At 61.8% G+C, this 49,376-nt stretch carries 40 protein-coding genes, 1 pseudogene and 1 other annotated feature; of the genes and pseudogenes, 23 read left to right on the top strand and 18 right to left on the bottom strand.

Translation table 11 applies throughout. From position 1 onward, the window contains the following. Nucleotides 1-358: 358 nt before the first annotated feature. From H6B51_RS06245 to H6B51_RS06225, 5 genes are all read right to left on the bottom strand, one after another. On the bottom strand, nt 359-1,348 hold the full coding sequence (locus H6B51_RS06245; RefSeq protein WP_204882865.1) for an ABC transporter permease: 990 nt from the start codon (nt 1,346-1,348) through the stop codon (nt 359-361). Continuing rightward, nucleotides 1,345-2,433, bottom strand: coding sequence for an ABC transporter permease (locus tag H6B51_RS06240; RefSeq protein WP_204882864.1), 1,089 nt, complete (start codon nt 2,431-2,433; stop codon nt 1,345-1,347). Before H6B51_RS06240 ends, H6B51_RS06245 begins: the two co-directional genes overlap by 4 nt. Next, nucleotides 2,426-4,009 carry an ABC transporter ATP-binding protein gene (locus tag H6B51_RS06235; RefSeq protein WP_243421164.1) on the bottom strand — a complete coding sequence of 528 codons (1,584 nt, stop codon included), beginning with the start codon at nt 4,007-4,009 and terminating at the stop codon, nt 2,426-2,428. The genes H6B51_RS06240 and H6B51_RS06235 overlap by 8 nt, the downstream gene beginning before the upstream one ends. 320 nt (nt 4,010-4,329) lie before the next feature. After that, nucleotides 4,330-5,616, bottom strand: a complete 1,287-nt coding sequence (locus H6B51_RS06230) for a BMP family ABC transporter substrate-binding protein (RefSeq protein WP_204882862.1) — start codon at nt 5,614-5,616, stop codon at nt 4,330-4,332. A gap of 216 nt (nt 5,617-5,832) precedes the next feature. Beyond that, nucleotides 5,833-6,405: a xanthine phosphoribosyltransferase gene (locus tag H6B51_RS06225; protein ID WP_204882861.1), complete on the bottom strand. Its 573-nt coding sequence runs from the start codon at nt 6,403-6,405 to the stop codon at nt 5,833-5,835. Nucleotides 6,406-6,694: 289 nt separating this feature from the next. On the opposite strand from H6B51_RS06225, the gene H6B51_RS06220 reads away from it, so the two are divergent. The 16 genes from H6B51_RS06220 (at nt 6,695) to aspS (ending at nt 22,638) form a co-directional block, all read left to right on the top strand. After that, on the top strand, nt 6,695-7,552 hold the full coding sequence (locus H6B51_RS06220; protein ID WP_204882860.1) for a YitT family protein: 858 nt from the start codon (nt 6,695-6,697) through the stop codon (nt 7,550-7,552). 114 nt (nt 7,553-7,666) lie between these two features. Further along, nucleotides 7,667-8,974 carry a peptidylprolyl isomerase gene (locus tag H6B51_RS06215; protein ID WP_204882859.1) on the top strand — a complete coding sequence of 436 codons (1,308 nt, stop codon included), beginning with the start codon at nt 7,667-7,669 and terminating at the stop codon, nt 8,972-8,974. A gap of 374 nt (nt 8,975-9,348) precedes the next feature. Further along, nucleotides 9,349-10,032: a response regulator gene (locus H6B51_RS06210; protein ID WP_204882858.1), complete on the top strand. Its 684-nt coding sequence runs from the start codon at nt 9,349-9,351 to the stop codon at nt 10,030-10,032. A gap of 93 nt (nt 10,033-10,125) precedes the next feature. Further along, complete coding sequence (locus tag H6B51_RS06205) at nt 10,126-10,932, top strand: ParB/RepB/Spo0J family partition protein (protein WP_204882857.1); 807 nt, start codon at nt 10,126-10,128, stop codon at nt 10,930-10,932. A gap of 305 nt (nt 10,933-11,237) precedes the next feature. Beyond that, on the top strand, nt 11,238-12,023 hold the full coding sequence (locus tag H6B51_RS06200; protein WP_204882856.1) for a ParA family protein: 786 nt from the start codon (nt 11,238-11,240) through the stop codon (nt 12,021-12,023). A 2-nt stretch (nt 12,024-12,025) separates the two neighbouring features. Further along, nucleotides 12,026-12,922 (top strand): ParB/RepB/Spo0J family partition protein, encoded by an 897-nt coding sequence (locus H6B51_RS06195; RefSeq protein WP_204882855.1) that lies wholly within the window; start codon nt 12,026-12,028, stop codon nt 12,920-12,922. Then, nucleotides 12,919-13,470: a hypothetical protein gene (locus H6B51_RS06190; RefSeq protein WP_204882854.1), complete on the top strand. Its 552-nt coding sequence runs from the start codon at nt 12,919-12,921 to the stop codon at nt 13,468-13,470. Before H6B51_RS06195 ends, H6B51_RS06190 begins: the two co-directional genes overlap by 4 nt. Nucleotides 13,471-13,542: 72 nt before the next feature. Continuing rightward, the gene (serS, locus tag H6B51_RS06185; RefSeq protein WP_204882853.1) at nt 13,543-14,844 is read left to right on the top strand and encodes a serine--tRNA ligase; all 1,302 of its coding nucleotides are present in this window, start codon (nt 13,543-13,545) and stop codon (nt 14,842-14,844) included. A 73-nt stretch (nt 14,845-14,917) separates the two neighbouring features. Next, nucleotides 14,918-15,331: a large-conductance mechanosensitive channel protein MscL gene (mscL, locus tag H6B51_RS06180; RefSeq protein WP_204882852.1), complete on the top strand. Its 414-nt coding sequence runs from the start codon at nt 14,918-14,920 to the stop codon at nt 15,329-15,331. Further along, nucleotides 15,324-15,677 carry a hypothetical protein gene (locus H6B51_RS06175; RefSeq protein WP_204882851.1) on the top strand — a complete coding sequence of 118 codons (354 nt, stop codon included), beginning with the start codon at nt 15,324-15,326 and terminating at the stop codon, nt 15,675-15,677. The genes mscL and H6B51_RS06175 overlap by 8 nt, the downstream gene beginning before the upstream one ends. Further along, nucleotides 15,674-16,384 (top strand): 16S rRNA (guanine(527)-N(7))-methyltransferase RsmG, encoded by a 711-nt coding sequence (gene rsmG, locus H6B51_RS06170; RefSeq protein ID WP_204882850.1) that lies wholly within the window; start codon nt 15,674-15,676, stop codon nt 16,382-16,384. The genes H6B51_RS06175 and rsmG overlap by 4 nt, the downstream gene beginning before the upstream one ends. Nucleotides 16,385-16,472: 88 nt before the next feature. Further along, a complete protein-coding gene (gene minD / locus H6B51_RS06165) occupies nt 16,473-17,213 on the top strand; it encodes a septum site-determining protein MinD (RefSeq protein ID WP_204882849.1) in 741 nt (246 codons plus the stop codon). A 33-nt stretch (nt 17,214-17,246) separates the two neighbouring features. After that, entirely contained in the window at nt 17,247-17,663 is a 417-nt protein-coding gene (locus tag H6B51_RS06160; protein ID WP_204882848.1) for a methylglyoxal synthase, read from the top strand. A gap of 577 nt (nt 17,664-18,240) precedes the next feature. After that, nucleotides 18,241-19,593: a histidine--tRNA ligase gene (gene hisS, locus H6B51_RS06155; protein ID WP_204882847.1), complete on the top strand. Its 1,353-nt coding sequence runs from the start codon at nt 18,241-18,243 to the stop codon at nt 19,591-19,593. 120 nt (nt 19,594-19,713) lie between these two features. Next, nucleotides 19,714-20,643, top strand: coding sequence for an S-layer homology domain-containing protein (locus H6B51_RS06150; protein WP_243421163.1), 930 nt, complete (start codon nt 19,714-19,716; stop codon nt 20,641-20,643). Between the two features lie 201 nt (nt 20,644-20,844). After that, entirely contained in the window at nt 20,845-22,638 is a 1,794-nt protein-coding gene (gene aspS, locus H6B51_RS06145; RefSeq protein WP_204882845.1) for an aspartate--tRNA ligase, read from the top strand. Nucleotides 22,639-23,010: 372 nt separating this feature from the next. Here aspS and H6B51_RS06140 read toward each other — a convergent pair whose 3' ends face one another. Continuing rightward, on the bottom strand, nt 23,011-23,217 hold the full coding sequence (locus tag H6B51_RS06140; protein ID WP_204882844.1) for a hypothetical protein: 207 nt from the start codon (nt 23,215-23,217) through the stop codon (nt 23,011-23,013). An 88-nt stretch (nt 23,218-23,305) separates the two neighbouring features. Between H6B51_RS06140 and H6B51_RS06135 the strand changes: the two genes are divergently transcribed. Beyond that, nucleotides 23,306-23,455: a ribbon-helix-helix protein, CopG family gene (locus tag H6B51_RS06135; RefSeq protein WP_204882843.1), complete on the top strand. Its 150-nt coding sequence runs from the start codon at nt 23,306-23,308 to the stop codon at nt 23,453-23,455. Nucleotides 23,456-23,509: 54 nt separating this feature from the next. Here the strand turns inward: H6B51_RS06135 and H6B51_RS06130 are convergent, their stop codons facing one another. Together H6B51_RS06130 and rpsT are read right to left on the bottom strand one after the other, a co-directional pair. Next, nucleotides 23,510-24,979 carry a peptidoglycan DD-metalloendopeptidase family protein gene (locus tag H6B51_RS06130; protein WP_204882842.1) on the bottom strand — a complete coding sequence of 490 codons (1,470 nt, stop codon included), beginning with the start codon at nt 24,977-24,979 and terminating at the stop codon, nt 23,510-23,512. A 348-nt stretch (nt 24,980-25,327) separates the two neighbouring features. Then, nucleotides 25,328-25,591 (bottom strand): 30S ribosomal protein S20, encoded by a 264-nt coding sequence (rpsT, locus tag H6B51_RS06125; RefSeq protein WP_207753863.1) that lies wholly within the window; start codon nt 25,589-25,591, stop codon nt 25,328-25,330. A 198-nt stretch (nt 25,592-25,789) separates the two neighbouring features. Between rpsT and gpr the strand changes: the two genes are divergently transcribed. Next, a complete protein-coding gene (gene gpr / locus H6B51_RS06120) occupies nt 25,790-26,692 on the top strand; it encodes a GPR endopeptidase (RefSeq protein WP_204882840.1) in 903 nt (300 codons plus the stop codon). Nucleotides 26,693-26,795: 103 nt separating this feature from the next. Continuing rightward, complete coding sequence (locus tag H6B51_RS06115; protein ID WP_204882839.1) at nt 26,796-32,564, top strand: S-layer homology domain-containing protein; 5,769 nt, start codon at nt 26,796-26,798, stop codon at nt 32,562-32,564. A 295-nt stretch (nt 32,565-32,859) separates the two neighbouring features. Here the strand turns inward: H6B51_RS06115 and lepA are convergent, their stop codons facing one another. Together lepA and H6B51_RS06105 are read right to left on the bottom strand one after the other, a co-directional pair. Then, nucleotides 32,860-34,668, bottom strand: a complete 1,809-nt coding sequence (gene lepA / locus H6B51_RS06110) for a translation elongation factor 4 (RefSeq protein ID WP_204882838.1) — start codon at nt 34,666-34,668, stop codon at nt 32,860-32,862. Between the two features lie 135 nt (nt 34,669-34,803). Then, nucleotides 34,804-35,502, bottom strand: a complete 699-nt coding sequence (locus H6B51_RS06105) for a helix-turn-helix domain-containing protein (protein WP_204882837.1) — start codon at nt 35,500-35,502, stop codon at nt 34,804-34,806. Nucleotides 35,503-35,733: 231 nt separating this feature from the next. On the opposite strand from H6B51_RS06105, the gene pta reads away from it, so the two are divergent. Further along, the gene (gene pta, locus H6B51_RS06100; RefSeq protein ID WP_204882836.1) at nt 35,734-36,717 is read left to right on the top strand and encodes a phosphate acetyltransferase; all 984 of its coding nucleotides are present in this window, start codon (nt 35,734-35,736) and stop codon (nt 36,715-36,717) included. A 128-nt stretch (nt 36,718-36,845) separates the two neighbouring features. Continuing rightward, nucleotides 36,846-37,715 (top strand): YihY/virulence factor BrkB family protein, encoded by an 870-nt coding sequence (locus H6B51_RS06095; protein WP_204882835.1) that lies wholly within the window; start codon nt 36,846-36,848, stop codon nt 37,713-37,715. A 35-nt stretch (nt 37,716-37,750) separates the two neighbouring features. On the opposite strand, the gene H6B51_RS06090 is transcribed toward H6B51_RS06095, so the two are convergent. Both H6B51_RS06090 and H6B51_RS06085 read right to left on the bottom strand, forming a co-directional pair. Then, entirely contained in the window at nt 37,751-38,509 is a 759-nt protein-coding gene (locus H6B51_RS06090; protein WP_204882834.1) for a type III pantothenate kinase, read from the bottom strand. Further along, a complete protein-coding gene (locus tag H6B51_RS06085) occupies nt 38,509-39,192 on the bottom strand; it encodes an ECF transporter S component (RefSeq protein WP_204882833.1) in 684 nt (227 codons plus the stop codon). The genes H6B51_RS06090 and H6B51_RS06085 overlap by 1 nt, the downstream gene beginning before the upstream one ends. Before the next feature lie 290 nt (nt 39,193-39,482). On the opposite strand from H6B51_RS06085, the gene coaBC reads away from it, so the two are divergent. Together coaBC and H6B51_RS06075 are read left to right on the top strand one after the other, a co-directional pair. Beyond that, entirely contained in the window at nt 39,483-40,679 is a 1,197-nt protein-coding gene (gene coaBC, locus H6B51_RS06080) for a bifunctional phosphopantothenoylcysteine decarboxylase/phosphopantothenate--cysteine ligase CoaBC (RefSeq protein WP_204882832.1), read from the top strand. Nucleotides 40,680-40,734: 55 nt separating this feature from the next. Beyond that, nucleotides 40,735-40,941: a binding site (T-box leader), on the top strand. Nucleotides 40,942-41,269: 328 nt separating this feature from the next. Beyond that, entirely contained in the window at nt 41,270-42,706 is a 1,437-nt protein-coding gene (locus tag H6B51_RS06075) for a glycine--tRNA ligase (protein ID WP_204882831.1), read from the top strand. A gap of 61 nt (nt 42,707-42,767) precedes the next feature. Here the strand turns inward: H6B51_RS06075 and bilS are convergent, their stop codons facing one another. The 6 genes and pseudogenes from bilS to gyrB form a co-directional block, all read right to left on the bottom strand. Continuing rightward, on the bottom strand, nt 42,768-43,274 hold the full coding sequence (gene bilS, locus H6B51_RS06070) for a flavodoxin family protein BilS (RefSeq protein ID WP_204882830.1): 507 nt from the start codon (nt 43,272-43,274) through the stop codon (nt 42,768-42,770). A gap of 37 nt (nt 43,275-43,311) precedes the next feature. Then, nucleotides 43,312-43,749 (bottom strand): ribonuclease HI, encoded by a 438-nt coding sequence (gene rnhA / locus H6B51_RS17665; protein ID WP_243421165.1) that lies wholly within the window; start codon nt 43,747-43,749, stop codon nt 43,312-43,314. Between the two features lie 135 nt (nt 43,750-43,884). Beyond that, a pseudogene (locus H6B51_RS17660) lies at nt 43,885-44,193 on the bottom strand (endonuclease domain-containing protein); the annotation flags it as partial. An 83-nt stretch (nt 44,194-44,276) separates the two neighbouring features. Beyond that, nucleotides 44,277-44,627, bottom strand: coding sequence for an SHOCT domain-containing protein (locus H6B51_RS06060; RefSeq protein ID WP_204882828.1), 351 nt, complete (start codon nt 44,625-44,627; stop codon nt 44,277-44,279). Between the two features lie 3 nt (nt 44,628-44,630). After that, nucleotides 44,631-47,138, bottom strand: coding sequence for a DNA gyrase subunit A (gene gyrA, locus H6B51_RS06055; RefSeq protein ID WP_275967506.1), 2,508 nt, complete (start codon nt 47,136-47,138; stop codon nt 44,631-44,633). A gap of 178 nt (nt 47,139-47,316) precedes the next feature. After that, on the bottom strand, nt 47,317-49,278 hold the full coding sequence (gene gyrB / locus H6B51_RS06050; protein ID WP_418055058.1) for a DNA topoisomerase (ATP-hydrolyzing) subunit B: 1,962 nt from the start codon (nt 49,276-49,278) through the stop codon (nt 47,317-47,319). Nucleotides 49,279-49,376: the final 98 nt, after the last annotated feature.

The raw sequence follows: 49,376 nt of genomic DNA, 5'->3' as shown, positions 1-49,376 counted from the left end.
CGCCCCCCCTCATCCGGCCCTCCGGGCCACCTTCCCCCGGGGGAAGGCTTGAACGGGCGGCCACAGGCCGTCCCTACAATATCTCCTATCTTCACTCTCCACTCTCCGAAAAAAGCTCCCGGCCTGGCGCAAGCGCCAGGCCGGGAGCTTTTTTCGGTCACCGCTCTTCTCTGAAGTAGGCCAGCCCCAAAGAGTTGGGGGCTGCTTGTTTCCCCACGGGACTGGTCCCGTGGGGGCCCCGTATTTCCATTTGCGGCCGGGGGAAGTGAATCCCCCCGGCCTGCGCGCAAAAGCGCGTCCCGCCTGCGGCGGGTCCCGGATCAGCAGCCCCTTTTTCCAAAGAGGGCTTCCCCTTTTCTTACCTTTCTTCCCTGAAATAGGCCAGCCCCAAAGAGTTGGGGGGCTGCTTATCCTTGCTGTTGCGCAGGGAGGTAAAGATGAGCACGATAACGGTGACCACGTAGGGCAAAATCTTGTACAGCTCGTCGGGAATGAAGCCCAAATGGAGCCGCTGGTAGAGGATCATCAGGGCTCCAAAGAGAATGGAGCCCCAGACGGCGTTAAGGGGCCGCCACAGGCAGAAGATGACCAGGGCCACGGCCAGCCAGCCCTCGCCGGAGAGGGCCTCGTGGTTCCACACACAGCTGGCGATGGTCATGATATACACCATGCCGCCGATGGCGGAGATGCCGCCCCCCAGCACGGTGGCCAGGTATTTATACCGGGTCACGTTGATACCGGCGGCGTCGGCGGTGGCGGGGGATTCGCCCACCGCCCGGAGGGACAGCCCCGCCCGGGTGCGTTTGAGGAAGAGGTGCATTCCCACCGCCAGGATCACGCCCAGGTAGAGGAACACACTGTGGCCGAAGAGCAGGGGCCCCACCACCGGCAGCTGCTGAAGGGCCGCCGGGAAGGGGGAGTTGAGGAACACTGCCTTGAGGGCGTTGCTGACGGCCACATAGCCCCCGGAGGTCACCCGCATATACTCGCCGATGAACTGGCCTCCGCCGGTGCCGAAGATGGCCAGGGCAAGACCGGTGACGTTCTGGTTGGCCCGGAGGGTAATGGTGAGGAAGGCGTAGATGAGGGCTCCGATGGCGCCGCCCAGGAAGGCAAAGAAGAGAGCCAGGAAAACGGCCAGCACCCCGATGGTGCCGCCGGCGGCCTCATAGTAGAAGGCGGCTCCCAGGCCCATGGCCCCACCCATGAACATCATGCCCTCCACGCCCAGGTTCAGGTTGCCCGCCTTTTCCGACAGGATCTCGCCCAGGGTACCATAGAGCAGAGGCACGCCGTTGAGCACGGCGGCCATGATGAGCAGCAGCACGGCATTTTGATTGATACTCATTGCTTGGCCACCTCCTTATGGCCGCCCCGGAGGATCAGCCGGTAGTTGATGAAGAACTCACACCCCAGCATACAGAACAAGAAGATGCCGGTGATGATATCCGAGATGGAGGCGGGCACCTCCAGCCGGGTCTGCAACGTGTCGGCTCCCTTTTCCAGGACGCCCAGCAGCATAGAGATGGCGATCATGGCAAAGGGATTGAGCTGGGCCAGCCAGGCCACGGTAATGGCGGTAAAGCCCACCCCGGCGGCCACTCCGGAATGAAGGGTGTTGTCCGCGCCGGAGGCCACGATGAAGCCCACCAGGCCCGCCATGGCCCCGGACAGGAACATGGTGCGCATGATGATCCTGCCCACGTTCATGCCGGCGTACCGGGCGGTGTTCTCGCTCTCGCCGATGACGGCGATCTCATAGCCCTGCTTGGTGTACTTCATATAGATGAACATAGCCACCGTCATGATGAGGACGATGATCCAGCCGCAGTGGACCCCCAGCACCTTGGGCAGCACGGCGGCGGAGTCGAACTGGGGGATGATCTGGGAACCGGGCCGGCCCTCCCAGGGGCCGCCCTGGAGCCATTTCACCACGCCGATCATGATATAGTTCATCATCAGGGTAAACAGGGTCTCGTTGGTGCCCCACTTGGCCTTGAAGAAGGCGGGCACCAGGCCCCACAGGCCGCCGCAGATGGCGCCGGCCAGAGCCATGACCACCAGCAGGGCGGGGCCGGGCAGCTTATCCGCCCAGAACAGGGCGAAGTAGCTGGCTCCCACAGCGCCGGCGGTGATCTGACCCTCGGCGCCGATGTTCCAGAACCGCATTTTGAAGCAGGGGGCAATGGCCAGGGCGGTGCCCAGCAGGGGGACGGCGATGCGCACCGTCTGCCGGATGGCGGTGGGCTTGCCCAGGGAGCCGCTGATCATGGTGCCGTAGGCCTCCACGGGGCTGTGGCCCATGAGCAGGAAGATCAGGGCGCTGATCAGAAAGGCCGCCACAAAGGAGGCCCCCCGAATGGCCCACACCTGGCCCCGGGGCATGGCGTCCCGCTTGGCCAGGCGGATCAGGGGACTGTGCTGTTCATGCATGGCGATCTCCCTCCTTTCCGCCGCCCACATGGGTCATGAGCAGGCCCACTTCCTCTTTGGTGGCGGTGGGGCCGTCCACCACGCCGGACACCTGGCCGCCGCACAGCACCAGGATGCGGTCGCACAGCTCCAGCAGCACGTCCAGATCCTCTCCCACCAGCAGCACCGCCACGCCCTTCATCTTCTGCTCGTTGAGCAGGCGGTAGATGGTGTAGGAGGAGTTGATGTCCAGGCCCCGGACAGGATAGGCGGTCATGAGCACCGTGGGGGTGGAGGCGATCTCCCGGCCCACCAGCACCTTCTGCACATTGCCGCCGGACAGCCGCCGCACCGGAGTGGACACCCCGGGGGTGACGATCTCCAGCTCCTCAATGAGCCGCTCGGCCAGGGCCTTGGGCGGCTTCCGATCCACAAAGGGACCGGGGTTGTCCTTGTAGGTCTTGAGCATCATGTTGTCCACCATGCCCATACCTCCCACCAGGCCCATGCCCAGCCGGTCCTCGGGGACGAAGGCCAGGGACACCCCCACCTTCCGGATCTGGCCGGGGGTCTTGCCCACCAGCTCTTCTCCCGCCTTATCCACCGGCACATGGTTGCCGGCGATGTCGCTGTTGGGATGGGGAGGATAGTAGAAGATGTGGCCGGACTGGGCCTTCTGCAGGCCGGCAATGGCCTCCAGCAGCTCCTTCTGGCCGGAGCCGGCGATGCCGGCGATGCCCAAAATCTCTCCGCCGAAGGCCTGGAAATTGATGTCCTTCAGCACCGGCAGGCCCTCGCCTCCCAGGCAGTTCAGGCCCTTTACCTCCAGCCGCAGGTCCTTGTACTTGGCCTGGGGACGGTCGATGTTCAGGGTGACGGCGTGGCCCACCATCATCTCGGTGAGGGCCTGGGGGTTGGTCTCGGCGGTGTTGACGGTGCCGATATACTTGCCCTTGCGGAGCACCGCCACCTTGTCGGAGATAGCCATGACCTCGTGGAGCTTGTGGGTGATGATGACGATGGCCTTGCCGTCGGCCTTCATGGCCCGGAGGATGTCAAAGAGCCGGTCGGTCTCCTGGGGGGTGAGGACGGCGGTGGGCTCGTCCAGGATGAGGATCTCCGCCCCCCGGTAGAGCACCTTCACGATCTCCACCGTCTGCTTTTCCGACACCGACATATCGTACACCTTTTTGTTGGGGTCGATGCCAAAGCCGTATTTGTCGCTGATGGTCTGGACCTGGGCGGCAATGGTCTTGCGGTCATGATCCTTGCCGCTGAGACCCAGGGCGATGTTTTCGGCGGCGGTGAACACCTCCACCAGCTTATAGTGCTGGTGGATCATTCCGATGCCGTGTCGGTAGGCGTCCTTGGGGGAGCGGATGGACACCGGCTGGCCCCCCACCAGGATCTCTCCCTCGTCGGGGAGGTAGATCCCGGAGAGCATGTTCATCAGGGTGGTCTTGCCGCTGCCGTTCTCCCCCAGCAGGGAGAGGATCTCTCCCCGGTTCAGGGCCAGATCGACGCCGTCGTTGGCCACCACCTTGCCAAACCGCTTGGTGATATGCTTCAATTCAATGGCATGGACAGTTTTTTCCAAGGCTGTCATCCTTCCTGTGATCTGTTCATGTGCTGCTGTGTGCTGTGGGCCGGGCGGTTGCCAATCGCCCCTGCAACTGATATGGCGCCCACCCCGTGGGGCCGGACACCGGCGGGCCCGGCGGCGACAGAACCACCATCGTAGGGGCGGCCCTTGTGGCCGCCCGGCCTTTCGAGGCAGGAGCCGGTACGACGGGCGACCACAAGGGTCGCCCCTACGGGCAAAACCATATCCGGGACGATGCCCGCCTTCCCATCATTTCCCGGGAAAAGGCAGAAAAGAGGGCTGCGGCGCAGCCCTCTTTTCCGGAGAGAACGGGATTAGCCGAACGCGGAGTTGAGCCACTCGATGCCGTCGATCTCCACGGTGAAGTAGGGGGCGGACTGGAAGTAGGACTCATGGAAGGCCCCGTCGAACACGGCCTCCTCAGAATCGGCCACGAAGTCGCCGTCGGTATCCAGGGCGAAGCAGGTGGTGAGCTCGGCGCCGTCCACGGTGAAGGTGGAGGTGTCGAACACCTGCAGCGCGCCGGAGCGGATCTGCTCCTCCACCTCGGCCAGCTTCTCGGCGGTGCCCTCGGCGGCGATGTCCTCGTTGAGCTCGGTCATGACCACAGCGCCCTCGTCCATGCCGTGGCACCAATCCTGGTCGAAGCTCTCGCCGTTGGCCACGGCCTCGATGGCGTACTCAAAGTACACGGACCAGTCGATGCGGGTGGAGATGAGGGAAGACTCGGGGGCCACGGAGATCATGTCGTTGTTGTAGCCGGTGTGGAACACGCCGGCGTTCTGGGCGGCGGTGGCGGGGGTGGTGTTGTCGGAGTGCTGGGAGATCATGATGCACCCGGCGTCACACAGGGCCTGGGCGGCGTTGCCCTCCTCGGTGGCGTCAGACCAGGAGCCCACGAACTGGACCTTCATGGTCACGCTGGGGCACACGCTCTTGGCGCCCAGGTAGTAGGCGGTAAAGCCGGAGATCACCTCGGCGAAGGAGTAGGCGCCCACGTAGCCGATGACGGCCTGCTCGGCGGTGATGTCGCCGTTGTCGATCATCTCCTGCATCTTCATGCCGGCAGCCACACCGGCCAGATAGCGGCCCTCGTAGATGTTGGCGAAGGCGTTGTGGGTGTTCTCCAGATCATCAGTCCAGCTGGCCTGGTTGGTGCAGGCGATGAACTCGATCTCGGGGTAGTCGGGGGCCACCTTCAGCATAAAGGGCTCAAAGCCGAAGGAGTTGTTGATGATGAGCTGGCAGCCCTCCTCGGCCAGCTCGATGTTGGCCTCCTCGCAGGAGGAGTCCTCGCCGATGTTCCACTTGACCTGCCAGTCAATGTTGATGCCCTTGGCGGCCAGCTTCTCGGTAACGGCTTCCTTGCCACGAATGAAGTTGTAGGTGTAGCCCTGGTCATTTTCGTCGCCGATGCAGATCAGGCCCACCTTTACGGTCTTGGTCTCGGTCTCGCTGCCGGCGGGGGTGGTTTCGCTACCGGCGGGAGTGGTCTCGCCACCGGCGGGGGTCTGGGTGGTGCCGCCACCACCGCCACAGGCGGCCAGGCTCAGCGCCATAGCGCCGGCCAGCAGCAGAGACAGCAGTTTTCTCTTCTTCATGATCGTTTCCTCCTTAATCATTTCTTTGCTTCCATATTTCCTTCAAAACAGCCCTCTTCCCTACGGGCTGGATTGAACAGACGAAATGGGGGCATGGTAAGGACGCGGACCATCCGCCCCTCTTCATCCCGACGGCCCGGCGGAACGGTCTCATCCCCCATACGGCGGGGCGTCCAGAGGCCGACCCCTACGGGTCATTTTCCACCCACGGCGGGCTCAGCAAAATTCCACGCCGTTCTCCACGCTCATGGACTTGATGCGGGCCAAAGATTCCACCCTGACCCCCATGCCGCGGATCATCTCGCCGCCGGGCTGGAAAGCCTTCTCTACGGCAATGCCGGCCCCCACCAGGGTGGCCCCGGCGTCCAGCACCAGCTTGATAAGACCCTGGAGGGCGGAGCCGTTGGCCAGGAAGTCGTCAATGATAAGCACCCGGTCCTCCGGCCGCAGGAACTCCTTTGCTACGATGATATCATACACTTTGCCGTGGGTAAAGGACTCTACCTTGGAGGTATACACGTCGCCGGCGATGTTTTTGGTCTTGTTCTTTTTGGCGAAAATCACCGGGCAATCAAAAAACTGCGCGGCCACACACGCGATCCCGATCCCCGATGCCTCGATGGTCAAAATCTTGGTAACCCCGCAGTCCTTGTATAAGCGCAAAAACTCCTTACCCATCTCCTGGAACAGGCTTACGTCCATTTGATGGTTGAGAAAGCTGTCTACCTTCAGCACGCCGCCCTCCCGGATCTTCCCGTCGGTACGGATGCGCTCTTCCAGCAATTTCATTGGCGCCGTCTCCCTTAACAGATTATTCATAATTATTCTAGCGAATTTTGCCATACTCTGCAACTGACCATATTTTATCAAAAAACCACTGACCCGTCATCACTTTTTATCAATTTTGTCTGATATGACGGGTCAAATTTTTCCCTTCTTCCGGTACTCTTTGCCAAATCACTTTCTTGTGCTTTCTCAGGGGGAATGTTACAATGGCATTGACCCGGCGGCGCCCATTTCAGTAAAGTTAAAATACTTTACTCCATTCTCCCCGTCCTGGCGAAAGGAGAGACCGCTTATGACCATAGAACAGAAACGGTTCCTGAAGGAATTTATCTGGATGAACATTGGCACCATTATGCTGTCCATTGGGGTCTATTTCTTTAAATTTCCAAATAACTTTTCCATGGGTGGCGTGTCCGGTCTGTCCATCCTGCTGGGCAAGGTGTTTCCCGCCCTCAGCGCCTCCACCTACAACTCCATTATCAACGTGCTTTTCCTTATCCTGGGCTTTTTGCTGCTGGACAAGAGCTTTGGGTTCCGGACGGTGTACTGCTCTCTGCTGTCGGCGGGGCTGATTCAGCTCTTCTCCCTCATCTGCCCCATGTCCGCCCCTCTTACCGACCAGCTCATGCTGGAGCTGCTGTTTGCCGTGATCCTGCCCGCCCTGGGAGCCGCCATCCTCTTCAACATTGACGCCTCCTCCGGCGGCACCGATATCGCCGCCATGATTTTAAAGAAGTATACCGGCCTGGACGTGGGCACCGCTCTGCTGGTCAGCGACGTGGCCATTGCCGCCGCCGCCCTGGTGGTGTTCGACATCACCGCCGGTCTGTGCTCCCTGCTGGGCCTGGCCCTGAAGTCGGTGCTGGTGGACAGCGCCATTGAGTCCCTCAACCGCCGAAAAGCCTTCTTCATCATCACCTCCGACCCGGAGCATGTGTGCAGCTACGTCACCCATACCCTGGGCCGGGGGGCCACCCTGTGGCAGGCCCAGGGGGCCTATACCCATGAGGTCCACCACGTGGTGCTCACCGTGTTGTCCCGGCGGCAGGCGGTGACCCTCCGCCGTCATCTGCGGCAGGTGGACCCCAAGGCCTTCATGATCGTGGCCAACTCCAGCGAGATCTTCGGCAAGGGCTTCCTCCGGGCCTGAGTTGTGAACTTTTTATGAATGTCCCCTGGTTTGATTGCCTTTTGAGGGAAAAGGGTGTACACTGACACTGTTTTCCCGGCCTGTGGGCCGGCTGTAACAAGGAGGACAAGAAACATGAAATGGAACCGACTTTTGTGCGCCGGTCTCAGCGGCGCGCTGCTGCTGGGGGCGCTGACCGGCTGCTCCAACGGGAACCCCGCTCCGGCGGAGACCACCCCCGCCGCCACCCCGGCGGCGGACGATATCGCCTACCAGGCCACTGGTCTGACCCGGGACACGGTGCTCTTCACCGTAGACGGCCGGGACGTTACCGCCGACCAGTACCTGTACTGGCTGCTCACCAGCATCTCCACCGCCAAGAGCATGGGCTATCTGGCGGACGATGAGGCCTGGGAGGAGACCATTGAGGACACCCCCACCGCCGACTATTTGAAGGACGCCGCTCTGGAAACCAGCAAGCTGTACGCCGTAGTGGCCGCCCAGGCGGAGGCCAATGGGGTGACCGTCACCGAGGACCAGCGGGCGGAGGCCGAGGCCAGTCTGGAGCAGCTGGGGCAGATGTACGAGATGTACTATGGCCTGACCCTCCAGGAGTGGCTGGATCAGCAGTGCATCTCCCGGGAGGGCTACCTGTCCCTCAACGACGCCTACTATCAGGTGTCCGGGCTCCAGACCAAATTTGAGGAGGCCGGAGAGTTTGAGGCCACCGACGAGGCCCTCCAGAACATGATCGACTCCGAGGGCATCTACACCTGCAAGCACATCCTTCTGGTTTTCCCGGAACACGAGGACGGCTCCGACCCCACCGACGAGGAAAAAGCGGCCACCAAGGCGGAGGCCGAGGCCCTCTACGCGGAGATCACCGCCGCCGCCGACCCCGCCGCCGCCTTTGACGAGGCCATGAATGAGAAGAGCGGCGACGGCCGGGACGAGGAGACCGGGGATCTGCTCAAGCCCGAAGGGTACACCTTCCTGTCCAGCGGTATGCTGCTGGACGGCACCTCCTCCCTGATGGTGGAGTTTGCCAACGCCGGTACCGCCCTGGAGGTGGGCGAGATCAGCCAGCCGGTGGAGACCAGCTATGGCTATCACATCCTCATGCGAGTGGACGCCAAGAATGATGAGACCAGGGCGGCCTACTCCGACTACTGCATGAATCTGAAGCTGGAGCAGTGGGGAGCCGACGCCCAGGTGGAGACCACCGACGCCTACAAGAACCTGGACCCCAAGGCCTTCTACGACTTTATGATGAACATGGCCCTCCAGTGGCAGGAGGAACAGCAGGCCGAGGCAGAGGCTCAGGCCAGCGCCTCTCCCGCCGCCGAGACCGAGTCCCCGGCGGCTGAGACCGAAACCCCCGCCGCCGAAACCGAGACTCCCGCGCCGGAGACCGAAACCCCCGCCGAGTCCCCGGCGGCCTGATTCTAAGCCCTATCAAACAGCAGCGGTAACCCCGCTGCTGTTTTTTGCGCCCTGGCGACCACCCCAAAACCTTCCCCCCCTCAGGGGGGAAGGTGCCCCCGCAGGAGGCGGATGAGGGGAACGGCCTGTTCATCGACAACGGAGCGGTTACCGGTACCGCGGGCGGATGATATCCGCCCCTACAGGCAAAAATCGAACCCTCAGACCTTCCCCCCTCAGGGGGGAAGGTGCCCCCGCAGGGGGCGGATGAGGGGGCCCCGCGTCAGAGCAGATGCCCACAGTCTCCCCCCGAATCCAACTTCCCATTTACATCCAGAAACAGATGGGTTATGATAATATTGTATAAAATACCGGGAAGTAAGGGGGAAAAAGCCATGGAAGGGCCCATTCGGGTACTGGTGCTGGAAGACGATCCGGCCGCCCGGCTGCTGGTGACCGGCGCGTTTTCCTCTCTGTCCGGCCTGGAGCTGTGCGGTATGGCCTCAGACGGCCTGGAAGGTCTGGAGCTGGTTGCGCGGTTGCGGCCCCACGCCGTGCTGCTGGACCTGGTGATGCCCGGCCTGGACGGGCTGGGCGTTCTGAGCGCCCTGTCCAAGCTGCCCCAGCGGCCGGTGGTGGTAGTGACCTCTCAGATCTCCAATCCCCAGGTAATCCACTATGCCCTTTCCCTGGGGGCCAGCTACTATTTGGTAAAGCCCATCAACTTTCAAAGCCTCCCACAGCTGCTTGCCTCCCTCTGCCTGTCTCCCCTGGCGGACCGGGCCGCCGCCCTGCTGGAATCCATGGGGGCTTCCGGCATGGGGGTAGCCGCCGCGGCCCGGGCGGCGGCGGTGCTGTGCCGGGACCCCAACGCCTTGTTAAAGGAGGCCTACGCCCCCACCATTGCCCAGGACCGAACCAGCTACGCCAGCGTGGAGAAAAACATCCGGGCCATGGTGGACAAGCTCCAGACCGCGGCCCATCCGGACTACACAGCTCTCATGGGAGGCCTGCCCCCTCAGCGGCCCAGCAATTTGGTCTTTCTCCGGGCCCTGGCCAGCCGGCTGGCACAGGAATAAAAAATATTTCCCACTCGACGCCCTTCCCCTCCCTTTGCGGGAAAATGTGGTAGGCTATAGGTGAAATCCATAATTTACCAAGGAGGAATACTTATGCCGCTGCTGCGCCGCAAGGGCCTGTTTGAGAGCACCCGAGTGCAATTTTTACCCATTAACACCATTTCCCCCAACCCGGCCCAGCCCCGGCAGTTTTTTGCCCAGGACGGGCTGGAGGAGCTGGCCGCCAGCATTAAGGAGCACGGGGTGCTCCAGCCTTTGTCGGTACGCCGGGTGGGGCTGGGGTATGAGCTGGTGTCCGGGGAACGGCGGCTGCGGGCCTCCAAGCTGGCGGGGCTGGAGGAAGTGCCCTGCATCCTGGTCAGCGTGGACGGACAGGAGTCCTCCCTGCTGGCCCTGGTGGAAAATCTTCAGCGCCGGGATCTGGACTTCGTAGAGGAAGCCGCCGCTCTGTCCGCTCTGATTCAGACCTACCATCTGTCCCAGGAGGAAGCCGCCCGGCGGATTGGCAAGTCCCAGTCGGCGGTAGCCAATAAGCTGCGGCTCCTTCGCCTCCCCGCCGCCGCGCTGACGGTACTCCGGGAGCACGGCTGTACCGAACGTCACGCCCGGGCCCTCCTCCGCTTGGAGGACCCCGCCGCCCAGGATGAGGCCGCCCGCTATGTGGCACGGGAGGGCCTGACCGTAGCCAAAACGGAGCAGTACGTGGAGGAGCTGCTAAACCCCGCCCCAGGCGCCCCCCGGCGGAAAAAGCCTTCCTTTATTATAAAGGATGTGCGCCTTTTTCTAAACACGGTCACCCGGGGGCTGACTATGATGAAAAGCGCCGGGGTCAAGGCCAACTGCAAACGCCAGGAGACTGACGACGCCATTCTGCTTACCATTACCATTCCCAAGGGCTGACCGCACGCCCAATAACCACCCGGTTCCGTTGGTTGCTGTCCGTAGGGGCCGACGCCCACATGGGCCCGCCCCCCGGTTTCGGTATCCTTTCAGGCGGGCGGCCACAGGCCGCCCCTACACATTTTAAATCACATCTCCTATCTCTTCAAAGACCGGATGTTTCACGTGAAACATCCGGCTTTTGTCTCTTTGCACATAGGCCATGTTTCACGTGAAACATACTTTCTTCCTCTTTTCAGTTGAATTGCGCCAAAGCAAAGGCTATAATATACACCATACGCAGGAATGATAAAGGCAGGTGCGCTATGGCAAAGACCATTGCAATCGTAAACCAAAAGGGCGGCGTGGGAAAAACCACCACTTGCGTCAATCTGGCCGCCGCCCTGCAAAAGCTGGGTCAGCGGATCTTGGTATGTGATTTTGATCCTCAGGCCAACACCACCTCCGGCTTTGGCGTGGACAAGACCCTCTCCCCCAACATTTATGACGTACTGCTCAACGGAGTGGACGTGACCAAATCCATTGTAAAAACCCCCTTTGTGGACGTGATCCCCTCCAACAAATCCCTGGCCGGGGCTACAGTAGAGATGATCACCGCCGATCACCGGGAATATCTGCTGAAAAATGCCCTGGATCAGCTGGCGGACAGCTATGATTACATTTTTATTGACTGTCCCCCTTCCCTGGAGCTGCTTACCCTCAACGCACTGTGCGCCGCCGACACGGTGCTGGTGCCGGTGCAATGCGAGTATTACGCTTTGGAAGGGCTCAGCGATCTGCTGTCTACCATCCGCATCGTTAAGCGGTCCCTCAACCCCAGGATCAGCCTGGAGGGTGTCATCCTCACCATGTACGACGGACGCACCAACCTGTCCATGCAGGTGGCGGAGGAGGTCAAGCGCCACTTCCCCGGGCAGGTATTCGCCACAGTGATCCCCAGAAACGTACGGCTCTCCGAGGCCCCCAGCTTTGGAAAGCCGGTCCAGGCCTATGACCCCTACTCCCGGGGCGCAGAGGCCTATACCGCTCTGGCGGAGGAGCTGGCCGAGCACAACAGCTACACTATTACACGGGAAGAAAGGAGCGAATGACCATGGCATTGGAACGGGGCCTGGGCAAAGGTCTGGGTGCCCTGTTGGGAGACGCCGCCTTGCAGTCCCAGGAGGGCGGATCCCTCTCCCTCCCCATCGCCCAGGTGGAACCGGGGGTCAAACAGCCCCGGAAACGCTTTGAGGAGTCCAGCCTTCAGGATCTGGCCGATTCCATCCGCACCCATGGGGTGATCCAGCCCCTGACAGTGCGGCGGCTGTCCTCGGGCTACTATCAGATCATCGCCGGGGAGCGGCGGTGGCGGGCCGCCAAGCTGGCGGGCCTTAGCGAGATCCCCGCCGTCATCATCGAGGCCGACGACCGGAAGGTCATGGAGCTGGGGCTCATTGAAAACCTCCAGCGGGAGGACCTGAACCCGGTGGAAGAGGCCAACGGCTATAAAACGCTAATGGAGGAATATGGTCTGACCCAGGAGGAGGTGGCGCAGCGGGTGGGTAAGTCCCGGCCCGCCATCGCCAACGCCCTCCGGCTGCTGGCCCTGCCCGACGTGGTCCACCTGCTGCTGGAAGAGGGCAAGCTGTCCGCCGGACACGCCCGGGCCATTTTGACCGCCCCCACCGGAGAGCTGCAAAAGAAGCTGGCCCAAAAGGTCATTGCCGAGGATCTGAGCGTCCGTCAGACTGAGGCCCTTGCCAAACGTCTGGCCGCGGGAGAAAAGGAGGAGGCTCCGCCCGCCGCCGCTCCCGGCCCCGACCTGACCATCTACCTGCGGGAGGCTGAAAAATCCCTGGCCACCCGGTTCGGTCGAAAGGTCAATATTATTAACGGCAAGAAAAAGGGCAAAATTGAATTGGAATACTACGACGCGGAGGATCTCAACACCCTGTTGGAGCTGCTGGAGCAGCTGCCCTCCGCCCACCAAGGAGGTACGGACCTTTGAGCCATTCTGACGACGATAAGCAGACCAGGGGCCAGCTCCAACACGACGCGGAGCACGAAAAGCCCAACAAGAGCAACCCCGTGGTCTTTTACCTGATGATCCTGTTTGCCGCCGCCTTTGTGCTGCTGCTCATGTCTCTTATGATGCAGCGGCGGGCCAACCAGGAGGCCATCGACAACCTGCAACAGACCTCCAACTCCGCCACCGAATCCCTGCAAAACACCATCGCCCAAAATGAGGCTCTGAAGGAGCAGGTGGCTGCGCTGGAGGCCGCCCAGAGCGTGGACCAGTCCACTATCGCCAGCCAGGAGGATCAGATCAACGATCTCCAGGATCAGGTGGATGAGCTGACCCAGGCCTCCACCGCTCTGGACTGGTTCTGGCAGATCAACGAGGCCTACGTCCGGGGCCGCTACAGCCTGGCCAGGTCCCTCATCGAGGAGATGGGCCAGGAGCTGCCCGAATCCCTGCCCAGGGAGAGCGCCACCGACAACGACCGCTTCTCCCCTTACGACCGGTACCAGGAGATCTACGAAGCTCTCTACTGATAAGGCAGGCCGCCATATATGGCGGCCGCCGGGACCGGCGCTTATAAACCACACAAGAAAGGTTGAGCATATATGCTGGATATCAAATTCGTCCGGGAAAATCCGGACGTGGTAAAGGAAAACATCAAGAAGAAATTCCAGGACGCCAAGCTGCCCCTGGTGGACGAGGTAGTGGCTCTGGATGCCGAAAATCGCAAAACCATCCAGGAGGCCCAGGATCTTCGCACCGCCCGCAACGCCAAGAGCAAGCAGGTTGGCGTACTCATGGGCCAGTCCAAAAAGGACCCCTCCAAGCTGGCGGAAGCCGAGGCCTTGAAAGCCGAGGTCAAGGCGGACGCCGACCGGCTGGCCTACCTGGAGGGGCGGGAGGCCGAGCTGGCCGAGCAGATCCGCCATATCATGCTCCAGATCCCCAACATCATCGACCCCTCCGTGCCCATCGGCCCCGACGACTCCTGCAACGTGGAGGTCCAGCGGTTTGGCGAGCCGGTGACCCCCGACTTCGAGATCCCCTACCACACCCAGATCATGGAGTCCTTTGACGGCATCGATATGGACGCCGCGGGGCGGGTATCCGGCTCCGGCTTCTACTATCTCATGGGGGACATCGCCCGGCTCCACGAGGCGGTGCTGGCCTACGCCCGGGACTTTATGATGGACAAGGGCTTTACCTTCTGCATTCCTCCCTTCATGATCCACGGCAACGTGGTGGAGGGAGTCATGTCCCAGACCGAGATGGACGCCATGATGTACAAGATCGAGGGGGAGGACCTCTACCTCATCGGTACCAGCGAGCACTCCATGATCGGCAAGTTCATCGACCAGATCATTCCCGAGGATAAGCTGCCCCAGACCCTCACCTCCTACTCCCCCTGCTTCCGCAAGGAGAAGGGGGCCCACGGCATCGAGGAGCGGGGCGTGTACCGCATCCACCAGTTCGAGAAGCAGGAGATGGTGGTGGTGTGCAAGCCTGAGGACTCCATGCACTGGTACGAGCAGATGTGGCGGTACTCCGTGGAGCTCTTCCGGTCCATGGACATCCCCGTCCGTCAGCTGGAGTGCTGCTCCGGCGACCTGGCCGATCTGAAGGTGAAGTCCTGCGACATCGAGGCCTGGTCCCCCCGGCAGCAGAAGTACTTCGAGGTGTGCTCCTGCTCCAATCTGGGTGACGCCCAGGCCCGCCGTCTGAAGATGCGGGTCAAGGGGGAAAAGGGCACCTACCTGCCCCACACCCTGAACAACACCGTGGTGGCGCCCCCCCGGATGCTCATCGCCTTCCTGGAGAACAACCTCCAGGCCGACGGCTCGGTGAAGATCCCCGCCCCCCTGCGGCCCTACATGGGCGGCAAGGAAGTGCTTACCCCCAAGGCGTAATGGGTTGGGAGGACGGCCAGCGGCCGCCTCCCCCTCCCCTATTTGATTTTTTCCCCTATACAAAGGAGTATCTATGTCCGCAAAAGAGAAAACCAAAGGCTTCCTTGCCGAGTTTCGCAAATTTATCGCCAGGGGCAATGTCATGGACCTGGCGGTGGGCGTCATCATCGGCGGCGCCTTCAAGACCATTGTGGATTCCCTCACCAACGACATCCTTATGCCTTTCGTAGGCATCTTTATTGGGGAATCCACCTTTGCCGCCCTGACCTTCTCCGTGGGCGGCGCCACCATCGCCTTCGGCAGCTTTATTCAGGCGGTGGTCAACTTCCTTATCATGGCCTTCGTCATTTTCTGTCTGGTGAAGGGACTCAATACCTTCCACCGGAAAAAAGAGGAGGAGCCCAAGCCCGCCGAGCCCCCCAAGCCTACCCAGGAGGAGCTGCTGGCGGAGATCCGCGACCTGTTGAAGGAGCAGAAGCATGACTGACCGACCTGACGACCAAACTCCGGAGCGGGAGTCCTACACCCCCGCCTCCCCTGTCAAGCGCATCCTGGCCTGGACCGGCGTGGTGTACATGGTGGGCTTTGTGGTCCTCAACCTGTACCCCTTCTTCCACCAGGGCAGCTACCTCTACGGCATCGCTCCTCTCTTTGCCTGTCCCGGCATCGGCGGTATGTTTGCCATCGCCCTTTATCTGGCCCGCCATCCGGACAGCCCGCCCTCCCGAAAGGTCTCCATGGGCGTGCTGGCGGCGGTATGCGTGGCAGGCTTCATCATCAGCCTGTGCCTGGGCATCCCAGCCCTGCTGGCTAACTTCGGAGGTGGACAATGAAGCAACGGATCGAACAGGGCCTGACCGCCCTGGGCCTTACCCCGCCTCCCCAGGCAGCCGGCCAGCTGGCGGAATACGGTCGGCTGCTGCTGGAGCAGAACCGGGTCATGAACCTGACCGCCATCACCGAGCCAGACCAGGTGGTGGACCTTCACTTCCTGGACTGCGCAGCCCTGCTGACCATTGGAGAGGATTTCAACGGCAAGACCCTCATCGACGTGGGCACTGGGGCCGGATTTCCCGGCCTGCCTTTGAAGATCCTGGAGCCCTCTCTCACCGTCACCCTGCTGGACTCCCTGGGCAAGCGGGTGACCTGGCTGGAGAGCGTGTGTGATGCCCTCTCACTGGACCACGTCACCTGCCTCCATGCCCGGGGCGAGGAACAGGCCCATCAGGCCGGATACCGGGATAGCTTTGACTATGCCGTGTCCCGGGCGGTGGCCTCCCTGGAGGTGCTGTGTGAGCTCTGTCTGCCCTATGTAAAGGTAGGCGGTAAATTTCTGGCCATGAAAAGCGTGGACAGCGCCGCCGAGGTGGACCGGGCCGCCCGGGGTATTGCCAAGCTGGGGGGCCGCCTGCTCCCCCGGGTGGACTATGAGATCCCCGGAACGGGGGTCAGCCACCGGGTGGTGGTGGTGGAAAAGGTCTCCCCCACCCCCAATGGCTATCCCCGACGGTGGGCCAGGATACAAAAAGCCCCCCTTTAAGGGATTTTTTGTGCATCAATGACTAAGTTAAGCATTGCGTCCCGCGAACTATTGTGTTATTCTTATCTTGTATGTCAGGAGTGAGCCTATGTCCACTGCAATCGTCATCACATCGGGGAAAGGCGGCACCGGAAAGACCTCTCTGACCGGCGGCGTGGGCTCCTGCCTGGCCGCCCTGGGCCACAAGGTGCTGTGCATGGATATGGACATCGGATTGCGCAACCTGGATCTGACGCTGGGACTCAGCGACCGGGCCCTGATGGACTTTACCGATGTACTCACCGGCCGCTGCCCGCTGGAGCGGGCGGTCACTCCCCACCCGGTGATCCAGGGGCTGAGCATGCTCACAGCTCCGGTGACCCCGCCCAGAGAGCCCATCTCCCAGAGCGCCGTACGGGACCTGGTGCGGCAGGCCAAGGGATTTTTTGACTACATCCTGATCGACTCCCCCGCCGGTCTGGGGACCGGCTTTCAGCTGGCGGCCTGTGCCGCAGACCGGGGCATCGTGGTCTCCACCACCGACGCCTCCGCCCTGCGGGACGCCCAGCACACCGTGTCCATCCTCTGGGGCAGGATGCCCCACATCCATTTGGTGGTAAACCGGGTGCAGCCCAGGCTGCTCCGCCGGCTCCACACCACCATTGACGACGCCATGGATACCGCCGGACTGCCTCTGTTGGGTTTGGTGCCGGAGGACCCCCAGGTCATGCTCAGCGCCAATCAGGGCACGCCCCTGATCCTGTGCGCCAGCCGGGGAGCCGCTCAGGCCTATCTCAACATTGCCAAACGACTGCTGGGACAAAAGGTCCCCCTGATGAAGCTGCGATGACCCGCTCATATAACTAAGGAAGAGAGGTTTACTATGAATATCGCGTTGATGAGCCATGATCGCAAAAAGGAACTGATGGTCCAATTCTGCATTGCCTACTGCGGCATCCTGTCCAAGCATACGATCTGTGCCACCAACACGACAGGTCGTCTGGTGGCCGAAGCCACCGGTCTGCCCGTACAGCTTTTCCTCTCCCACGAGCACGGGGGCAGCCAGCAGATCGGCGCCCGGATCGCCTACAACGAGATCGACATGGTGTTGTTCTTCTCCGATCCCCAGTCCAACGACCTGGACTCCGACCTGAAGTATATCACCCGCCTGTGCGACCAGTACAATATCCCCGTGGCCACCAACGTGGCCACCGCCGAGATGCTCATCCACGGTCTGGAGCGGGGGGATTTGGACTGGAGAGATATCATTAACCCCAAAACCAAACCCTTTACCGCCTGAGACAAGACGGCAGCATCCTTCCCCCCGCTCCAGCACGCCGCCTTAGGCGGCGCGGCGGCTCTTGCCGCCGAAGGCCGGCGGAATTCACTTCCGACGGCCGCAATTTCAATCATTGGGGTCCCCACACGATGCTCCGCATCGGGTGGGGCGCGGGGGGATTTGGACTGGCGCGACATCATCAACCCCAAGACCAAGCCCTTTACCGCGTAAGGGGAAGGCCCAGCCATCATACCGCCATGACGGAGCAAGTACCGCCCACACCACCGGACCAGAGAAGGATGCCACGGCTGCGAGCATCCACGGCAGGCGGACGGGAGACGGCTCCACCAGCGGGCCCGGAGACGGGCGCGGTCCCCTTCCCGCACCAGAAGGACAGAGGGAGCGGCGTACCGCTCCGAACATGGGTGGCACCACGAAAGCAGGCGCTTTCGTCCCGTGACAAGGGACGAGAGCGCCTTTTTACCCCCGTAAAGCTGCCCCCTGTTCCGTTCCGCCTGGGCGGCCACAGGCCGCCCCTACACACCCGAACCCTATCTCCATCTCTGATCTCTTAATCTCAACACAAAGGAGCATCACTATGGCCCAAATCAAACCCCGCACCCTCTCCGGCTTCATGGAGCTGCTGCCTGCCCGGCAGGTGCAGTTCGACCGGATGGTGGACATTTTACGCAAAAGCTATGCCCTCTACGGCTTTACTCCCCTGGATACCCCGGCGGTGGAGGCCGCCGAGGTGCTGCTGGCCAAGGGCGGCGGCGAGACCGAAAAGCAGATCTACCGCTTCCAGAAGGGGGACACCGACCTGGCCCTCCGGTTTGACCTGACGGTCCCCCTGGCCAAGTACGTGGCCCTCCACCAGAACGAGCTCACCTTCCCCTTCCGCCGGTTCCAGATCGCCAAGGTCTACCGGGGGGAGCGGGCCCAGAAGGGCCGTTACCGGGAGTTTTACCAGGCGGACATCGACGTGATCGGCGACGGCGCCCTGGACATCATCAACGAGGCCGAGATCCCCGCCATCATTTACAAAACCTTCACTGCCCTGGGGCTCCACCGGTTCAAGATCCGGCTGAACAACCGGAAGGTACTCAACGGCCTGTTTGCCGTGCTGGGCCTGGAGGCGCAGGCCGGAGACGTGATGCGCACCATCGACAAGCTGGAGAAGATCGGTTCCGACAAGGTGAAGGCCATTCTGGTGGACGATTTTGCCGTACCGGCGGAGGCGGCCGACTCTCTGCTGGCTCTGCTCTCCGCCGACGACCCCATGGCCGCCCTGGCTCCCTTCCGGGGCAAAAACGAGCTCTTTGACCAGGGCGTAGCCGAGCTGGAGACGGTGGTGAAGTATCTGTCCGCCTTCGGGGTGCCCGCCGACCACTTTATGGTGGATCTCACCATTGCCCGGGGGCTGGACTACTACACCGGCACCGTATATGAAACGGTGATGCTGGACCACCCGGAGGTGGGCTCCATCTGCTCCGGCGGCCGGTACGACAACCTGGCGGAGTATTACACCGACAAGCAGCTCCCCGGCGTGGGCATCTCCATCGGCCTGACCCGGCTGTTCTCGGTGCTGGAGGCCCAGGGCTACCTCAATGAGCAGCTGAACACCGCCCCTGCCGACGTGCTCATCCTGCCCATGACGGAGGACCTCTCCCCCGCCATCTCCTTTGCCACCGCTCTGCGGGAGGCGGGGGTGCGGGCCCAGCTCCACTGTGAGCAGAAGAAATTCAAGCAGAAGCTGACCTACGCCAACAAACTGTCCATCCCCTTTGCCGCCTTCCTGGGGGAGGATGAGATTCAGCAGGGCAAGGTGACGGTGAAGGATCTGACCACCGGCCAGCAGCAGGCCCTCGCCCCCGAAGAGGCGGTGGCCCTGGTGCGGGACACCCTGGCCGCCCGAGCGGTTGGCTCCCCCATCCAGGAACCCCAGGGCTGACGGAACTTTCCTCCTGGGCTTTCGTCTATAACAAAAAGACCTTCCCCCACACGAGGGAAGGTGGCCCGAAGGGCCGGATGAGGGGGCCCGCCCCCATTGACTGACAAGGAGGAACCTTTGATGAAAAAACTTGCCGCTCTGGTGCTGTCCGCCGCCCTGCTGGTGGGCTCCGCCGCCGCCCTTACCCCGGAGGAGGCCTTTCCCCAGGTGAACACCTACCCGGGCTACAGCGACGTGAAGCCCACCGACTGGTTCGCCGCCACCGCCCAGGCCTGCTATGAGGTGGGCCTGATGACCGGTACCGACACCGGCTTTGCCCCCAATCAGGTGCTCTCTGTGGGCGAGGTGGCCGCTATCGCCGCCCGGATGAACGCCGCCATCACTGGGGAGGAGATCCCCATGATCACCCCCAAGCCCGGCGAGACCCTCCCCTGGTATGGGTCTTATGTAAACTACCTCGAAAACCTGGGCATCACCGTCCCCACCCCCACCAAGCAGGCCACCCGGCAGGAGTTTGTCACCCTGCTGTGCGCCGTGGTGCCCGACGAGATGCTCTCCCCCATCAATACCATCACCACCCTGCCGGACAGCGCCGACGCCGACGTGCTGGCCTTCTATAACGCCGGTATCCTCACCGGCGTGGACAAGTGGGGCACCTTCTCCGCCGACAAGACCCTGACCCGGGCGGAGACCGCCGCCATGGTGGCCCGGGTGGCCCGCACCTCCCTGCGGCAGACCTTCACCCCCGCCGACTATACCCCCTTCACCGCCGCTGGGCTGAAGCCCTCTGACGTGCTCTTTACCAACGGCACCACCGCCGGAGCCTACCTGCCCTATGTCCAGAGCCTGATCGACGAGCTGGAGGCCGCCTGTGCCGCCCAGGGCATGGAGTTCAACTGGTTCAACACCGTGGACGGAGTCACCTTCCTGAACTATGTGAAGAACACCGCCCTGGCCTGCTTCGGGGTCACCGCCAAGGATGGCACCCAGCTGTACAAGAACTTCGACGTGCAGGTGTACTACAGCCGGTACCTGGACCAGAAGGGCTGAGGTCCAGGCCGCCCCACTGACAAACTGCGCCCGTCCTGACCTTCCCCCCTCAGGGGGGAAGGTGGCCCGCAGGGCCGGATGAGGGGAACTGCACCATGGCGCACCGGGGTCGTCGCGCCCCATAAAGCCGCCGGCCCCCACCCGCCCACATTTGTTGATATCCGCACCCCCTTTGATCTTATAATTTGGAGTTGATTTCACATGGCCAATGTCAAAACCGCCTACCGCACCCACAGCTGTGGGGAACTCCGCATGGAGCAGGTGGGCCAGACCGTCACTCTGGCGGGCTTTTTGGAGAATTTCCGTGAGGTAGGCGCCAGCCTGGGCTTTGCCGTGCTGCGGGACTTCTATGGCACCACCCAGGTGGTGGCCGAGACTGAGGAGATGGTCAAGACCATCAAGGCGCTGAACAAGGAATCCACCATTGCGGTCACCGGCGTAGTGCGGGAGCGGGATTCCAAGAACCCCAAGCTGCCCACCGGCGACATTGAGGTGGTACCTGAACGGATCGAGGTACTGGGCCGCTGCCGCCACAACGAGCTGCCCTTCCAGGTGAACCGCAGCCGGGAGGCCGACGAGACCCAGCGGCTGAAATACCGCTACCTGGACCTGCGCAACCCTGCCGTTAAGAACAACATCATCCTCCGCTGCCAGGTGGTGGCCGCCCTGCGGCAGGCCATGACCGCCCAGGGCTTTATGGAGATCACCACCCCCATCCTCACCGCCTCCTCCCCCGAAGGCGCCCGGGACTACCTGGTGCCCAGCCGGAAGCATCCCGGCAAGTTCTACGCTCTCCCCCAGGCCCCCCAGCAGTTCAAGCAGCTGCTGATGGCCTCCGGCTTTGATAAGTACTTCCAGATCGCCCCCTGCTTCCGGGATGAGGACGCCCGGGGCGACCGCTCCCCCGGCGAGTTCTACCAGCTGGACATGGAGATGGCCTTTGCCGGTCAGGAGGATGTGTTCGCTGTGCTGGAGCAGGTGCTCCCCCCCATTTTCGCCCAGTACGGCACCTACAACGTGGCCTCTGAGGCCCCCTTCCGCCGGATCTCCTTCCTGGAGGCCATGGACAAGTACGGCTCGGACAAGCCCGACCTGCGCATCGACCTGACCCTTACCGACGCCACCGACCTGCTGTCCGGCTGCGGCTTCGGGCCCTTCGAGGGCAACACGGTGAAGGCCATCGTAGTGTCCGGCTTTGAGGGTACCCGCAAGCAGATTGACGGTATCTGCAACGAGGTGGAGGTCCAGTCCGGCAACAAGGCCTACTGGTTCCGCTATGACGAGAAGGGCGAGCTCGTAGGCGGCATCGCCAAGTTCGTCCAGCCCATCAAGGACCAGGTGGTATCCGCCCTGGGGCTGGAGCCCGGCTGCTTCGTGGGCCTCACCGCCGGCAAGCTGCTGACCGCCCAGAAGACCGCCGGTGTGCTCCGCTCCAAGCTGGGCGCCTTCTGCCCCAACCACATGGACAAGGAGCGCTACGAGTTCTGCTGGATCGTGGATTTCCCCATGTACGAGATCGGCGAGGAGTCCGGCCTGCTGGAGTTCTGCCACAACCCCTTCTCCATGCCCAACGGCGGCCTGGAGATCCTGAAGAAGGCGGCTTCCGGGGAGGTGGACCCCCTGTCCATCACCGCCTTCCAGTACGACCTGGTGTGCAACGGCGTGGAGCTGTCCTCCGGCGCCGTCCGGAACCACGACCCGGAGATCATGATCGAGGCCTTCCAGCTGGTGCGGCTGGGTGAGGACGACGTGAAGGCCAAGTTCCCCGCCATGTACAACGCCTTCACCTATGGCGCTCCCCCTCATGCCGGTATTGCCCCCGGCGTGGACCGGATGGTCATGCTGCTGGCCGGTGAGGAGTCCATCCGGGAGATCATTCCCTTCCCCATGAACAAGAACGCCCAGGACCTGATGATGGGGGCCCCCAGCGTGGTCACCCAGGCCCAGCTGGACGAGCTGAACATCGCCTGCACCAAGACCGAGGACGAGGAATAATACAGGAAAACCCCCGCCGGAGCACCGACGGGGGTTTTTGCCCCCCTTTTGTCCATCGTTTGTTTCTACGCCCGCCGGGCGGGTCTGGGACCCGCCCCTACGGAGCCGGTTTGTCCGGCGTTTTCCGGGCCGTCGGGGACGCCGGCCCCTACAAAGGTATTTTCGTAGGGGGCGGCTTCTGGACGCCGCGCCGGACCGTGGACAAAAAACGGCACGCCGGGCGACCGCAGGTCGCCCCTACAAATGGCCGCGATTTTGCCCGTAGGGGCGACCTGTGGTCGCCCGCACCTCCCGACCCCCGCCCCCAATGATAGGGCCATGCCCATTGATTTTTCCACATTTTCATTGCGGCATGGGGAAAACCCGGCGAAGTCACTCAGACTCCGCCGGGTTTTCTTCCTTTCGAGGCACAATGAGTTCAAAGAGCCGCTCCGCTTTGGGGGGCGCGCCTCCCGCCGCCTTCCACCCGGCGGCAAAAGCCAGCCGCACCATGGAAAACAGATAGTTCTCCGCCTCGTCATACTCATGGCGCTCCAGAAAATCAGAAAAAGCCGCTTCAAATTCATTCGTGTGCATCATATGTATCACCAAGTAGGATTATAGGCGATACTATCCGATTCGTCAATATCATATCTTGTAAAATGGTATAGTTTGTACAGGTGATGCTATGAAGCCGTTGAAAATAAAGATTAGTCTTACATTGGACGAGCCCATTTTAAAAGAAATTCAAACCCTGGCGGAGCAGGAGGACCGCTCCATCTCCAGCTACATCAACCAGGTGCTCAAGGCCCATCTGCGGAAGCTGGAGGAGTCCTGAACCCCAAAAAACAGCCCGGCGCTTTCGCGCCGGGCTGTTGCTGTCCTTGTTCTGTTACCCCAGGTAGGCCAGGGGGTTGACGGGAGTGCCGTTCATCTGCACCTCAAAGTGACAGTGGTTACCGGTGGACCGGCCGGTGGAGCCCACCCGGGCAATGGCCTGGCCCTGGTAAACCTTGTCGCCGGTGGAGACCAGCAGGCTGGAGCAGTGGGCGTACAGGGTACGCACCCCGTTGCCGTGGTCGATGACCACGTAGTTGCCGTAGCTCCAGTAGCTGCCGGTGCCAGTGCCCGACCACACCACGGTACCGCCGTCAGAGGCCTTAATGGTGGTGCCGTAGGCGGTGGCGATATCCAGGCCCCGGTGATAGCTGTAGGAGCCGAAGATGGAGCGGTAGCCAAAGTAGGAGGTGATATTGCCGTACACCGGCCAAATATAGGTGCCGGTGGGCAGCCAGGTGGGCCGCACCTTGGTACCCACGGCGATGACCTTATTGGTAGCCTCCTGGGTGACCTGAGTCTCCAGCACGGTGCGCTCCTGCTCCACTCCGTTGAGGTAAGACACATCGGCGGTGACCACCTGGGTACCGGGGATGCCCTCATCCAGTACCTTGGACTCACCCTGGTACATGAAGCTGTCCTCCACCTCCACCACCGGGCAGGCGATCTCCTCGGTGTAGGTGATGTGGTCCACCGTCTTGACGGACAGGAAGGGGACCTCCTCCTTCACGTTGAGGATCTGGCCGATATAAATGCAGCTGCTGTCAGTGTCGGGGTTGAGGGCCTCCAGCTCGGAGAGGGTCATACCGTTGGCGGCGGCGATGTCCACAAAGGTGTCTCCCTTCTGGACCTCATAGGTGGTCTGGCCGTTGGTGTTGGCGGTTAGGGCGGCCAGCATGGCGTCGGTATCCTGGTTGGTGTCCACCGGCACATACTCCTTGGTGATATACACACCGGAGGTAAACTCGGCGGACACGGTGTCCTCGGTAATATAGGCGGCCTTCACCTGCTCCAGTACCTGGTTGAGGGTGGACTGCTCGTTGGCCGAGCCAATGACCTGTCCGTTGACCGTGAGCACGTATTGCTCCGCCACGTCGCCGATCTGATCGAAGAGGTAATTCTCAAAGCTGGCCGCGGGGGTGAGATCCTCCTGCTCCACCAGAGCCAGGGAGTAGCTGACCTCCTGGTCCAGGGTGTAGTCGTGGCCCAGAATGCTGGCGGCCCGGCTCTCCACCCGGTCCACCACCTGCTCAAAGGTCTGGGGGTCTGCCACGGTGCCCACAGCCACGCCGTCCACCGACACCACGTAGGCGGGGGTGTACACAGTGCTTACCACAGCCGCCACTCCCACCACGGCCGCCAGGGCCAGGAAGTGGATGGGGTTGATGATGCGGTGGCCACCGGCGGTGGCCTGGTCTTTCCAGCCCTGGAATCGCTCCAGCCCGGCGGCGATGGCGCCCCTCACCGGAGCGGGGACGGCCCCGGTCTGCCCAGCCTGGGAAGGTTGGTGAAGAATCTCGTCCATGTGGGACTTCTCCTCTCGTCGATCAAAATATCAATGGTAACACAGCTGTATCCAAATGGTGTACAGCCGGATACGAAAAGTTACAAATGGTTACAGGTGCAATAATACACGCATTTCTTCAAAAAGTCAAGGGTCTGACCGTCTTTTTCCCTGATTTTTCTTTCCGCACCCTTGACAAGGGCCTTTCCACCACATGTAGTGAAAAGGCCCCCTTTGTAACCGGTTCTCCTCTATATTCGCTTTTGGACCACCCCGCCGCCGGGGAAATTTTGTCACAGTTGACAAGACCGCCCCTTTTGGGCAGCAAAAAACCGCCTGCCCCGCAGGCGGTTTCATGTTGACCACAGATCAGGCCAGCTTATTCAGCTTGATGGTCATGGCGCTCTTCTTGTGCGCAGCGTTGTTCCGGTGCAGCAGACCATGAACCACGGCCTTGTCGACCGCCTTAACGGCCACCTTGTAAGCGCCCTCGGCCTCGCTGCGGTTGCCTTCGACCACTGCGGCCTCAAACTTCTTGATGTCGGTCTTGAGGGCGGACTTCGCGGCCTTGTTCTGCATGGCCTTGGTCTTGTTCACCAGGACACGCTTCTTGGCAGACTTAATATTCGGCAAACCAAACACCTCCTCCGATGACGATAGTTTTACACATAGTTTGCCCCGTGCATTTTTACATTCTAGCAGGTAGCAGCGGAAATTGCAACAGTTTTTTTAAAAAATTTCACTTTTTTTGCATATGGGGCCCGTCTCCGCAAAAAATAGAGGAGACATGACCACAAAACACCATATCTTGGGGTATCTAAGGAGGGCAATATGGATAAACGGCGCACCGATCTGGCGGTGGAGGCCGCCCAGCTGCTGCGGGAGGGGGGCAGTCCGGGGGCTCTGGAGGGCGTGCTCCAGGAGGAGACAGAGCGGGAGGGCTGGCCGGTAACTGTGGTAAAGATCACTGACGACCGGGGAGCCAAGGCCATTGGCAAGCCGGTGGGCAGCTACGTGACCATTGACCTGGCCGGCCTGGCCCGGCGGGAGGAGGACGCCTTCGGCCGGGCGGCCCGGGCAGTAGCCGCCGAGCTCACCGCCCTGCTGGACCTGCCGGCTGGAGCCCCGGTGCTGGTGGTGGGGCTGGGCAACCGGGCCATCACCCCGGACAATATCGGTCCCAAGGCCGCCGACCACACCCTGGTGACCCGCCACCTGGTGGAAAAGCTGCCGGAACAGTTTGGGTCCTTCCGGCCGGTGGCCGCTCTGGCGGCGGGGGTGCTGGGCACTACCGGAGTGGAGAGCGGGGAGCTGGTGCGGGCGGTGGCGGAAAAGGTGCGACCGGCCTGCATCCTGGCGGTAGACGCCCTGGCGGCCCGATCGGTGACCCGTGTATGCGCCACCGTTCAGCTGGCGGATACCGGCATCACACCCGGCTCCGGGGTGGGCAACGCCCGGGCGGCCCTGGACCGGGGAAGCCTGGGGGTACCGGTCATCGCCATCGGGGTACCCACCGTGGTGGACGGGGCCACTCTGGCCGCGGATCTGCTGGCCGAGGCGGGCAAGGCCCACCTGGACCCCCAGGCGCTCCGGGGAGCGGGCAGCGGGCTGCTGGTCACCCCCCGGGACATCGACGCCCGGGTGGCCGACCTGGCCAAGGTGGTGGGCTACGGCATCAACCTGGCCCTCCACCCCGGTCTTACCCTGGCGGACATTGAGCTGTTTTTGAGCTGATCCCACAATTTTCCACTGGCCGCTTTCTAAATATTGATGCATTTCTCAGCATGTGGTACACTGACACTGAGAAGATCCTGAAAAGAGAAAGGAGCGGCCAATGATGAGACGACGTATCCTGTCCCTGATCCTGGTGATCGCCGTCACCCTGTCCCTGCTGCCTGTGCAGGCTCTGGCCAAAGAGGGCGGCCCCAACATTATTATCAACGATATCCGTGTAGTGGAAAACGGAGCGCGCTGCCAGGAAGAGGACGAGGAGGGCAATGTGTCTCTCGTACCCATGCCCGCCGGCACCAGCTACAGCAGCGGCGTTCTCACCCTGAACAACGCTGCTTTGGGCAGCGTCCTGCTGTCGGGCGGGTCCCTCACCGTAGTGCTGGAGGGAACCAGCACCATCCGCACCAGCAGCTCAGAGCGGTATGCCCTGACTCTGGCTGAAAGTACCGTCACCTTCCGGGGCCCCGGCAGTCTGACGGTGGAGGTTTCGGGGGGAGAAACCCACGCCTGCAAGGCGGACAACTCCCACATGGTAGTCACCGATGGCGCCTCCCTGTCCCTCCGCTCGGAGGATACCACCGAGAGCTCCCCCTCTGTCTTTGACTGCGTCGCCAGCAGTCTGGCGGTGGAGGGAGGCTCCACCCTGGAGGTGCTGGGCCGGTCGGGCATGGTCCTCACCAGCGGCGGGCCGGTGCAGCCCACCGCCAGCTTCACCAACTGTACCTTTACCGCCAACCGGCTCAGTACCGGACTGGAGAGCCAGCCGGACCTGGAGGCCCCCACTGTGTTGGTGGGCCAGGGGGCCACCATGAATCTGACCGCCGCCTCCAGCCAGGAGTCGGACTCCGAAAACATCCTACACATCCGGGCGGGCAGCCAGTTTGTGGTGGACGGGGGCCAGCTCAACGTAGACGCTCCTACCGACCCCCAGAATCAGGGGTCCTCGGTGCGCGTTGTGGGGGCAGGCACCTCCTTCCAGCTGCTGGACGGTACCGTCAACGCCCCTGTTTCCGGCGGCAACGGCATCCGGGTCAACGAAGGGGCCGTCTTTTCCCAGTCCGGCGGTACCCTGACGGTCAACAGCAATGCCGCCAGCCCCGCCCTGGGGGTGGCCGGTATGGGCGAGCTCACCTTCACCGGCGGCACCGCGGAACTCACCGGCCAATACGGCATCTCAGTGGACGAGGGCTCCCTTACCGTCAACGGCGGCAATGTGACCGCTCTGGGCACCAACGGAGACGGCCTTTCGGTACTGGCCGCCGGCTCCTTTACCATCCTCAGCGGCCAGATCTCCCTGGAGAGCATGATCGACCGCAGTATGCCCCTGATGTGTGCCCAGGGCGGCCGGCTCAATTTGCTGGGGGGCACGGTCCATCTGGACAAAACGGGCGCCCAGGTGGTGATGGCGGCCTCCGGTCCGGTCACCCTGGGTCCGTCCATGAAAGCGGTGGACAACACCACCGGGAAGGAGATCAGCCTGGATGTGGGCGAGGAGACCCGCTATCTGGCCTCCTCGGTGACCGTCAGCGACAGCGCGGTCCAGGCCTATGCCTGTGAGCTGTCCATTCCCTCCGGCCAGGTGACCCAGGGGGCCAGCTTTACCGTCCGGGCGGTGGTGAGCCTGGGGGCGGAGGAGGGCACCATCTCCTTCCCCCTGCCCGACGGGGTCCGCTATGTGCCGGGCAGCCTGACGGTGGACAGCAAGACCGTCACCCCCACCAGGACCGATCCCCTGACAGTCCCCCTGGATGTGGGCGGGGCGGTACGGTTCACCGCGGTGGCCTCCGACACCGGCACAAAAACCCTCACCGCCAACATAGCCGCCGGTGGAGAAACCCATCAGGAAACCCTGGACTTTGCGGTAAGCGCCTTTGATCTCTCTCTCCCCAGCCGTACTTCCCGGCTGGAGCTGCCTGTGTCGGGCACGGCGGTGCCCGAGAGCACCGTCACCTTCTATGAGGGCAAGGACGCGCTGGGCGTGGCCCAGGCCAACGTTTTGGGCACCTGGTCGGGAACTGTGACCCTCCCCGATGTGGAGGGAGTTCACACGGTGTACGCCCTGCTCACCCTCACCGACGGCAGCACCATCCGCTCGGAGGATTATGAGGTGACATACCTCCCCGAAACCGACGAGGTGGAGACCCTTACGGTCACAAACCATACTTACAGCTCGGACAACACCGGCGCCATTTTGGAGACGTCCTTTGTCATCAACTATGTCACTGGTGAGAACAGCCACAATCACTACACCTTCTGGCCCGAACTCCCCACCCTGGAGTTCCGGGTGGACTTTGCCAAGGATTCCTCGGCTCAGAAGCGGGTAACCGTCATCACCTACAATTATGTTGGAGAGCAGATCCAGGTCCCTCTACGGTATCACGCGGCGGAGGACGCCTGGATCGGGGAATATGATTACACAGCCTACAACGCGCCCAAGGGGTTCCAGGTGGAGTTTGTCCCCAACAACGGAAGCACCCCGGAGCAGTCCCCCGGGGTGGATGTGGAGCCCGGCCAGGAGCCGGAACCCGAGGAGCCGGAGGAGACCGAAGAGCTCCAGGCCTATGACTACACCGACGGAGCCTTTGCCGTGGGCGGGCCGGACTTTACCTTCCAGGTATCCGACCCCTCCTCCCTGACGGTATCCGACGGCTGGGGCCAGGAGATCCCCTTCACCTCCGCCTCCACCGGCAGCGGGTATTCCGTCAGCCCCGCCTGGGACGGCGACGGCATCTATGTAGCGGAGCTGGACAGCGGCGTTTTTACGGACTACCCCGACGTGGACCAGCTGTATGTGGTCATCGACGGCATGGACCTGGAGGCCCCGGCGGAGGTGGTGTACGCCGAGGGGGTCCAGTTTGTGGACCAGCTTCCGGCAAGCCTTACCCCCGGCAGCGTCTATGTGGTGGGCGACTTTGAGGAGGCCTGGGGGGTCACAGAGGACGGCCAGCTGGTAGAGGCCGGCATCAACAATATTTTTGAAACGCTGTCCTTCTCCCAGGCGGACATTGATACCAGCGTACCCCCTCAAATCGACGGTCTGGAGGAGCTGGAGGCCCAGTTGACGGAAAATATACTGCAATCCGGCTTCTATTCCGAGCTTTTGGATCTGATGTCCCCTTATTCCAGCTCCGCCGAGCTGGCGGTGCTTTCCCCTCCGGAGGTAAAGATCGTACCCAGCTGGAAAACAGATCCCACCAATCCGGATAAGCGCACCCTGGCACTGAAAACAACCCTTACCATCTACTTACCTGGTGCGACCGCGACGATTACGGAAACCACCAGTCTGGATCTGCTCTTCCGGTTTAACCTGGGCTGGGGCTTCTGGCGGGAGACCGGTCCCCAGGAACCGGCCTATCTGACAGCCACCATTACCGAGGACATTGAAGCGGATATTACCCTCACCACCAGCAGCAACCCTATAGACCTTCTTCTCAACAGCTATTTTCATGAAGACGCCAACCAGCGCATCCTGGAGGAAGTGGGGATCAGCGGCTTCTGGAACAGTCCATCCCTCTCCTTTGCTCCCTCCATCCCCATCGGCACCACCCCCCTGGAGTTCTCCCCCAGCATCTCCATCGGCATGGAGGGCCTTCTCTACGGAATCACAACAAGCGAGATCCGGACCACCGCTTCCGCCAGCGCGGGCGTGGCCTATGTCAATAACACGTTCCGCTGCTTTGGCTCCACATCCCTGGGCGGTGCTTTCCAGTCCACCTCCCATGCTGTATGTTGGATCGCCCCTTCCCTTCGGTTTGGTCTGAATCTGAATCTGCTCGAAATCATCACCGCCGGGATCTATAGTGAGTTTGTGGTGGGCAACATCAATATCGGCCACGGCAAGGTAAACTCCCAGGGACAATATAAGCAAGAAAAATATCAACAGTTAGCCATTGTGTCCCGTTCCGGCGCGGAGGCTGGGCTAACCTTTGGGAAAAAGCTGGGTAAGTCCGATTTTGAATTTGGCATTGCCAGTCTCACCAAGGATTTTACCTCGGACAACCTAAAGAATACGTTTTTCCGTAAGGAAAGCGGAGAAAAGTACATGCCCACCAAATTTACCGTTTTGGAGGGTGCACCCATTCTGGTTACCGACGGGGACCGCCTTACCGAGCTGGTCAACATGGCCATGGACTATATGGACTTTTCCGGCCTCCAGGCGGAGGAAGGCCCACCCGACGACATCCCCACCGGCAGCCGGGTGTTTGGCCTGGACCGCTACTGGTTTGAATTGGTAGATCAGGGACAGAACAGCCCCATCACCGTCAGCCGGGACGGCATCGTCTCGGTCAACGGCAGCCCGCAGGAGGAATACAGTATCCCCGTAAAAGTCCACTACACCGGGCTGGGAGACAATTATGACCTGTGGAAGGTGGTCACCCTCAAGTACACCCCCGCCAAGCTCACCATTTACAAGGAGGCGGAGGGCACTCTTCCCATCGCCACCTTCCTGGTCACCGACGAGACCACCAACGACACCCTGGGCACCTATACCACCGATGCCGGGGGCTCGGTGACCTTGCCGGTACCCCCCGACCACCAGCTGGAGATCGAGGAGATCGACTGGCCCGCAGGCTATATGCCCCTCACCAGAGTCAAGACCCTCACCACAGAGCTGGGTCAAAACGACATTACCTTTATCAACGTGCCGTATGAGGAAGAGGAACCCATTACCACCTACATTGACTATGATACCCCGGTAGGGGTGGACCCCTCCGGCTACGTGTATGAGGGCATCCCCTCCAACCGGCTCTCCGGGGTGACTACCACCCTATACTACAGCGACAGCGAGACCAAGCCCACCAAAAACGCCGCCGAAAGCCAGAAGTGGGACGCCGCCGCCTTTGACCAGCACAATCCCCTTACCACCGACCTGATGGGGCAGTACCTGTGGATGGTGCCCGACGGCTGGTGGCAGGTGAAGTACGAAAAGGCGGGCTACCAGACCGTCTACAGCGACTGGCTGCCGGTGCCCCCCGTCCAGACCGACGTGAACGTAGGCCTGGTGTCCACGGCGGCGGCCACCCTCACCCTGACCTGTGAGATCGGCCAGTCCCCCGTCCTGAAATTCAGCCGCCCGGTGGAGACCGCCACGGTGACCGCCCAGACGGTGACCATCACCCGGAACGGGTCCCCCCTCACCGGTACCCTCACCCCCCTGGACGCCGGGCTGACTGATGACGGCAAGCTGTGCGCCACCGCCTTCCGGTTCCAGGCGGCGGAGGGCCTTCAGGACAAGGACGCGCTGGCCGTCCAATATAGCCAGGTAATGACCTACGCCGGTACCCCCAGCGGCGGCACCGCCTCGCTGATCCTGGAGGACCCCATGCCCTTTGCCGACGTGGCTGACGGGGCCTACTACTATGACGCGGTGATCTGGGCGGTGAACCACCAGCCCCAGATCACCAACGGCACCAACGCCGCAGGCACCCTCTTCTCCCCCGACATGAGCTGCACCCGGGCCCAGGTGGTCACCTTCCTGTGGCGGGCCATGGGCCAGCCCCAGCCCAAGAGCACCCACAATCCCTTCACCGACGTGGACGAAACCGCCTACTACTACCAGGCGGTGCTGTGGGCGGTGGAGCAGGGCATCACCAACGGCACCAACGCCGCAGGCACCCTCTTCTCCCCCGACGCCACCTGCACCCGGGGTCAGATCGTCACCTTCCTCCACCGGACGGAAAAGACCCCGGAGCCCCAGACGGAGGACAACCCCTTCCAGGATGTGAGCGGTTCGGCCTACTACTACGACGCCGTGCTGTGGGCGGTGGAGATTGGCGTCACCAACGGCACCAATGCCGCCGGTACCTTCTTCTCCCCTGACGCCACCTGCACCAGAAGCCAGATCGTCACCTTCCTGTATCGGGACATGGAATGATCCCATAAAAAATGGCTGCCTTTTCAGGCAGCCATTTTTTATGTTATTCCTCGTCCAGCTTGAGCACCGGCATAAAGGCCTCGGTGGGGATCTGGACTGTCCCCAGACTCCGCATCTTCTTCTTGCCCGCCCCACAAAGGGCTTGCCCTTTGTGGGGACCCCATTTTTATTTGACATGCTCGGCGGAAGTGAATTCCGCCTGCGCCAAGGTTTTGAGCCCTGCCCAAAACGCTTGTACGGCGCAAGCGCCGCCCCGCCTTGCGGGGCCCAGAGGGTAAGAAAAGATACGTTCCGTTTATTCCTCGTCCAGCTTGAGCACCGCCATAAAGGCTTCCGTGGGGATCTGCACGGTGCCAAGAGAGCGCATTTTCTTCTTGCCCTCTTTCTGCTTTTCCAGCAGCTTCTTTTTCCGGGTGATGTCGCCGCCGTAGCACTTGGCCAGCACGTCCTTCCGCATGGCCTTGACGGTTTCCCGGGCAATGATCTTGCCGCCGATGGCGGCCTGCACCGGCACCTCAAAGAGCTGGCGGGGGATATTCTCCTTCAGCTTTTCGCACAGCCGCCGGGCCCGGGGATAGGCCTTGTCCTTGTGGGCGATGAAGGAGAGGGCGTCCACCTGGTCGCCGTTGAGGAGCATGTCTACCTTCACCAGCTCGGAAGGCTCATAGCGGTCCATCTCGTAGTCCAGGGAGGCGTAGCCCTTGGTGCGGGCCTTCAGGGTGTCGAAGAAGTCGTAGATGATCTCTCCCAGGGGCATGGAGTAGTGGAGTTCTACCAGGTTGGTGTCCAGATACTGCATGTCCTTGTACTCTCCCCGGCGCTCCTGGCACATGGGCATGATGTTGCCCACGTAGTCAGGGGGCGTGACGATGGACACCTTGGCGTAGGGCTCCTCCGCCATTTCGATGACGGCGGGGTCGGGGTAGTTGTGGGGGTTATCCACCATCACCACCGAGCCATCGGTCTTGGTGATCCGGTAGATGACGGAGGGCAGGGTGGTGATGAGATCCAGGTCGAACTCCCGCTCCAGCCGCTCCTGGATGATCTCCATGTGGAGCATCCCCAAAAAGCCGCAGCGGAAGCCAAACCCCAGGGCCACAGAGGATTCCGGCTCAAAAGACAGAGAGGCGTCGTTGAGCTGGAGCTTCTCCAGAGCGTCCCGCAGGTCGGGGTACTTGGAGCCGTCCTCGGTGTAAATGCCGCAGTACACCATAGCCCGTGCGGGGCGGTAGCCGGGCAGTGGCTCGGTTGCCCCGTTGTCCGCCCCGGTGATGGTGTCACCCACCTGGGTGTCCTTCACATTCTTGATGGAGGCGGTGAAGTAGCCCACCTCCCCGGCGATGAGCTCCTTGCAGGGCTCCATGCCCAGGGGGAGCAGGTGGCCGCACTCCAGCACCTGATAGGTGGCGCCGGAGGCCATCAGCTTCACGTTCATGCCGGTCCTGATCGTCCCCTCCATGACCCGGAAGTAGACGATGACCCCCCGGTATGCGTCGTACTGGCTGTCAAAAATGAGAGCCTTCAGGGGAGCCTTGGGGTCCCCCTTGGGGGCGGGGATGTTTTGTACGATGTCCTCCAGCACGGCGGGGATATTGATGCCCACCTTGGCGGAGATCTCCGGGGCATCCTGGGCAGGAATACCGATGATATTCTCGATCTCGTCCTTCACCCGCTGGGGATCGGCGGCGGGCAGATCGATCTTGTTCACCACCGGCAAAATCTCCAGGTCGTGCTCCATAGCCAGGTAGGTATTGGCCAGGGTCTGGGCCTCAATGCCCTGGGCGGCGTCCACCACCAGAATTGCCCCCTCGCAGGCGGCCAGGGACCGGGAAACCTCATAGTTGAAGTCCACATGGCCGGGGGTGTCGATGAGGTTGAGCTCGTAGGTCTCCCCATCGGCGGCCTGGTAATTCAGCCGCACCGCCCGGGCCTTGATGGTGATGCCCCGCTCCTTTTCCAGGTCCATGTTGTCCAGCAGCTGGGACTCCATCTCCCGGGCAGTGACTGCGTTGCACTGCTCAATGAGCCGGTCGGACAGCGTGGACTTACCATGGTCGATATGGGCAATGATAGAGAAGTTTCTGATCTTGGATTGGTCGGTCAAGTGAATACCTCCCGTTATAATATGACGTTATTATCAACTATTGTAGTGAAATTTGTGGGCTGGAATCCCGCAAAACCATCCGGGCGGGCGGGTCTGGGAACCCGCCCCTACGATATCCCACTTTTCACTCTGATGTTACCGCTCCTGGTGGCGGGCGTCCACCCGGCGGTTGATGCGCTCGCCGGTGTTGTGGATGATCTGGAGAAGGGACTGGTACAGACCAGGGTAATTTTTGGACAGGGCGTCATTGTTCATGGCGGGCAGGTTGCCCTTCTCCTTGACACAGTCGGCCAGGGCCTGGACGTAGTCGGACTCGGCGCAGATCATGTCGGCGGTGGGTATTCCGGCGGTGAACTCCCGGGCGGACACCGAGAAAAAGTCCTCGTTCTGGGTGCCGTCAGCCCGGTACAGGTGACGGAACATCTTATAGATGGCGGTACCCAAAAAGTCGGCGGCGGCGTTGATGGCCTCCTTCTTCCCCGTTTTGCCCAGCAGGTCGAAAAGCACCCCGGTGGAGTTGACCAGCAGTTTTTTATTCAGAGTGGCCAGGATGGAGCCGTGGAGCACGTTGTCCTTTTCGGCGGAGTAGTCGTACAGCTCCTCGGCGGCGATGGTGGTGCCGTCCCGGCTGAGAGTCCGGCCCAGGAGAAAGTCGGCGGACACATTGTAATAGTTGCAGGCCTTGATGACAAAGGCCAGGCCGGGCTCCCGGACGCCGTTTTCATAGTGGGACAGCAGGGCCTGGCTGATCCCCAGCTCCTTGGCCACCGCCCGCTGGGATACCCCCTTCTCCTGCCGCAGCAGGGAAAGACAGCGGGAAAAATCTGATGACATAGCGCACCTCTCTCAATCTCTATTTAGCAGCCCATCCCACTTTGGGATGTCGGCCGAGGTCATAAACAATACGTATAGTATAATTTTTAAAATACAAAAAGTAAAGTCATATTTTTTACAATTATTTCGGCCGGTTGGCTTGTAGTTTTTGGGATGGCGGGTGTATAATAACTATACCGCCAAGTCTTTTGGCACAAACTGGTCTGTATATTTGAATTGGAGGAGATTCCCATGGCCATTCATATGTTTCAGCAACTCATCGATACTCTGAAAAAGAGCCCCAAAAAGATCGTTTTTACCGAGGGTACCGATCCCCGCATCCTGGAGGCCAGCGCCCGTCTGCTGGCCGGTACCTGGCTGACCCCCGTGCTCATCGGCAATGTGGACGAGGTCCACGCCGCCGCTGAGGAGGCCGGCTACAACATCCGGGGCGCTGAGATCGTTGACCCCGCCACCTACGACGAGATGGACAAGATGGTGGAGGCCATGGTGGAGCTGCGCCGCGGCAAGATGACTTCCGACGAGTGCCGGGCCGCCCTGAAGAAGGGCAACTACTTCGGTACCATGCTGGTGAAGATGGGCGTGGCCGACTGCCTGCTGGGCGGCGCCACCTATTCCACCGCTGATACCGTCCGCCCCGCTCTCCAGCTCATCAAGACCAAGCCGGGCAACAAGATCGTGTCCTCCTGCTTTATTCTGGTCCGTGAGGGCGTGGGTGACAACACCGTGCTGGCCATGGGCGACTGCGCCATCAACATCGATCCCACCGAGGACGAGCTGGTGGAGATCACCACTGAGGTGGCCCACTGTGCCCGCACCTTTGGCATCGACCCCAAGGTGGCCATGCTGAGCTACTCCACCAAGGGCTCCGGCAAGGGCGAGACCGTGGACAAGATGCGCCACGCCTATGAAAAGGTCCTGGCCACCAATCCCGACTTCGCCGTGGACGGCGAGCTTCAGTTTGACGCCGCTGTCTCCCCCAAGGTGGCCGAGACCAAGTGCAAGGACTCCAAGGTCGCCGGTCAGGCCAACACCTTTATTTTCCCCAACATCAACGCGGGCAACATTGGCTACAAGATTGCCCAGCGTCTGGGCGGCTTTGACGCCTACGGCCCCGTGCTGCTGGGCCTGAACGCCCCCATCAACGACCTGTCCCGTGGCTGCAACGCCCAGGAGGTCTACTCCATGGCCATCATCACCGCGGCTCTGGCCTGATCCGTACATCCATCCGGGGAGCACCTGTGCCAAGCGCAGGTGCTCCCTTTTCTTGAGCAGTCACAAAACGGTTGCACTAATTTCCATTTTATGGTATATTGAAACAAATCCCGGGGAGGTGAATGGCCATGCCCAAGCGGCTGTTGGAAAAGGCGGCGGTCAAGTTTACGCTGGAGATGGTAAAGCTGTATTTTACCAAGCGCCTCTCCAGGTCGGCGGCGGAGCTGGCCTATTTTCTGGTGCTGTCCTTTTTTCCACTGCTCATTTGCCTCAACGCCTTTATCAGCCTGCTGCCCATTGACCTGCCCGGGGTGATCCAGGCAGCCTCTCCCCTGCTTCCCCAGGCCATTGCCGGGATCCTGTTGGAATACGTGCGCTATATCACCACCAACCAGTCCCCCGGACTGCTGGTGGCGGGGGTGCTCACCACCCTTTTTTTCGCCTCGGCGGCCTTTCGCAGCCTGATGGCGGTGATGGAGGATCTGTACGGCCGGAAGGGCTATCGGGGGTTCCGGCAGATTCTGGCCAGCTTTGTGTTTTCCCTGCTGCTGCTGGTAACCATCTGTCTGTCCCTGGTTGTACTGCTCACCGGCGGCTGGCTGTTTCAGGCCATAGAGGAGTTTTTCCACCTGGAGTCTCACCTGCTCCCCTGGGACTGGCAGTGGCTGCGGTTTTTGCTGCTGTTTTTTCTGGTCTTTTTCTTTGTATCGGTGGTCTACCGCATGGCCGCCCCCCGAGGCAAGCCCCGGCCTCCCGTTCTGACAGGGGCCTTTCTGGCCTCCGTAGCCCTGGTGCTTTCCTCCATGCTTTTCTCCCTGTTCATCGGCCTGTCCTCCCGGTACTCCCTGGTGTACGGATCCCTGGCCTCCATTATCATCATGCTGGTGTGGCTCTACCTCTGCGGCAACATCCTGATCATTGGCAATCTGTTCAACTGCGTGTGGTACCGGCACAAAAAGGTCAAATACCTGAAAGAGCTGAAAAAAGAAGAATATTAACGGGCCTGCTGCGACATTGCGGCAGGCCCGTGGGCTTATATTCTGTTTCGCTCCAAAATAGCCCCCAGACCCAAAAAGGTCAGATCGGGCTCCCAGCGGACGGGGATCTGGAGCAAAGGGGCCACCAGGGAGCTGTGACCTCCGGTGAGCACCACGGTGATGGGCCCCAGCTCCTCTTCCAACCGGCGGGAGACGCTCTCAATGGCGCCCACCGCCCCATAGAGGGCTCCGTGGCGCATACAGGATATGGTATCCGTGCCCAGCACCCCCTCCGGCGGAGCCAGAGTCACCGGTGGCAGCTGGGCCGCCCGGGCGGCCAGAGCCTCCAGCCCCAGGGAGACCCCCGCCAGGATCATCCCCCCCAAAAACCGGCCGTCTTTGTCGGCCACCGACAGGGTGGTGGCGGTACCCAGGTCAAAGACCGCCGCCGGCCCGCCGTACAGGGTCAGGGCGGCCACGCAGTCCACCACCCGGTCCATGCCCAGATTGGAGACGTCATACTGCTCCAGGGACAGGCCGGTGGGGGTATCCTTCTCCACCACCAGGGTTGGGCGACCGGTGAGCCGCTCCAGTCCCTCCCCCACCGGGCCGGTCAGAGCAGGCACCACCGAGGAGAGTACCGCCCCCTCCGGGGCGGGCAGACCGGTCCCGGCCAGTTGCTTTTCAAACACAGCCCCCCAGGCCCCCCCGTCCAGGGCGGGAGCTCCGGGCAGGCGGCGGGTGAACACCACCTTCCGGCCCTCCAGCGCGGCCAGGGCCACGGTGGTGTTGCCGATATCTGCCGCCAGGATCATCAGGCGGGCTGGACCACAGGGGCCTTTTCCAGCTTCAGGGCCCGCACCAGGGGAACGCACACGGCGGGGGTGACCACAGCGGCTACGATGGCCTCAGGCACCCCATTCATGGCCACGATGCCCAGAATGAAGGCCAGCACCTCGGTGGCGGGGATGCCCTGGGCGGCGGCGTAGGCCTCGGTAAAGATAACGCCAATGGAGCCCATCACCAGGGCGGTGTTGGTGAGCGCGCCTACGATCCCGGCGATCACCATGCCCGTGGTCTGGACGCCGGCATTGGATTTCCGGAACAGGAATTTAATGAAAGTGTACGCCAGCCAGGGGGTGACCCCTACCAGGATGCGGGGGACAAAGCAAATAAACAGGGCCCAGGGGCTGCCCCGGTCCAGACCGGGGACGGGGATCAGGGGAGAAAAGACAAAAGAGGACAGGCCGGGCACAAGCGTATTTTTGATCATGCTGGACAAGCCAAACATAACCCCCAGAAAAGCACCCTTCTTGGGCCCCAGAAGAATGGAACCGATGATCACCGGCACATGGAGTATGGTGGCCTTGATGACGGGCAGGTCAATGAGACCCAGGGGGGTAAAGGTGAGCAAAAAGATAATACCGGTGAACATAGCCAGAATGGCCATGCTCTGGATCTGTTTGCTCCGCTGGGACCGGGTGGGTGCTTGTTTCATATACAATTACCTCCTGCTGCCGTTCCCCGTGGGGATACAGCGCAAAATTTTGTGTGGCTCCCCTCCCGCGCCGGGCCTGCCGTCTCCACCGAGTACAGCGGTCCTGAGAGGTACAGCCGCAGTCATTATACCGGCTCTGTCCACAAAATGCAATCGGAATGTGGAAAAGCGGGGGGCGGTCTGCTATAATTGGGGGCGGCGGGCGCACAGTGTGCGCCCCTACTGCACATTTGGAACACCCCTGCGTAGGGGCGGCCTGAGGCCGCCCGTCTGATAAAAGGAGAGAACTTATGTTAAAAGGAAAAACCGTGCTGTTGGCCGTCACCGGCGGCATTGCCTGCTATAAATCCGCCTCCCTGGCCTCCGCCCTGGTGAAGCAGGGGGCCAACGTCCAGGTGCTGATGACCAAAAACGCCACCGAGTTTATCGGCCCCCACACCTTTGAGTCCCTGACGGGCAATCGGGTGAGCGTGGACACCTTTGACCGGAACTACACCTTCCAGGTGGAGCACATCGCCCTGGCCGACCAGGCCGACCTGGTGCTGGTGGCCCCCGCCACCGCCAACGTGCTGGCCAAGCTGGCCCACGGCCTGGCCGACGACATGCTCACTACCACCATTCTGGCCTGCGACTGCCCCAAGATCGCCGCCCCCGCCATGAACACCAGGATGTACGAAAACCCCGTCACCCAGGACAACCTGGACATTCTGCGAAAGTACGGCTGGGAAATCGTGGAGCCCGCCAGCGGCCGCCTGGCCTGCGGGGCGGTGGGCAAGGGCAAGATGCCCGAGCCGGAGGATCTGCTGGAATGTGTCCTCCACGCCCTCAGCCATGAAAAGGATATGACCGGCCTCAACGTGCTGGTCACCGCCGGACCCACCCGGGAGGCCCTGGACCCGGTGCGCTACCTCACCAACCACTCCACCGGCAAGATGGGCTACGCCATCGCCAAGGCCGCCGCCGCCCGGGGAGCGGCCGTCACCCTGGTGTCCGGGCCGGTGGATCTGAAAAAGCCCCCCTACCTGGAGGTGGTGGACGTCGTCTCCGCCCAGGATATGTTTGAGGCGGTGACCAGCCGTGCCCCGGAGCAGGATATCATCATCAAGGCCGCCGCCGTGGCCGACTACCGCCCGGCCGCGGTGGCGGAGGACAAGATCAAAAAGAGCGGTACCGACGCCGACCTGTCCCTCCCCCTCTCCCGCACCAGCGACATCCTGGCCTGGCTGGGAGCCCACCGGCGGCCGGGGCAGTTTCTCTGCGGCTTTTCCATGGAGACCCGCGACATGGTGGAAAACTCCAAAAAGAAGCTGGAGAAAAAGGGCATCGACCTCATCGCCGCCAACAACCTGAAGCAGGCAGGGGCGGGCTTTGGGGTGGACACCAACGTGCTCACCCTCATTGCCGCCGACGGGGCCAGGGAGCTCCCCCTGATGAGCAAGGAAGAGGCCGCCCACGCCCTGCTGGATGAAATTATGGCCCGCCGGTGACCTCCCCCCCTTTTTTGCCTTGACGAACAGGGGAAAAGGTGATAAAATACGCCCATTACAGGCTGTGACCGGGAAGAGTACCCCCTTGTTTCGCCTCAGAGAGGAGCCGGACGGTGCAAGGCTTCGGTGAAAGGGGAGGGAAGGCGCCCGTAAGCCGCGGGGAGGCAATGCCCCGCCGGTCCCCCGCCGTTACCGGGAATGAAGCGCGTACCAGCCAGGTACGAATTCAGGTGGAACCACGGACATTTTGTTCGCCCTGAGCCGAAAACCGGCTCAGGGCGTTTTTTGTTTACAGCGTCTGAGGCCGTGAGCAGGGGAGATAACGCCGAGCGCAGGGCAGAGCCCAGGATCGCTGGAAGCGGGCCGGGTCTGCACGGAGCCGGAGAAGTTATCTCCCCGTCCGCGCACGTGCCGAAGCGTGAGTAACGCTTTGGGCCAAGCAAAAAGCTTCCTCCCTCCGGGGGGAAGCTGGCAGCCGCAGGCTGACTGATGAGGGGAAGCACCGTACTTCCGCCCCCTCATCCGGCCCTCCGGGCCACCTTCTCCCCTGGGGAGCGAAGGTCAAATACCAGAAAAGGAGCATGATACCCATGAAAAACACCGACAAGACCATGGAACAGATCGTCACCCTGTGCAAGGGCCGGGGCTTCATCTTTGCCGGCAGCGAGATCTACGGCGGTCTGGCCAACACCTGGGACTACGGCCCTCTGGGCGTGGAGCTGAAGAACAACGTAAAGAAGGCCTGGTGGAAGAAGTTCGTCCAGGAGAACCCCTATAACGTGGGTCTGGACGCCGCCATCCTGATGAATCCCCAGGTGTGGGTGGCCTCCGGCCATGTGGGGGGCTTCTCTGACCCGCTGATGGACTGCAAGGAGTGCAAGGAGCGCTTCCGCGCCGACAAGGTCATCGAGGACTGGTGCCAGGAGAACAGCTTTGACCTGGGCCACAGCGTGGACGCCATGAGCCAGGCCGACATGAAGGCCTTTGTGGAGGAGCACAACATCCCCTGCCCCACCTGCGGCAAGCACAACTGGACCGACATCCGCCAGTTTAACCTGATGTTCAAGACCTTCCAGGGAGTCACCGAGGACGCCAAGAATACGGTGTACCTGCGGCCCGAGACCGCCCAGGGCATTTTTGTGAATTTCCAGAACGTGCAGCGCACCACCCGGCGGAAGCTGCCCTTCGGCGTGTGCCAGGTGGGCAAGTCCTTCCGCAACGAGATCACCCCCGGCAACTTCACCTTCCGCACCCGGGAGTTTGAACAGATGGAGCTGGAGTTCTTCTGCCAGCCGGGCACCGAGCTGGAGTGGTTCAAGTACTGGAAGGAGTTCTGCCACCAGTGGCTGCTGGACCTGGGTATGAAGGACGAGAACCTGCGGCTCCGGGACCACGAGCCTGAGGAGCTCTCCCATTACTCCAACGCCACCACCGACTTTGAGTTCGTCTTCCCCTTCGGCTGGGGCGAGCTGTGGGGCGTGGCCAGCCGGACCAACTTTGACCTGAACGCCCACCAGACCACCTCCGGCAAGGACATGACCTACTTTGACCAGGAAAAGAACGAGCACTATATCCCCTATGTCATCGAGCCCTCTCTGGGCGCCGACCGTGTGACCCTGGCCTTCCTGGTGGACGCCTTCGACCAGGAGGTGGTGGGTCAGGACAAAAAGGGCAACGACGACATCCGCACCGTGCTCCGCCTCCACCCCGCTCTGGCTCCCTTCAAGTGCGCCGTGCTGCCCCTGTCCAAGAAGGAGGTCCTGTCCGGCCCCGCTCAGCAGCTGCGGGACGAGCTGGCGAAGGAGTTTATGGTGGACTATGACGACGCCGGCTCCATCGGCAAGCGCTACCGCCGCCAGGACGAGATCGGCACCCCCTTCTGCATCACCCTGGACTTCCAGACCGTGGGCGACGAGAACACCCCCGCCGACGGCTGCGTCACCATCCGGGAGCGGGACTCCATGGAGCAGGTGCGCATCCCCATGAGCGAAGTGAAAAACTATATCGCTGAGCGGGTCAAGTTCTGATTTCTCATCAAAAAATGGGTCTGTCGTAAATACGACAGACCCATTTTTTCATGCGGTTCTTTTATACCCCCATGGCCTCCCGGGCGAACTCGGCGGCCTGCTCCAGGTCCTCCTGATCCGGGTGGGACAGGGCCATGTCAAAGGCCTGTAGCATAGTCTTGAGCTTGCCGTTTTCCGGATCGGCCTTCAGCTGGGCCTCGTACCGGTCCTTCACCGCCTGGGGCATTTTCCCGGTGCAGAAAAAGGTGCTTACCACCTGGTTTCCCTTGGGTACCTCCGCCTGGAACCGGTCGGCCAGGGCTCCGAAGTACAGCTCCGAAATACCAAAACCGGCGGTGCCGAAGAGGGCCACCCGTTTGCCGAAAAGCCCGGCCAAAAATTCCTTCATGGCAGCGGTGGGACCCCCCTTGTCGGTCCAGGACCCGGCAAACACCAGCTCCGCCCGGTCCACATTCTGGGGGGGCGGGCCAAAGGCCACGATCTCCTGGCCGGTACAGGCCTCCCTGATGGCCTGGGCCACCTGGGCGGTGTTGCCGGTCAGGCTGTCATATACAATGGCGATACGCATAAAATTCTCCTTGCTCCGGCGGGGGATGTTTAGCCCCCTATTTGTACTTTTTGCTCTCCGCCACCGCCAGCTCGTCGCAGCGGTTGTTATACGGATTGTCAGCATGGCCCTTGACCCAGTGGAGGTTCACCCTGTGGTAGGCGCACAGGTCCAGCAGCTCCTCCCACAGGTCTGGATTGAGGGCGGGCTTTTTGTCCGATTTGATCCACCCTCTGGCCCGCCAGCCCTTGGCCCAGCCCTTTTGCAGAGCGTCGATGACATACTTGGAGTCGGAGTAGAGCTCCACGGCGCAGGGCTCCTTCAGGGCCTTCAGGGCGGTAATCACCCCCGTCAGCTCCATGCGGTTGTTGGTGGTGTGGGCCGCCCCGCCGGAGAGCTCCTTTTTATGCTCCCCATATTGCAGGATGGCCCCCCACCCTCCGGGGCCCGGATTGCCTGAGCAGGCTCCGTCGGTGTAAATGGTAACTGTTTTCATGCTTCTCCTTCCAGACCTTCCCCCTACAGGGGGGTCGGACTGTCCGGGGGACAGTCCGATCAAAGGAACCTTTCCTTGACCCGTGGTGCCCCCGCAGGGGGCGGATGAGGGGGCACGCCGTTCCACTTCCTGATCAATGACCGTGCAGACACCCTCAAACCGGTGTAAAATATCCAAATTGCTAAACCGTAATATGGTAATACCATAGTTCTGGCTCAAAAACGCCGTGCGGGTTCGATCCTCTTCCTGTCCCGCCTCCTCAAAATGCTGGGAGCCGTCCAGCTCTACCGCCAGCTTGGCAGAGGCACAGTAGAAATCCAGGATATAAGAGCCAAATACCACCTGCCGCCGAAATTGGATGGGATAGGTACGCAAAAACTGATACCACAACTTGTTTTCTTCTTTGGTGGCGTTTTTTCTCAGACACTGGGCGTTTCTTTTCATCCATAAACGCATGTCATACGCCCCCTCATCCGGCCCTGCGGGCCACCTTCCCCCCTGTGGGGGGAAGGTCAAGCGGTATTATATTATAATTCCTTCAAAATCTCCTGCCGCTTCTGGTCGTACTCCTCCCTGGTGATGAGCCGCTGGTCGTAGAGGGCCTGGAGCTGGCGCAGCCGCTCCTCCGGGTCCTGCCCGGGGGCGTTTTCCACACTTTCGTCCTCAATGTGGATTTCCGGACCCACATAGCCCTTGCCGAAGGCCTGGTACAGGTTGGTGGCCATGATTCCGGCGGCAAACAGGGTCCACAGAACGCCAAAGGCCCCGAAGGTGGGGATCACCACGAACAGGCCGATGAGCACAAAAATGCCCCCGGCCACCCCGCCGAACACCCCGCCGGTCTTACTGGGCCGGTAGGTCACCCGTTTTCTGGCCATGGCTTATGCCTCCCCTTCGGTTGCGGAGCTGTCCTCCTCGTCCTCCTCGTGGTCGGTGCGGGCGAAGGAGATCACCTTGACCCCCTCCTCCAGGTTCATGATCTTGACCCCCTGGGCGGTGCGGCCGTAGGTGGAGATACCGGACACCGCCATGCGGATGATGACCCCGGCGTCGTTGATGACCAGCACGTCGTCCTGGTCGTTCACCACCTTGACCCCCACCACGCATCCGGTCTTGTCGGTGACGTTGTAGCCCTTCAGGCCGAAGCCGCCCCGCTTCTGCAGGCCGCCGGAGCGGATATACTCGTCCATATCGGTACGCTTGCCATAGCCGTTTTCGGTGATCATCAGCACCTGATGCTCCCGCTTGGCCCGGGCGGCCCCCACCACGAAGTCGCCCTCCCGCAGGCTGATGCCCCGGACGCCGGCGGCGTCCCGGCCCATGCAGCGCACGTCGGTCTCCTTGAAGCAGATGGCCATGCCGTCATGGGTGACGATAAGGATGGCCTTGTCTCCGTCGGTCTCCCGGACGCAGATCAGCTCATCCCCCTCCTCCAGGGTGATGCAGCGGATGCCCGCCTTCCGGGCGGTGTGGATGGAGGAGAGCTGGATGCGCTTCACGGTGCCCCGGCGGGTGACCATCACCAGATACCGGTCCTCCGGGAACTCCCGCAGATGGATCATGGCGGTGACCTTCTCCTCCTGCTCCACTGGCAGGATGTTCACCAGATTGGTGCCCTTGGCGGTGCGGCCGGCCTCGGGGATCTGGTAGCCCTTCTTCCGGTGGACCCGGCCCTTGTTGGTAAAGAAGAGGATATAGTCGTGGGTGGAGGCGGTGAACACCGTGTCCACATAGTCCTCCTCCTTGGTGGCCATGGCGGTAATGCCCTTGCCCCCCCGGCGCTGGGCCCGGTAGGTGGAGGCGGGGGTGCGCTTGATGTAGCCCCCGGCGGTGAGGGTGAACACGCACTCCTCCTCCTCGATGAGATCCTCAATGTCGATCTCGTCCTCCACGTCCTGGATCTCGGTGACCCGGTCGTCGCCGTACTTGTCCCGGATGGCGATGAGCTCCTCCTTCAGCACCCCCCGGATCTTCTCCTCGCTGGCCAGCAGCTCGTTGTAGTAGGCGATGCGCGCCTCCAGCTCCTTATACTCGGCCTCCAGCTTCTCCCGGTCCAGGCCCTGGAGGGCTTTCAGGCGCATGTCCAGGATGGCCTGGGCCTGGACCTCATCCAGGCCAAAGCGGGCCATCAGGTTTTCCCTGGCGTTGTCATAGCTGGAGCGGATGATGCGGATGACCTCGTCGATGTTGTCCTGGGCGATGAGCAGACCCTCCAGCAGGTGGGCCCGCTCCTGGGCCTTTTTCAGGTCGTAGCGGGTGCGCCGGACGATGATCTCCTCCTGGAAGGCGATGTACTCGTCCAGGATGTGCCGCAGGGAGAGGATCTTGGGCTGGGACTGGTCGTCCACCAGGGCCAGCATGTTGATGGCAAAGGTGGTCTGGAGCTGGGTCTGGGCGAACAGGCGGTTGAGCACCACCTGGGGGTTGGCGTCCCGCTTCAGCTCGATGACCACCCGCATGCCGTTGCGGTCGGACTCGTCCCGGATGTCGGAGATGCCCTCCAGCCGCTTGTCCTCCACCTGGTCGGCCATGTTTTTGATGAGCATCCGCTTGTTGACCTGGTAGGGGATCTCGGTGACGATGATGCGGGTGCGGTTCTGGCCGAACTCCTCAAACTCCGTCCGGGCCCGGACGCACACCCGGCCCCGGCCGGTGGCGTAGGCCGCCCGGATGCCGGAGCGGCCCATGATGATCCCCTTGGTGGGGAAATCAGGGCCCTTCACGTGCTCCATCAGATCCCCCAGGGTGGCGTTGGGATCGTCCAGCACGCAGATGGTGGCGTTGATGACCTCCCGCAGGTTGTGGGGCGGAATGTTGGTGGCCATGCCCACGGCGATGCCCGCCGAGCCGTTGACCAACAGATTGGGGAACCGGCTGGGGAGCACCCGGGGCTCCTTCCGGGTCTCATCAAAGTTGGGGTCCCAGTTCACCGTGTCCTTTTCGATGTCCCGCAGCATCTCGTCAGAGATCTTGGACATACGGGCCTCGGTATACCGGTAGGCGGCGGCGGGGTCGCCGTCAATGGAGCCAAAGTTGCCGTGTCCGTCCACCAGGGGATAGCGCATGGAGAAATCCTGAGCCAGGCGCACCAGGGCGTCGTACACGCTGCCGTCCCCGTGGGGGTGGTACCGGCCCAGCACGTCGCCCACGCAGGTGGCCGACTTTTTAAAGGGCTTATCCGCCGTCAGGTTGTCCTCATACATGGCGTAGAGGATGCGCCGGTGGACCGGCTTCAGGCCGTCCCGCACATCGGGCAGGGCCCGGCCCTTGATGACGCTCATGGCATACTCGATATAGGACTGCTCCATCTCCTTCACCAGGGGTGAGGTGACGATGATCTGGTCCGGATACCGGATCTCCTCCGGGTCGTACTGTGGCTTTTTGCTCATGCTGTTGCCTCTCAATCTTCAGGATAGGAATCTGTTCCGTATAAGCTTCCCCCCTGTGGGGGGAAGCTGTCAGCCGCAGGCTGACTGATGAGGGGTTCTTTCAGTCGTGGGCCCCCTCATCCGGCCCTGCGGGCCACCTTCCCCCCTGTGGGGGGAAGGTAATATGGAATACAATCCCTTAATAATCCAGATTCACCGCGTACTTGGCGTTGCGCTCGATGAACTCCTTCCGGGGCTCTACCTTCTCCCCCATGAGGACAGTGAAGGTCTGGTCGGCCAGGACTGCGTCGTCCAGGGTGATCCGCCGCAGGGTACGGCGCTCCGGGTCCATGGTGGTCTCCCACAGCTCGTGGTAGTCCATCTCACCCAGGCCCTTAAAGCGGTTGATGATCACCTTGGCGTTGGGATTATCCCCCCGCAGCTCGGCGGCGATACGCTCCCGCTCCTCGTCGTCATAGGCTACCCGGGTGGTCTTGCCCTTGGTCAGCTTGAACAGAGGGGGCACGGCGGCATACACGTAGCCGTGCTCAATAAGAGGCCGCATAAACCGGAAGAAGAAGGTCAGCAGCAGGGTGCGGATGTGGGAGCCGTCCACGTCGGCATCGGCCATGATGATGATCTTGTGGTAGCGCAGCTTGGACAGGTCGAAGTCGTCTCCGATACCCGCTCCCAGGGCGGTGATGACGGGGGTGAGCTTGTCGTTGCCGTACACCTTGTCGGCCCGGGCCTTCTCCACGTTGAGCATCTTGCCCCACAGGGGGAGGATGGCCTGGAACCGGCTGTCCCGGCCCTGGGTGGCCGAGCCGCCTGCGGAGTCGCCCTCCACGATGTAGAGCTCGGTGAGCTCCGGATTGACCTCGTTGCAGTCCCGCAGCTTGTCGGGCATGGCGGCGCCCCCCAGAGCGGTCTTGCGGCGGATGGACTCCCTGGCCTTCCGGGCGGCCTCTCTGGCCCGGTTGGCCATGAGGGCCTTTTCCAGGATGGCCTTACCTACGGCGGGGTTTTCCTCCAGGTACTCGGACAGCTTTTCCGTGACGATGGAGTTGACCAGGGTGCGGATCTCGCTGTTGCCCAGCTTGGCCTTGGTCTGGCCCTCGAACTGGGCCTCGGTGAGCTTCACCGAAATGACGCAGGCAATGCCCTCCCGGCAATCCTCGCCGGACACCTTGTCCTCGTCCTTGAGAATCTTCATTTTCTTGCCGTAGTTGTTCAAAACGGTGGTGAGGGCCCGCTTGAAGCCCTCCTCATGCATACCGCCCTCCGGGGTGTGGACGTTGTTGGCGAAGGAGACGATGGTCTCGTTATAGCCGTCGTTGTACTGGAAGGCCACCTCCGCCATGGAGTCGTCCTTGACGCCCGCCATGTAGACCACCTCGGGGTGGATGGGGTCCTTGGACCGGTTGATAAAGGACACGAACTCCCGGATGCCTCCGGCGTAGTGCATGGTGTCCTCCTGCTCTTTGCCGGGCCGCCGGTCGATGGTATGGATGCGCAGGCCGGCGTTGAGGAAGGCCTCCTCCCGCATCCGGGTGTGGAGGGTGTCATAGTTGTATTCGGTGATCTCAAACATCTCGGGGTCAGGCTTGAAGGTGACCTCGGTGCCGTGGCGGTCAGTGTCCCCCACCACCTGCATGGGCTGGGTCACCTTGCCCCGGGAGAACTTCATCTCGTAGATCTTGCCCTCCTTGTGGACCCGGACGGTGAGCCACTCGGACAGGGCGTTGACCACGGAGGCGCCCACGCCGTGGAGGCCGCCGGACACCTTGTAGCCGCCGCCGCCAAACTTGCCGCCGGCGTGAAGGATGGTAAACACCACCTCCAGGGCGGGCAGGCCGGTCTGGGGCTGGATATCCACGGGAATACCCCGGCCGTTGTCCACCACGGTGATGATATCTCCTTCTTCAATGGAGACGGTGATCTCATCGCAGTAGCCCGCCAGGGCCTCGTCAATGGAGTTGTCCACGATCTCATACACCAGGTGGTGGAGACCGGACTCAGACGTGGAGCCGATATACATGCCCGGGCGCTTGCGGACGGCCTCCAGACCCTCCAGCACCTGGATCTCGGAGCCGCCGTATTCGTGCTCCACCTGGGTGGTGCTCTGTTCCAGTTCTAACTCGTCAGACATAATAATCACCATGCCGACCGCTTCGCTCTCGGCACAAATAGGGATGAAAGAGAGCAGACAAACGGTCGCCTTTCTTATAAAATTAGATTGGGGAGGAAGCACACTACAAC

The organism is Pseudoflavonifractor phocaeensis (assembly GCF_016901955.1).
Lineage (GTDB): Bacteria > Bacillota > Clostridia > Oscillospirales > Oscillospiraceae > Flavonifractor > Flavonifractor phocaeensis_A.
This window is presented reverse-complemented; position numbering and strand designations above follow the sequence as displayed.

Coding starts and splice junctions, on each gene's coding strand:
- H6B51_RS06245 (WP_204882865.1), bottom strand. CDS start 1,348: ATGAGTATCAATCAAAATGCCGTGCTGCTGCTCATCATGGCCGCCGTG.
- H6B51_RS06240 (WP_204882864.1), bottom strand. CDS start 2,433: ATGCATGAACAGCACAGTCCCCTGATCCGCCTGGCCAAGCGGGACGCC.
- H6B51_RS06230 (WP_204882862.1), bottom strand. CDS start 5,616: ATGAAGAAGAGAAAACTGCTGTCTCTGCTGCTGGCCGGCGCTATGGCG.
- H6B51_RS06225 (WP_204882861.1), bottom strand. CDS start 6,405: ATGAAATTGCTGGAAGAGCGCATCCGTACCGACGGGAAGATCCGGGAG.
- H6B51_RS06220 (WP_204882860.1), top strand. CDS start 6,695: ATGACCATAGAACAGAAACGGTTCCTGAAGGAATTTATCTGGATGAAC.
- H6B51_RS06215 (WP_204882859.1), top strand. CDS start 7,667: ATGAAATGGAACCGACTTTTGTGCGCCGGTCTCAGCGGCGCGCTGCTG.
- H6B51_RS06210 (WP_204882858.1), top strand. CDS start 9,349: ATGGAAGGGCCCATTCGGGTACTGGTGCTGGAAGACGATCCGGCCGCC.
- H6B51_RS06205 (WP_204882857.1), top strand. CDS start 10,126: ATGCCGCTGCTGCGCCGCAAGGGCCTGTTTGAGAGCACCCGAGTGCAA.
- H6B51_RS06200 (WP_204882856.1), top strand. CDS start 11,238: ATGGCAAAGACCATTGCAATCGTAAACCAAAAGGGCGGCGTGGGAAAA.
- H6B51_RS06195 (WP_204882855.1), top strand. CDS start 12,026: ATGGCATTGGAACGGGGCCTGGGCAAAGGTCTGGGTGCCCTGTTGGGA.
- serS (WP_204882853.1), top strand. CDS start 13,543: ATGCTGGATATCAAATTCGTCCGGGAAAATCCGGACGTGGTAAAGGAA.
- mscL (WP_204882852.1), top strand. CDS start 14,918: ATGTCCGCAAAAGAGAAAACCAAAGGCTTCCTTGCCGAGTTTCGCAAA.
- H6B51_RS06175 (WP_204882851.1), top strand. CDS start 15,324: ATGACTGACCGACCTGACGACCAAACTCCGGAGCGGGAGTCCTACACC.
- rsmG (WP_204882850.1), top strand. CDS start 15,674: ATGAAGCAACGGATCGAACAGGGCCTGACCGCCCTGGGCCTTACCCCG.
- minD (WP_204882849.1), top strand. CDS start 16,473: ATGTCCACTGCAATCGTCATCACATCGGGGAAAGGCGGCACCGGAAAG.
- H6B51_RS06160 (WP_204882848.1), top strand. CDS start 17,247: ATGAATATCGCGTTGATGAGCCATGATCGCAAAAAGGAACTGATGGTC.
- hisS (WP_204882847.1), top strand. CDS start 18,241: ATGGCCCAAATCAAACCCCGCACCCTCTCCGGCTTCATGGAGCTGCTG.
- H6B51_RS06150 (WP_243421163.1), top strand. CDS start 19,714: ATGAAAAAACTTGCCGCTCTGGTGCTGTCCGCCGCCCTGCTGGTGGGC.
- aspS (WP_204882845.1), top strand. CDS start 20,845: ATGGCCAATGTCAAAACCGCCTACCGCACCCACAGCTGTGGGGAACTC.
- H6B51_RS06140 (WP_204882844.1), bottom strand. CDS start 23,217: ATGATGCACACGAATGAATTTGAAGCGGCTTTTTCTGATTTTCTGGAG.
- H6B51_RS06135 (WP_204882843.1), top strand. CDS start 23,306: ATGAAGCCGTTGAAAATAAAGATTAGTCTTACATTGGACGAGCCCATT.
- H6B51_RS06130 (WP_204882842.1), bottom strand. CDS start 24,979: ATGGACGAGATTCTTCACCAACCTTCCCAGGCTGGGCAGACCGGGGCC.
- gpr (WP_204882840.1), top strand. CDS start 25,790: ATGGATAAACGGCGCACCGATCTGGCGGTGGAGGCCGCCCAGCTGCTG.
- H6B51_RS06115 (WP_204882839.1), top strand. CDS start 26,796: ATGAGACGACGTATCCTGTCCCTGATCCTGGTGATCGCCGTCACCCTG.
- H6B51_RS06105 (WP_204882837.1), bottom strand. CDS start 35,502: ATGTCATCAGATTTTTCCCGCTGTCTTTCCCTGCTGCGGCAGGAGAAG.
- pta (WP_204882836.1), top strand. CDS start 35,734: ATGGCCATTCATATGTTTCAGCAACTCATCGATACTCTGAAAAAGAGC.
- H6B51_RS06095 (WP_204882835.1), top strand. CDS start 36,846: ATGCCCAAGCGGCTGTTGGAAAAGGCGGCGGTCAAGTTTACGCTGGAG.
- H6B51_RS06090 (WP_204882834.1), bottom strand. CDS start 38,509: ATGATCCTGGCGGCAGATATCGGCAACACCACCGTGGCCCTGGCCGCG.
- H6B51_RS06085 (WP_204882833.1), bottom strand. CDS start 39,192: ATGAAACAAGCACCCACCCGGTCCCAGCGGAGCAAACAGATCCAGAGC.
- coaBC (WP_204882832.1), top strand. CDS start 39,483: ATGTTAAAAGGAAAAACCGTGCTGTTGGCCGTCACCGGCGGCATTGCC.
- H6B51_RS06075 (WP_204882831.1), top strand. CDS start 41,270: ATGAAAAACACCGACAAGACCATGGAACAGATCGTCACCCTGTGCAAG.
- bilS (WP_204882830.1), bottom strand. CDS start 43,274: ATGCGTATCGCCATTGTATATGACAGCCTGACCGGCAACACCGCCCAG.
- rnhA (WP_243421165.1), bottom strand. CDS start 43,749: ATGAAAACAGTTACCATTTACACCGACGGAGCCTGCTCAGGCAATCCG.
- H6B51_RS06060 (WP_204882828.1), bottom strand. CDS start 44,627: ATGGCCAGAAAACGGGTGACCTACCGGCCCAGTAAGACCGGCGGGGTG.
- gyrA (WP_275967506.1), bottom strand. CDS start 47,138: ATGAGCAAAAAGCCACAGTACGACCCGGAGGAGATCCGGTATCCGGAC.
- gyrB (WP_418055058.1), bottom strand. CDS start 49,278: ATGGTGATTATTATGTCTGACGAGTTAGAACTGGAACAGAGCACCACC.